Source organism: Streptomyces cupreus, from assembly GCF_014257025.1.
Lineage (GTDB): Bacteria > Actinomycetota > Actinomycetes > Streptomycetales > Streptomycetaceae > Streptomyces > Streptomyces cupreus.
This window is the reverse complement of the sequence record NZ_JACMSF010000007.1, coordinates 170,520-225,890: the sequence shown is the minus strand read 5'-3', so window position 1 is coordinate 225,890 and position 55,371 is coordinate 170,520. Positions and strand designations below refer to the sequence as shown.

Here is a 55,371-nt window from a genome sequence, read left to right as displayed (position 1 = left end):
ACTCCGGAGACGTACATGGACCACACCCGACTGCTGGACGCGATCCGCGCGGGCGACGCGACGACCGCAGCCGAGGAGGCGGCCGGCTATCCGTTCCAGTGCCGCCCGGGAAAGTTCACGGCTTCTGGTGGCTGACCCACACCGAGCGGACCTCCTTCCAGCAGCGCCCGGTGAGCCGTACGGTCGCCGCCGGGCCGGTGTCGATCGGGGAGCTGTCGGTGTCGAGGTCCCACCACCGGCTGCACTCGATGTGCAGGCGTACGCGGTCCGCGTCGGCGTAGGGGTTGTGGCAGTAGGCGATCACTTGGGAGCCCTGCACGCGGGTGCGGCACTCGGAGCCGAACGGCTCCGCCACGCGTGCGTGCGGTGCAGCCCCGTACGGCAGGGACATCACAAGGGCGACGGCGACGGTCACTGGGGCGAGGCTGCGGGACAGTCGCACAAGGGGGACCTCCTCGGCCGTGCTGGGGAGGGAACGCGTGGTGAACGCGTAATCCAGAGTGCGCAGTTACCGTGCCGCTCCGCCCGATCGGATAGGCCGAACGAGCGACGCCCGACAGACACGCCGAGGGCCCCGCACCGGCCAGGTGCGAGGCCCTCGTGGTCAGCCGAGGCCGAGCGGCGGCGTCACGCGCCGATGGCGTGCAGGCCGCCGTCGACGTGGACGATCTCGCCCGTGGTCTTCGGGAACCAGTCGCTCAGCAGGGCGACGATGCCCTTGCCGGCCGGCTCCGGGTCCTTCAGGTCCCACTCCAGCGGGGAGCGGCTGTCCCACACGGCGGCCAGGTCGCTGAAGCCGGGGATGGACTTGGCGGCCATGGAGCCGATCGGACCCGCGGAGATGAGGTTGCAGCGGATGTTCTGCTTGCCCAGGTCACGCGCGAGGTAGCGGCTGGTGGCCTCCAGGGCGGCCTTGGCCGGGCCCATCCAGTCGTACTGCGGCCAGGCGTACTGGGCGTCGAAGGTGAGGCCGACGACCGAGCCGCCGTTCTGCATCAGCGGCAGGCAGGCCATGGTCAGCGACTTCAGGGAGTACGCCGAGACGTGCATGGCCGTGGCGACCGACTCGAACGGCGTGTTCAGGAAGTTGCCGCCGAGGGCGTCCTGCGGGGCGAAGCCGATGGAGTGCACGACGCCGTCGAGGCCGCCGAGCTCCTCGCCGACGATGTCGGCGAGCCGGGCAAGGTGCTCGTCGTTGGTGACGTCGAGCTCGATGACCTTGGTGGGCTTGGGGAGCTTCTTGGCGATGCGCTCGGTCAGCGTGGGCCGCGGGAAGGCGGTGAGAATGATCTCGGCGCCCTGCTCCTGGGCCAGCTTGGCGGCGTGGAAGGCGATGGAGGACTCCATCAGCACACCGGTGATCAGGACGCGCTTGCCTTCGAGAATTCCGCTCATGGTGATCAGTGACCCATTCCCAGTCCGCCGTCAACGGGGATGACGGCTCCAGTGATGTACGAGGCGTCGTCCGAGGCGAGGAACCGCACCGTCGCGGCGATCTCCTCCGGCTGCGCGTACCTGCCGAGCGGGACCTGCGACACGATGTTCGCGCGCTGCTCGTCGGTGAGCACCTTGGTCATGTCGGTGTCCACGAAACCGGGCGCGACGACGTTGAAAGTGATGTTGCGCGAACCCAGCTCACGGGCGAGGGAACGCGCGAAGCCGACGAGCGCGGCCTTGGAGGCGGAGTAGTTCGCCTGACCCGCGGAGCCGAGCAGCCCGACCACGGACGAGATCAGCACGACGCGGCCCTTCTTGGCCCGCAGCATGCCCCGGTTGGCGCGCTTGACGACGCGGAAGGTGCCCGTGAGGTTGGTGTCGACGACCGAGGTGAAGTCCTCCTCGGACATGCGCATCAGGAGCTGGTCCTTGGTCATGCCCGCGTTGGCGACGAGGACCTCGACCGGGCCGTGCTCGGCCTCGATCTCCTTGTAGGCCTGCTCCACCTGCTCGCTGTCGGTGATGTCGCACTTGACGGCGAGGAAGCCGGCCGGCGGCTCACCCGAGCGGTATGTGATGGCGACCTTGTCGCCGGCGTCGGCGAATGCGCGGGCGATGGCGAGGCCGATGCCCCGGTTGCCTCCGGTGACGAGAACCGAGCGGCTCAACGGATCACCCTTTCGATAGCGGTCTGACACACCCGCCCGAACACCTGGATGACAGGCGGCTTCCCCGAAAACCTATCGGTCCCGGGGCTCGCGGGGAGAAGCGGGCACCGACAGTGGCGCGTGGGAGTCACTGTCGGATCCCTACAGAACCGAACCGGCCGCAGACGGCAAACGTGTGGTCCCAGGACCGGCCCTCGCGACATGATCGGAGCGACCACGGTAACGGCGACAGGAAGAGACCCAGGTGCCCCATACCATCGACGAGTCCTTCACGGCACTACCCCTACGCGCCCTGGCGGACGCCGCGCTGGCATGCGCGCGTGCGCTCGGCGCCGAGCACGCGGACTTCCGGTTCGAGCGGGTGCGCAGCGCGTCCTGGCGGCTCAGGGACGCCAGGCTCGCGGGCTCCTCGGACACCACGGACCTCGGGTACGCGGTGCGCGTCGTGCACGGCGGGACCTGGGGTTTCGCCTCGGGCGTGGATCTGACCATGGACGCCGTCGCCAAGGTCGCCTCGCAGGCGGTGGCGATGGCGAAGCTGTCGGCCCAGGTGATCAAGGCGGCCGGGTCGGACGAGCTGGTTGAGCTGGCCGACGAGCCGGTGCACGCCGAGAAGACGTGGGTCTCGTCGTACGAGATCGACCCGTTCACCGTGCCCGACGAGGAGAAGTCGGGGCTGCTCGCCGAGTGGAGCTCTCGGCTGCTGGCGGCGGACGGGGTGAACCATGTCGACGCCTCCCTGCTCACCGTGCACGAGAACAAGTTCTACGCCGACACCGCCGGGACCGTGACCACCCAGCAGCGGGTGCGGCTGCATCCCTCGCTGACGGCCGTGTCGGTCGACGAGTCCAGCGGCGAGTTCGACTCGATGCGCACCATCGCGCCGCCCGTCGGACGCGGCTGGGAGTACCTGAAGGGCACCGGCTGGGACTGGGAGAGCGAGCTTGCCCGGATCCCCGAGCTGCTCGCCGAGAAGATGCGCGCGCCGAGCGTCGAGGCGGGCGTGTACGACCTGGTCGTCGACCCGTCCAACCTGTGGCTGACCATTCACGAGTCCATCGGGCACGCCACCGAGCTGGACCGGGCGCTCGGCTACGAGGCCGCCTACGCCGGCACCTCCTTCGCCACCTTCGACCAGATCGGCAAGCTCAAGTACGGCTCCGAGCTGATGAACGTCACCGGTGACCGCACCGCCGAGCACGGCCTCGCCACCATCGGCTACGACGACGAGGGCGTCGAGGGCCAGACCTGGGACCTGGTCAAGGACGGCACCCTGGTCGGCTACCAGCTGGACCGGCGAATCGCGAAGCTGACCGGGTTCGAGCGGTCCAACGGCTGCGCGTACGCCGACTCCCCCGGCCATGTGCCGGTGCAGCGCATGGCCAACGTCTCGCTCCGGCCCGACCCGGCCGGGATGTCCACCGAGGATCTCATCGGCGGCGTCGACCGCGGGATCTACGTCGTCGGGGACCGCTCCTGGTCCATCGACATGCAGCGCTACAACTTCCAGTTCACCGGCCAGCGCTTCTTCCGGATCGAGAACGGCCGCATCACCGGCCAGCTGCGGGACGTCGCCTACCAGGCGACCACCACCGATTTCTGGGGCTCCATGGCGGCCGTCGGCGGTCCGGGGACCTACGTCCTGGGCGGCGCCTTCAACTGCGGCAAGGCCCAGCCGGGCCAGGTGGCCGCGGTGTCGCACGGCTGCCCGTCGGCCCTCTTCCGGGGCGTCAACATCCTCAACACCACGCAGGAGGCCGGTCGATGAGCGTCGAGTCCAGGCTCGGCTGGGGGTCCGGGGGTTATCCCCCGGGAAAGCACAGTCTCAACACCACGCAGGAGGCCGGTCGATGAACAAGCCGCAAGAGATCGTCGAGCGGGCCCTGGAGCTGTCGCGCGCGGACGGCTGTGTCGTCATCGCCGACGAGCAGTCCACCGCCAATCTGCGCTGGGCGGGCAACGCGTTGACCACCAACGGCGTCACGCGCGGGCGCACGCTCACGGTCGTCGCCATCGTCGACGGCATGGAGGGCACCGCCTCCGGAGTGGTCTCCCGCTCCGCGGTGACCGCCGAGGAGCTGGAGCCCCTGGTGCGGGCCGCCGAGGCCGCCGCGCGCGGTGCCGGGCCCGCCGAGGACGCGCAGCCGCTGGTCACCGACGTACCGGCGTCGCCGGACTTCACGGACGCGCCGGCCGAGACCTCCTCCGCGGTCTTCGCCGACTTCGCCCCGGCCCTCGGCGAGGCCTTCGCACGCGCGCGTGCCGGCGGACGCGAGCTGTACGGCTTCGCCAACCACGAGCTGGTCTCGTCCTACGTCGGTACGTCGACAGGGCTGCGCCTGCGCCATGACCAGCCGAACGGGACGCTGGAGCTGAACGCCAAATCCCCGGACCGCACCCGCTCGGCCTGGGCCGGCCGCTCCACTCGCGACTTCAAGGACGTCGACCCGGCGGCGCTCGATGCCGAACTGGCCGTACGCCTCGGCTGGGCCGAGCGAAAGGTCGCGCTGCCCGCCGGGCGGTACGAGACGCTGCTGCCGCCGACCGCCGTCGCGGATCTGCTGATCTACCAGATGTGGTCGGCGTCGGGCCGGGACGCGGTCGAGGGGCGCACGGTGTTCTCCAAGCCCGGCGGCGGCACCCGGGTCGGCGACAAGCTGACCGAGCTGCCGCTGACCCTGCGCAGCGATCCGAACGAGCCGGGTCTGGAGGCGGCGCCCTTCGTGCTGGCGCACTCCTCCGGGGGCGACTCGTCGGTGTTCGACAACGGGCTGCCGCTCACGGCCACCGAGTGGATCCACGAGGGCGAGCTGCGGCATCTGCTGACCAGCCGGCACAGCGCGGGCCTGACCGGACTGCCGGTGGCGCCGGGCATCGACAACCTGATCCTGGACGGCGGCGGCGCCCGCTCCCTGGAGGAGATGGTGGCCGACACGGACCATGGTGGGCCCTGCCTGCTGCTGACCTGCCTGTGGTACATCCGCGAGGTCGACCCGGCAACGCTGCTGCTCACGGGCCTTACCCGGGACGGTGTGTACCTGGTGGAGAACGGCGAGGTGACCGGCGAGGTGAACAACTTCCGGTTCAACGAGTCGCCGGTGGACCTGCTGGGCCGGGCCACCGAGGCCGGGCGCACGGAAAAGACGCTGCCCAGGGAGTGGAGCGACTGGTTCACTAGGGCTGCGATGCCGGCGCTGAGGGTGCCGGACTTCAATATGAGCTCTGTCAGTCAGGGCGTATAACCTCGTACCTGACCCAGAGCACTCCTAAGGAGATACGAGAACCGTGACGGACATCGTCGACGAGCTGAAGTGGCGCGGCCTGTGGGCCCTGTCCACTGACGAGGACGCTTTGCGCAAGGCGCTCGCGGACGGTCCCGTCACGTTCTATTGCGGTTTCGACCCGACCGCGGCCAGCCTGCACGTGGGTCACCTGGTGCAGGTCCTCACCATGCGCCGGCTCCAGCAGGCCGGCCTGCGTCCGCTGGCCCTGGTCGGCGGGGCCACCGGCCAGATCGGCGACCCGCGCCCGACCGCCGAGCGCACCCTGAACGACCCGGAGACGGTCGCGAACTGGGTGACCCGGCTGCGCGCGCAGATCGAGCCGTTCCTGTCCTTCGAGGGCGAGAACCCCGCGGTGATGGTCAACAACCTGGACTGGACGGCCGGGATGTCGGCCATCGAGTTCCTGCGGGACATCGGCAAGCACTTCCGCGTCAACAAGATGCTGACCAAGGACTCGGTCGCCCGGCGCCTGCAGTCCGAAGAGGGCATCAGCTACACCGAGTTCAGCTACCAGCTGCTCCAGGGCATGGACTTCCTGGAGCTGTACCGGCGGCACGGCTGCACCCTCCAGCAGGGCGGCAGCGACCAGTGGGGCAACCTCACGGCGGGTCTGGACCTGATCCACAAGCTGGAGCCGCACGCCAATGTGCACGCGCTGGCCACCCCGCTGATGACCAAGGCGGACGGCACCAAGTTCGGCAAGACCGAGGGCGGCGCGGTCTGGCTCGACCCCGAGATGACGACGCCGTACGCGTTCTACCAGTTCTGGCTGAATGTGGACGACCGGGACATCTCGACGTACATGCGCATCCTGTCCTTCAGGTCCCGCGAGGAACTCGAAGAGCTGGAGAAGCAGACGGAGGAGCGGCCGCAGGCGCGTGCCGCGCAGCGGGCGCTGGCCGAGGAGCTGACGACGCTGGTGCACGGCGCCGACCAGACGGCAGCCGTGATCGCCGCGTCAAGGGCGCTCTTCGGGCAGGGCGAGCTGGCGGAGCTGGACGCGAACACGCTGGCGGCGGCGCTGTCCGAGGTGCCGCACATCAAGGTCGCCGAGCTCGCTCCGGTGGTCGATCTGTTCGCCGAGGTCGAGCTGGTGGCGAGCAAGTCGGCCGCGCGGCGGACGGTGAAGGAGGGCGGGGCCTACGTGAACAACGCGAAGGTCACGGCCGAGGACGCCGTACCGGCGACGGAGGATCTGCTGCACGGGCGCTGGCTGGTGCTGCGCCGGGGCAAGAAGAACCTCGCCGCGGTCGAGGTGACCGGCGTCTAGACGCACCGAAGGGGGCGGCTCTCCGTGGGAGGGCCGCCCCTTCGTCGTCCGTTACGTCCGCTCAGATCCGCTGTTTCCTCTTGCCCAGCGTCGCCATGTAGGCCATGTCCCCCACTCCCACGATGATGATCGCCGCGACGAGCTGGAAGGCGTGCCGGCTCCAGTCGATGCCGGAGGTCTCGTCGACGCCGGCGGCGCGGGCGATGGAGTTGCCGACGATGGCGCCGAGCATGCCGAAGATGGTGGTCAGCCAGAGGGGACTGTGCTGCTTGCCGGGCAGGATCGCCTTGGCGATCAGACCCAGCACGAACCCGACGATGATCGCCCACAACCAGCCCATGGCTGCCTCCTTGTACGGCTCGACGTGAGCATTAGGCCCAGTCTCGGGCCGCACCGTCTACGCCGCATGCCGGGTGGGGCCGTACGCGGGACGGCTGAGGCCCGTCACCCGGGTGGAAGGTGCCCCGGTCTCGTAGGCGGCGCAGGCCGGGCGTACCGTGGAAGGTGTCCGGACCCGGGTCCCCGACCCGGGGCGGTCCGGGTGCGGGCAGGGGAGAGTCCGATGCGGGCGGATGGTGGAATGTGATGCGGAAGCAGCACGACGGGGGCAACGCCCAGGTATTCCGGATCACCGGAGCCAGGACGGGCCTCCAGGAGGATGTACGAGGGCGCCAGCGCCGGTACGTCATCTCGATGTCGATCCGTACGCTGTCGGTGATCCTCGCCGCGACCCTGTGGAACGTCGAACGGCACGTGGCCGTCGTGGCCCTGGTACTCGGCGCGGTCCTGCCGTACATCGCGGTGGTCATCGCCAACGCCGGGCGGGAGAACGCGCCTTCGCTTCCTTCCACTTTCGTCGCCGCGCCGACCCGGCCGATGATCGCTGGGCCCAGGGCGGATGCGCCCTTCGCGGAACCCGTCCCGGAAGACGTGGTCCCCGACCCGACGCCGGGTGCGGCGGGCGAAACACATGACCGGAAATGACCTTGGGCGGGGGGCCGGCAAACGGAATCCGCCTCCGCACCAAGCTCAAGAAAAGCTCAGATCAATAGTGTTGTTCCGGTGCCGGGCGGCGGGTGACCCATGACATACTTCGTAGGCGCTCCGCATCCCCCGTCGGAGCGACAGACCGACGCCGGGCAGCTCCCCCCGTGGCTGCTCGGCGTCGCCTTTTGTGGACCCTTGTGAGACGAATCCGTGAGTGACGAGACGCCGATCTGTTCCGCCAAGGGCTGCCGTGCCGCCGCTGTGTGGGTGCTGGCCTGGAACAACCCCAAGATCCATACGCCGGAGCGGCGGAAGACCTGGCTGGCCTGTGAGGAGCACCGGGAGCATCTGTCCCAGTTCCTGGGGGTGCGGGGGTTCCTGAAGGACGTCGTGAAGTTCTCGGAGTGGGAAGAGCCCTCCGCGCCGTAAGGTTTCAGCCGCCGATCGCGGACATCGGGCGGTCCGGCTGGACGAAGCTCGGGTCGTCCAGGCCCGCTCCCGCCTTCTTGCCCCACATCGCCAGCTTCCAGATGCGGGCTATCTCCTCGTCGGGGGCGCCGGAGCGCAGGGCCGCGCGCAGGTCGGTCTCCTCGCGGGCGAACAGGCAGGTGCGGACCTGGCCGTCGGCGGTGAGGCGGGTGCGGTCGCAGGCCGAGCAGAACGGCCGGGTGACAGAGGCGATGACACCGACGCGGTGCGGGCCGCCGTTGACGATCCAGCGCTCCGCCGGTGCCGAGCCGCGCTTCTCCGAGCCCTCCTCGGTCAGCTCGAAGCGGGTGCGCAGGGACGCCAGGATGTCGCCTGCCGTGATCATGCCGTCGCGCTTCCAGCCGTGCTGGGCGTCCAGCGGCATCTGCTCGATGAAGCGCAGTTCGTAGTCGTGCTCGACGGCCCAGGCGAGCAGGTCGGGGGCCTCGTCCTCGTTCAGGCCGGGCATCAGCACCGAGTTGACCTTGACCGGGGTCAGGTCCGCGTCACGGGCGGCTTCCAGGCCCTCGATGACGTCCTTGTGGCGGTCGCGGCGGGTGAGGGTCTTGAAGACGTCCGGGCGCAGGGTGTCCAGGGAGACGTTGACCCGGTCCAGACCGGCCGCCTTCAGGGCGGTCGCGGTGCGCTTGAGGCCGATGCCGTTGGTGGTCAGGGACATCTGGGGACGGGGCTCAAGGGCCGCGACGCGCTCGACGATGCCGACCAGGCCGGGGCGCAGCAGGGGCTCGCCGCCGGTGAAGCGGACCTCCTCGATACCGAGGGAGGTGACCGCGATGTCGATCAGGCGGACGATCTCGTCATCCGTGAGGAGATCGGGCTTGGCCAGCCACTGCAGGCCCTCCTCGGGCATGCAGTAGGTGCAGCGCAGATTGCACCGGTCGGTCAGCGAGACTCTCAGGTCGGTGGCCACCCGGCCGTAGGTGTCGATGAGCACGTGGGCCCCCTCCCTCGTCGCGGAGCACTCGATTTCCGTCACTTGCGAGCCTACGTGACCGCACTGACATCAACAGAGCCCGATCCCACGAGGTAAGACGCGGCCGCGTCGTAGGGATCTACGACGCGGCCGCTCAGGGGGCGTGCTCAGTGGGCGCCGGTGCCGGTCAGAGACCTGACCTCCAGCTCGGCGTACTTGCCCTTGTCCGGCTCCTCCTTCGACAGGTAGGTGCCGATGATGCCCAGCAGGAAGCCGACCGGGATCGAGATGATGCCGGGGTTCTCCAGCGGGAACCAGTGGAAGTCGACGTCCGGGAACATCGAGGTGGGCTTGCCGGAGACGACCGGCGAGAACAGCACCAGGCCGACCGCGGTGGTCAGACCGCCGTAGATCGACCACAGGGCCCCCTGGGTGGTGAACCGCTTCCAGAACAGGCTGTAGAGGATCGTGGGCAGGTTGGCGGAGGCGGCGACCGCGAAGGCGAGCGCGACCAGCCCGGCCACGTTCAGGTCGCGGGCCAGGGCACCCAGCGCGATGGAGACGATGCCGATGCCGACGGTCGCCCAGCGGGCGGCGCTGACCTCCTGCTTCTCGCTGGCCTGGCCCTTCTTGATGACGTTGGCGTAGATGTCGTGCGCGAAGGACGAGGAGGACGCCAGGGTCAGTCCCGCGACCACCGCGAGGATCGTCGCGAAGGCGACCGCGGAGATGGTGGCCAGCAAGATGGCGCCCCAACTGGAGTCGACGCCGCCCAGATGCAGCGCCAGAAGCGGGGCCGCCGTATTGCCCGCCTTGTTGGAGGTGGTGATCTCCTCCTGGGTGATCAGCGCGGCGGCGCCGAAGCCGAGCGCGAGGGTCATCAGGTAGAAGGAGCCGATCAGTCCGATCGCCCAGATCACGGACTTACGGGCGGCCTTGGCGGTGGGCACCGTGTAGAAGCGGATCAGGATGTGCGGCAGACCGGCGGTGCCGAGGATCAGCGCGATGCCGAGCGAGATGAAGTCCAGCTTGCTGGTGCCGGTGGCGCCGTACTTCAGTCCGGGCTCCAGGAAGGCCGCGCCCTTGCCGCTCTGGTCGGAGGCGGCGCCGAGCAGGTCGGAGACGTTGAAGTCGAACTTCAGCAGGACCAGGAAGGTCAGCAGCAGGGCGCCGGTCATGAGCAGGACGGCCTTGACCATCTGGACCCAGGTGGTGCCCTTCATGCCGCCGATGGTGACGTACATGATCATCAGGACGCCGACCAGGGCGACGATGCCGACCTTGCCAGCGTCGCTGGAGATGCCGAGGAGCAGGGAGACCAGGACGCCCGCGCCTGCCATCTGGGCCAGCAGATAGAAGATCGACACGACGATCGTGGAGGTGCCGGCCGCCGTACGGACCGGGCGCTGGCGCATCCGGTAGGCGAGGACGTCGCCCATCGTGTAGCGGCCGGAGTTGCGCAGCGGCTCGGCGACCAGCAGCAGGGCGACCAGCCAGGCCACCAGGAAGCCGATGGAGTACAGGAATCCGTCGTAGCCGAACAGGGCGATGGCGCCCGCGATACCGAGGAAGGACGCGGCGGACATGTAGTCACCGGAGACGGCGAGGCCGTTCTGGAAGCCGGTGAACTGGCGGCCGCCCGCGTAGAAGTCGGCGGCGTCCTTGGTCTGGCGTCCCGCCCACACGGTGATGACGAGGGTCGCGAGGACGAAGACCGCGAACAGGCTGATGATCAGCGTGCGGTGCTCGCTCGCCGCGTCGGCCGCGAGAAACGTGTGCGCGGTGCTCATGCGCCGCCCTCCATCCGGGACTTGATCGCGTCGGCCTTGGGGTCGAGCTTGGCGCTGGCGTGCCGCGCGTACCACCAGGCGATGAGGAACGTGGTGAGGAACTGGGCGAGGCCGAAGGCGAGGGCCACGTTGATGTTGCCGAACAGCTTGGTGCCCATGAAGTCGCCGGCGTAGTTCGACAGCAGGACGTACAGCAGGTACCAGACGATGAAGCCGACGGTCAGCGGAAAGGCGAACGAGCGGTAGGAGCGGCGCAGTTCACCGAACTCCGCGCTCTCCTGCACCTCGGTGAACTCCTCGGTGGTGGGGAGTCGGTGTTGCTCCTTCGAGGGGGGCGGTGCGTCGGTAGCCACGGAGTCTCCTCGCGTTGCGGGCGCTGTTGCGACAGTGGACGGGTTCGGTACGGACATGTGACGGCTCTGTTCCTAGGGGTTACCGGGGGGCTCGATGGTGCTCGCGCCCCCTGTTCAACGTCACGGCGCCACGCGAGGACCGGTTCAACCGGGCGGACTTCTTTCCGAACTCACCTGCTGTAAGTCATTGCTGGCCAGCGAGTTGGGGAGATAGCTTCGCCCCTGCACGCCCGTCATGTACCTGCCCGAGCACCACCTGTGTCTCGGGCAGGTTTCGTTTCCGGATGATGTGGAGATCCCATGGCTCATCTGCCTTCCAGACGCCGGCTCGCCCTGGCCGTCCCCGTCGTGCTGTCGCTGACCGCCTCGCTCGGCTTCCTGCCGACCGGCGCGACGGCCGCCCCGCTCGCGGAGACCACCGCGCAGGCCGCGGACGCGCCGAACCTGGCGTACGTCGTCAACACGACGACGGACCGCCGGACCATCGAGTCGGTGAAGAAGGCCATCACGACGGCCAGGGGTACCGTCGTGGTGTCGTACGACAAGATCGGTGTGATCGTCGCCCACTCGGCGAACCCGGACTTCGGCAAGCAGATGCGCCAGGTGCGCGGGGTGCAGTCGGCGGGTGCGACGCGTACGGCGCCGCTGACCGCCGCGGGCACCACGGACCAGGGCGCCGCGCAGTTCCTCACCGACGCCCAGGCCGCGCAGGCCGTGAGCGCCGCCGCCCCCGACAGCGAGCCTCTTGAGGCCGACCAGTGGGACCTGCGCGCGATAGGCGCCGACCAGGCAGCGAAGATCAACCCCGGCAGCAGCAAGGTGACCGTCGCCGTGATCGACACCGGCGTCGACGACACCCACCCCGACCTCGCGCCGAACTTCTCCAAGTCCCAGTCGGCCAACTGTGTCGGCGGCGTCGCGGACACCAGCGAGGGCGCCTGGCGGCCGTACACCGCGGGCGACTACCACGGCACGCATGTCGCGGGTGAGATAGCCGCGGCCCGCAACGGCATCGGCGTCGCGGGGGTGGCCCCGGGCATCAAAGTCTCCGGCATCAAGGTGAGCGACCCGGACAACGGCCTCTTCTACCCGGAGAGCGTCGTGTGCGCCTTCGTGTTCGCCGCCGACCACGGCGTCGAGATCACGAACAACAGCTACTACGTGGACCCGTGGCTGTACAACTGCATGGACGACCCGGACCAGCGGGCCATCGTCGACGCGGTCAACCGGGCGCAGCTGTACGCCCAGCAGAAGGGCCTGCTCCACCTGGCCTCGGCGGGCAACTCCAACCACGACCTGGACTCGGACGCCATCGTCGACGCCACCAGCCCCGACGACTCCACGCCGGTGGAGCGCACCATCGACCCGCACGAGTGCTTCGACGTGCCGACCCAGCTTCCGGGCATCGTCACGGTCAGCGCGACGGGCGTGCAGAACCTCAAGTCGTACTACTCCTCGTACGGCAAGGGCGTCGTCGACGTCGCGGCGCCGGGCGGCGACCGGCTCTACCAGATACCCGACACGCCCTCGAAGAACGGCCGCATCCTGTCGACCATGCCCAATGGGCAGTACGCCTTCCTGCAGGGCACCTCGATGGCCTCGCCGCACGCCGCCGGTGTGGCCGCGCTGCTGAAGTCCAAGCACCCGTGGGCGACCGGGTCCCAGCTCCAGGCGATGCTCAAGGCGCAGGCGGACAACCCGGGTTGCCCCGAGTCCTACGACCAGAACGGCGACGGCACGCAGGACGCGGTGTGCGAGGGCGACACGCGCGTGAACGGCTTCTACGGCTTCGGCATCGTCAACGCGCTGCGCGCGGTCAAGTGAGCGACGGACGAGAGTGACTGACACCATGACAGCGCATTTCCCGCGCTCTCGCCGTGCGCTGGCCGTCCCCGCCGGGATGGCCATGGCGACGGCGCTCGCCCTGCTGCCGAACGTGTCGTCGGCGGCCGAGGCGGACGCGACCTCGCTCAGCTATGTCGTCAACGTCCAGCACGGGCACGGCCCTTCACCCCGTGTGGAGCGGGCCATCGCCGAGGCCGGCGGCACGATGGTGACCTCGTACGACCAGATCGGCGTGATCGTCGTCCACTCGGCGAACCCCGACTTCGCGAAGACGCTGCGCACGGTGCCCGGGGTGGCCTCGGCCGGAAACACCCGCAACGCGCCGCTGCCCGCGCAGTCGACGACGGACGTCGGCACGCCGAAGGTGCTCGGCGCCGTCGAGGCCGCCGCCGTCGAGGCGGCCGAGGGCCAGGACCCCTTGCAACCCCTCCAGTGGGACCTGCCCGCCATCAAGGCGGACAAGGCGCACGAGGAGTCGCTGGGCAGCCGGGACGTCACCGTCGCGGTGATCGACACCGGCGTGGACGACACCCACCCCGACCTCGCACCCAACTTCGACCGCGATGCGTCGGTCAACTGTGTGACGGGCAAGCCGAACACCGCCGACGGCGCCTGGCGGCCCGGTCCGACGGAGAGCGCGCACGGCACGCACGTGGCCGGTGAGATCGCGGCCGCCAAGAACGGCGTCGGCATGACCGGGGTCGCGCCCGGTGTGAAGGTCTCGGGCATCAAGGTGTCCACGACCGCCGGGTACTTCTACACGGAGGCCGTGGTGTGCGGCTTCGTGTGGGCGGCCGAGCACGGCGTCGATGTGACGAACAACAGCTATTACACCGACCCCTGGTACTTCAACTGCAAGAACGACCCGGACCAGAGGGCGCTCGTCGACGCCATCACCCGGGCCTCCCGGTACGCGGAGAAGAAGGGCGCGGTCAACGTCGCGGCGGCCGGCAACGAGAACTACGACCTCGCGGCCGACGAGATCACCGACCCGGTGTCCCCGAACGACGTCACGCCGTCGGACCGGGTGATCGACCCGTCCAAGTGCCTTGACGTCCCGACCCAGTTGCCGGGTGTCGTGACGGTGGCGGCGACCGGGGCGAAGGGCATCAAGTCGTCCTTCTCCAACCACGGTCTCGGCGTGATCGACATCGCCGCACCCGGCGGCGACTCGACTCGCTTCCAGACCCCGGCCCCGCCGGCCACCAGCGGTCTGATCCTGGGCACGCTGCCCGGCGGCCGCTGGGGCTACATGGCCGGTACGTCGATGGCGTCCCCGCATGTCGCGGGCGTCGCCGCCCTGATCAAGTCGACGCACCCGAAGGCCCCTCCGGCCCTGGTGAAGGCCCTCCTGTACGCCGAGGCCGACGCCACGCCGTGCACGGACCCGTACGACATCGACGGCGACGGCAAGGTCGACGCGGTGTGCGAGGGCTCGAAGAACCTCAACGGCTTCTACGGCTGGGGCACGGCGGACGCGCTGGACGCGGTGACGAAGTAACCGGCACGCGCGCGTGAAGGGGTCGGGGACCGGTTCCCCGGCCCCTTTGCGGCTTTGGTGGGTGGCTGCTTCTCAGGTTGATTCGGTCAATACTGCATAGTGCAGTCATGACCGACATCGAGTACGCCTGGTCCGCCCTGGACGGGGACCCCGCCTTGGTGGCGCGGGTGTCCACCGTGGTTCGGGAGGGCGCCCTTCAGGGGCGGCTTCCGGTACGGGAGTTGGCACGCGCGTGTGTGGGTGTGTGTGCCTTGGCCGCGGCTGAGCTGGGCGCTGCACGCGCCGGGCGGTCCGATGTGCCGGAGGCGCGGGTGGACGACGGGGCCGTCGGCACGGCGTTCGTGAGTGAGCGGCATCTGTTGATCGACGGGCGCGCTCCGGTGACCTTCGCTCCGCTGTCGCGGTTCTGGCGGACCGGGGACGGGTGGGTGCGGACACATGCGAACTATCCGCATCATCGGGAGCGGTTGCTGAGGGCACTCGGTCCGGCGGACTGTCTCGATGTGGCTCTCGCCGAGCGGTCCGCCCTGGAGGTCGAGGAGGCCGTGTACGCGGCCGGAGGGCTCGCCGTGGCGGTGCGTACGCCCGAGGAGTGGGCGGCGCATCCCCAGGCGGTCGCCGTGGCCGGGCGACCGCTGGTCGAGCGCGAGCGCCTCGGCACGGCACGCGCGCGTGTGCTTCCGCCGCTGGACGGAGCTCCTCCCGCCGCCGGTGTGCGCGTCCTCGATCTGACCCGGGTCATCGCGGGCCCCGTCGCCACCCGCACCCTCGCCCTGCTGGGCGCGGACGTGCTGCGCGTCGACCCGCCGGGCTCCCCCGAACTCCCCGACCAGCACGCCGACACGGGGTTCGGGAAGCGGTCGGCGGCCTTGGACCTCGCGCGGGACCGGGCCGCCTTCGAGGAGTTGCTGGCGTCGGCGGACGTGGTCGTCACCGGGTACCGCCCCGGCGCCCTCGACCGGTTCGGGCTGTCGCCCGAGGCGCTGCTGGAGCGGCGGCCCGGGCTGATCGTGGCGCAACTGTCGGCGTGGGGCGCGTACGGGCCGTGGGGCGGCCGACGCGGGTTCGACAGCCTGGTGCAGGCGGCCAGTGGGATCGCGATGCTGGAGGGCTCGCCGGAACAGCCGGGGGCACTCCCCGCGCAGGCCCTCGACCACGGCACCGGGTATCTACTGGCGGCCGCCGTCCTGCGGGCACTGACCGAGCGACTGAGGGAAGGGTACGGCGGGGTCGTGCGGTTGGCGTTGGCGCGGACGGCGCGGTGGCTGACGGACGGGGTCGTGGCTCGCGGTTCCGGGGACCTGACGTACGACGGGCCCGGGCCCTGGCTCGCCGAGACCGACAGCGCCCTCGGGAAGCTGCGCTACGCCCTGCCGCCGGTGGCCTTCGCGGGCGGGCCCGGCGACTGGGCGCGGCCGCCCGGGGCTTGGGGCACCGATTCGGCGCGCTGGATATGAGTTACGGGGCGCCCGAAAACGTACCCATGGGCGGAATGCCGTACCGCCAGTTGTTTTCCTGTGCTTGCCCGGTTCTGGGACGACTGGTGAAGATCATGAGGTGACCTTGACAAGACCCACGTCGGGGGCGGCCGACGCGAGCGGGCCCCGGCAGAGCACCGGTACCGGCCGGGCCGTCGCCGTCCTCGTGCTGGTGGCGCTGGGGGCGCTGATCCCGCTGCTCGGACCGTCCGCCGCGCTGCACGACACCGGGGAGGCCGCCGCGCCCGGCGCCGGCGGCATCGCGCTGCTGCGGACGGTGCTGTTCGCGGCCCTGTGCGTCCCGGTGGGCGAGCTGTTCGTGAACCGTCTTGCCCGTTCCGTACCCGGCACTCCCCCGGCCCCGCCCCGCAGTTGGGCGCCCTACGCGGCCGGCGCCGGTTTCCTCGCCGCCCTGGGGCTGGCCTCCGTCGTCTCGACCGGCAATCTGGTGCCGGACAGCCCCTCCGACCTCGACATCGGCGGCCTGTACGCCACCCGCGACGGAAAGCTCGCACTGCTGGAGGTCAACGCCTTCGCCGTGACCGGGCTGTGCGCGCTCTCGCGGCGGCCCGGCACCCAGCTCTGGCCGCTCGCCGCGATCGTCGTCGCCGAGGCACTGCGCGCGCATCCGACGACCGAGCAGTCCCCGCTCATCGGCTCAGGACTGACGCTGGTGCACCTGGCCTGTGCGGCACTGTGGGCGGGCGGTCTGCTGCACGTCCTGCGGAGCCTGCGGGGCGGCCCGCCGACCGGAGCGGCGCTGTTGGGGCTCTACGCGCGCGTGGCGGCCGTACTGCTCGCCGCCATCACGGCGACCGGGGTGTGCAGTTCGCTGCGCCATATGCCGCCGGAGACGGTCGTGGAGCAGCTGACGAACACGGCGTACGGGCGCGTGCTGCTCGCCAAGGTGCTGCTGGTGGCCGCCGTCGCCGCGCTCGCCCTGTGGGCGCGGATCCGGCTGAGCAGGGCCGCCGATCCGCTCACGGCCTGCGCCCCCGCGCGCGTGGAGGTCCTCGCGCTGGGGCTGGTCGTGGCGGTGTCGGGGCTGCTCACCGCGTTGCCGCTGCCGATCAGATGGTGAGCCGTCAGATGGCGGGTCAGACCGTGACCATCACCTTGAGCGCCACGCGCTCGTCCATCGCCTTGTAGCCCTCGGGGACGCCCTCAAGGCCGACGGTCATGTCGAAGACCGGCGAGGGGTCGATACGGCCGTCCAGGACGTCGGGCAGCAGCTCGGGGATGTAGGCGCGGACCGGCGCGACACCACCGCGCAGGGCGATGTTCCGGTCGAACATGACGCCCAGGTCGAGCCCGGTGCCGCTGCCGTGCGGCACGCCGACGAAGCCGATGCCGCCGCCGTCCCGGGCGATGTTCACGGCCGTGCGCATGGATTGCTCGGTGCCGACCGCCTCGACGACGGCGTGCGCGCCCTGGCCGCGGGTGAGTTCGCGGACGGCCTCGACGGCGGCCTCGCCGCGCTCGGCGACGACGTCGGTGGCGCCGAAGCGGCGGGCGATGTCGGTGCGGACCCGGTGGCGGCCGAGCGCGACGATCCGCTCGGCGCCGAGCCGCTTGGCGGCAAGCACCGCGCACAGGCCGACGGCTCCGTCGCCGACGACGGCGACCGTGGCGCCTGGGCGGGCCCCCGCGGCGAGAGCGGCGTGGTGGCCGGTGCCCATCACGTCGGACAGGGTCAGCAGGGCGGTCAGCAGCCGCTCGTCGGAGGCGGCCTCCTTGGGCAGCCGGACCAGGGTGCCGTCGGCGAAGGGCACACGCACGGCCTCGCCCTGGCCGCCGTCGTGGCCGACGGAGCCCCAGAAGCCGCCGTGCTCGCAGGAGGTGGTCAGGCCCTCCCGGCAGTAGTCGCAGACACCGTCGGACCACATGAAGGGCGCGACGACCAGGTCGCCGGTACGGACGCCGGACACCTCGGAGCCGGTCTCCTCGACGATGCCGAGGAACTCGTGCCCGATCCGCTGCCCGGGCTGCCGCTCCGCCTCGCCCCGGTAGGCCCACAGGTCGCTGCCGCAGATGCAGGCGCGCAGCACCCGGACCACGGCGTCGGTGGGCAGCTGGACAACCGGGTCGGGTACGTCCGCCACTCGCATGTCGAACGGGGCGTGGATGGTGGTGGCGCGCATGGCGAGGTCTTCTCCTGCGGTGTCGTGAGGTGCGCTCAGGGGGTGGTCGAGCGCACCTCACCGTACGTCGCCGCAGGACAGGGGCGCGCTTCGAGGGCTCTGAGTGTGCCAGTGACGAGCAGAGTCTGCGCCGCAATATAGGTGAGCATGATCCACAGGTCGGGCCGGGGCGGCTGGGGCCAGTTGGCGACGCCGGTCGCGATGAGGGTGTCGGAGAGCATGAAGAGCCCGCCACCGAGCCCGGTGACCAGTCCGAACCGGCTCCCCGCCCGGTACGCCATGGCGGTGAGCAGCAGGCTGTAGCCGGCGACCGGGACGCGCAGGTCGGCCGGGAGGTCGGGCCAGAGCGAGGCGACGGTGGTGGTCAGGGCGACGCCGTACCCGGCGAGCAGGAACGGCTGGTGGGTCCCGCGTGCCCTGAACAGCACCAGGTAGCAGACGTGCCCGGCCGCGAAGGAGCCCATGCCGGCGAGGAAGGCGGGCTCGGCGTCGGACAGCAGCAGGACGTCGCCGCCCCAGCCGAACAGCAGGGCGGCGACCAGCAGCCGGGGCGCCCCGGACAGGGCCGCGTACCCGGCGAGCAGCGGCATCAGCAGCGGCTTGGCGACGAGGTGCCCGGGGTCGTAGCCGGCGGCGAGGGAGCCGAGGTCGACGAGGGCGGTCAGCCCGAAGGCCGCCAGGAGAAGGGGTCTCACGCCGACACGCTCTCCCGCGCCGGTTCCGGGGCGGGCTGCCAGCCGGGCCCGCGGAGGAGGTGCCCGGCCCGGTCCCGCCAACTCCGGGCCGCCTTCAGGTCCTTGGCGATGGAGACGTACTCGTGGGTGGCGACCTTCACCGGGTTGTAGGTGTCGATGTTCTTGGTCAGCCCGAAGACGGGACGCTCGGTCTCGGCGACGAAGGAACGGAACAGCCGGTCCCAGACGATGAGGATGCCGCCGAAGTTGCGGTCGAGGTAGCCGCCCTGAGAGGCGTGGTGGACGCGGTGGTGGGAGGGCGTGTTGAACACGAACTCGAACCACCGGGGCATCTTGTCGATGCGCTCGGTGTGGATCCAGAACTGGTAGACGAGGTTCGCCGAGGAGCAGAAGGCGAGCGCGGCCGGGTGCACACCGCAGGCGACGAGGGGGACGTAGAACGGCCAGACGGTCAGGGAGGTCCAGGGCTGGCGCAGCGCGGTGGTGAGGTTGAACTTCCGGCTGGAGTGGTGCACGACGTGGCAGGCCCACAGGATGCGGACGACGTGATGCCCGCGATGGGACCAGTAGTAGAAGAAGTCCTGCGCGAGCAGCATCAGGGGGACCGTCCACAACAGGACCGGCACCCGCAGCGGCGTCAGCTCGTAGATCGCCGTGTAGATCGCGACGATGGGGATCTTCCACAGGAAGTCGAAGAACAGACTGCCGAGCCCCATGCCGAGGCTGGTCGCGGCGTCCTTCGTCTCGTACCCCGCCGCCTCCTCGTCGGGATGGAGACGGACACTGATCATCTCGACGACGGTGAGCAGCACAAAGGCGGGTATCGACCACAGCACGACATCGGGCAGGTTCGGCATGCTGGCACGGTAGAACCGCTGGTCGACCAGGGCTAGACGTTGTTACTCACAAGTATTACCGGCGGTACGCGCTTACTTGTTGGCGATCTCCGCCAACCGGAGCCCACTAAACGCCCGCCGCCCCCAGCAACGACCCCACCGCATACGTGACCCCCATCGCCAGCGCGCCGCCGCCCACATTGCGCAGTACCGCCCGCCCGGGGGCCGCGGCGCCCAGGCGGGCGCTGCTCCAGCCCGTGAGGGCCAGGGCTGCCAGGACCGAGGCGACCGTGACGGGGACGCGGGCCGTGGACGGAGGCAGGACGATCGCCAGCAACGGCAGCAGCGCCCCCGCCGTGAAGGCGAGGAAGCTGGCCCAGGCCGCGTGCCAGGGGTTGGTCAGCCGCTCGGGGTCGATGCCGAGCTCCACGCGTGCGTGCGCTTTGAGGGCGTCCCGCGCGGTGAGCTGTTCCGCGGCCTCTCGGGCCACCTCGCGGGACAGGCCGCGGCCTTCGAGGAGTTCGGTCAGTTCCTCCAGTTCCGCCTCCGGCTGTTCGCGCAACTCCCGTCTCTCCACGGCCAGGGCGGCCTTCTCCGAGTCGCGCTGGGTGGAGACGGAGACGTACTCGCCCGCCGCCATCGACATCGAACCGGCGAGCAGGCCGGCCAGACCCGCCGTCAGCAGTGCCGCACGGTCGTCCGTGGCGCCCGCGACGCCGACGACGAGGCCCGCGGTGGACACGATGCCGTCGTTCGCGCCCAGCACCGCCGCTCGCAGCCAGTTCAGCCGTTCTCCGAGCGAGCCGCCGTGGGCCTCGTCATGGGCGGGTTCCGTCATATCCCGGAGGATCGCACCGCGGACGCCCCTGCGCCGGAAGGAACTTGACGCGCTCCCGGGCCGACACTCGAACGGACGGGCGCGACAGGACACCTGACGGAGTGGTGAGCCAGGGCCAGGGGACGGGACTGTCAGTCCCGGCCCGTATCCTCAGTGACCATGCTCGAAGACCGTACGCCCGCGGCGTCCTCCCCCACAGCGTGGCCGGCCGCGTATCCGAAGGGATACGCGGTCGTTGACGTGGAGACCACCGGACTGGCCCGGGACGACCGGATAATCTCGGCGGCCGTCTACCGGCTGGACGCGCGCGGCGAGGTCGAGGACCACTGGTACACGCTGGTCAATCCGGAGCGCGACCCGGGCCCGGTGTGGATCCACGGTCTGACGAGCGACGTGCTGGAGAGCGCGCCCCTCTTCCCGGACATCGCGGAGGAGTTCTCCGCGCGCCTGGCGGACCGCGTGCTCGTGGCGCACAACGCCGTCTTCGACTGGCAGATGATCGCCCGGGAGTACGCGCGCGCCGAGCGCGAGGCGCCGGTGCGGCAGCGGCTGTGCACCATCGCGCTCTCCAAGGAGCTGGGCCTGCCGCTGCCCAACCACAAGCTGGAGTCGCTGGCCGCGCACTTCGGCGTCGTCCAGCAGCGCGCGCACCACGCGCTGGACGACGCGCGCGTGCTGGCGGAGGCGTTCCGGCCGAGCCTGAAGGCCGCGGCCGAGGGCGGCGTACGGCTGCCGCTGCACGAGTGCCGGCCGCTGACCGAGTGGACGGACCGGGCGGCCGTGCCTCGGCAGCAGGGAAGCTACGGCGGCTACCGGCCGACCAGTTGGCGGCCCGCCCGCAAAAGACCCGCCTGCCCCTACCCCAACCCAGGTCGGTACGAAGAGGGCAAAAGACTGAAGCAGGGCATGCGGATCGCCTTCTCCGGCGACACCTCCATCGAGCGGGACCTCCTGGAGGACCGGGCGATCGGGGCCGGGCTGCATGTCGCCACCAGCATCTCCCGGCTGACCAGCCTGCTCGTCACCAACGACCCGGATTCGGGCACGTCAAAAGTGGTCAAGGCACGGCAGTACGGCACCCCGGTCGTGGACGAGGCGGCGTTCGGGCAACTGCTCGGGGACGTGGAGCCGGCGCCCGAGCAGTGACCGTACGGATGGGTGATTGCCGTGCGACTCGCCCGGCACCCGCTCGCTCGCGCCTCCCCGACGGCCCACCCTGTGGCGCATGGCGAGATGCGAAGTTTGCGGCAATGACTACGGGATGAGCTTCGAGATTCGCGCGCAGGGCGCTGTGCACGTCTTCGACTGCTTCGCCTGTGCGATCCATCGCATGGCCCCCATCTGCGAGCACTGCCGCGTCCAGATCATCGGACAGGGCGTCGAGGTCGAGGGCCACTGGTACTGCGGTGCCCACTGCGCCCGTGCGGAGGGAAAGGTGGGAATCGTCGACAAGGTGTGACCCGGTACCCGCCTGAACACACCCCACGACCGAGTTGTACGGTCGTGGGGTGTACCGCTTCCTGTTGTCCCGGCAGTGGGTGATCCTCACGCTGGTCGCCCTGCTGCTCATCCCCACGATGATCAGGCTGGGCATCTGGCAGATGCACCGCTACGACGAGCGCACCGCCCGTAACCAGCTGGTCTCCGACTCGCTGTCCGCGAAGCCGGTACCCGTCGAGCGACTCACCGCCCCCGGGCACACCGTCACCACGAACGAGCGGTACCGCACCGTCACCGCCAAGGGGCACTTCGACACCGACGACGAGGTCGTCGTCCGCCGCCGTACCAACGCCGACGACGAGGTCGGCTACCACGTCCTCACCCCGTTCGTGCTGAACGACGGCAAGGTGCTGCTGGTCAACCGCGGCTGGATCCCCGCAGACCGCGCCAGCCAGACCGCGTTCCCCAAGGTCCCCGCGCCCCCCAGCGGTGAGCTCACCGTCACCGGCCGGCTGATGCCCGACGAGACGACCGAGGCGAGCGGCATCAAGAACCTCCAGGGCCTGCCCGACCGCCAGATCATGCTGATCAACAGCGAGCAGGAGGCGCGGCGCCTCGACGCACAGGTGCTCGGCGGCTACCTCGCGCAGACCGGCCCGGCCCCGAAGGGCGACACCCCGCAGCAGCTCGGCAGGCCCGGCAAGGAGGACGCCGCGCTGAACTACGCGTACGCCATCCAGTGGTGGCTGTTCGCCGCGGGCGTCCCGATCGGCTGGTTCGTCCTGGCCCGCCGGGAGGCCCGGGACCAGGCGCAGGCGGCCGCATCGGAGGAGACCGAGGCGGCTCCGGCCCCGGTATAGCGCGCGACGGGGCGGAGCCGCTGTCGATACAGCACCGTGCGGTGTCAGCAGCAGCGGCCCTCCGGCTGCTCCTCCCGGCGCCGGGTGCGCAGCACCTCGTACTCCCGCCTGGTCGGCACGGGAGCGTAAGGGTGGTGCCGGCGGTGGCTCTCGCAGTAGCGGTCGTACTCCGCCTCTCCGGTCAGCTCGCGCGCGTACCAGCGCACCGCGCTCAGCGCCTTCCTGACGGTCCTCATGAGCGCGCCCCCACCAGCGGCTCGGCGGGCTGCTCCGGTACGTCGATGCGGGACTCGATGTACGGCACCTCCGTCGTCGGCAGCGGCCCCGCGGCGCGTACCGCTCGCACGCACACCACCGCGCAGTTGACCAGGACCGTGAGGACCAGCAGCAGGAAGATCGCCATGATCACGCCGTCGACCGTGTTGTTGAGCACGATGGTGTGCATGTCGTCCATGTCCGTGGCGCCCGGCAGCAGTTGACCGTCCTCGATGGCCTGCGCGTACTTGTCGCGCAGGGCGAAGAAGCCGATCGCCGGGTTGTCCGAGAAGATCTTCTGCCAGCCCGCGGTGAACGTGACGGCCACGTCCCAGGCCAGGGGGATGCCGGTGACCCAGGCCCAGCGCAGCTTGCCGGACTTGATCAGCACGGTGGTGGTGACGGCCAGGGCCACAGCGGCCAGCAACTGGTTGGCGATACCGAACAGCGGGAAGAGCTGCTTGATGCCGCCCAGGGGGTCGGTGACACCGGCGTAGAGGAAGTAGCCCCAGGCGCCGACGACCAGGGCGCTGGTGATCCAGATGCCCGGCTTCCAGGTGACGCGGCCGATCGGCTTCCAGACGTTGCCGAGCATGTCCTGGAGCATGAAGCGGCCGACCCGGGTGCCGGCGTCCACCGTGGTGAGGATGAACAGCGCCTCGAACATGATCGCGAAGTGGTACCAGAACGCCTTCATCCCGGCTCCGCCGAACACCCCGGCGAAGATCTCCGACATACCGACCGCCAGCGTGGGCGCCCCGCCGGAGCGGCCGACCAGCGTCTCCTCCTCGACCGCCTTGGCGGCCGCGGTGAGCTGGTCCGGGGTGATGGTGAAACCGAGGTTCTTCACGGCCTCGGAGGCGGTGTCCACGGTCGGGCCGAGCAGCGCGGCCGGGGAGTTCATGGCGTAGAACAGGCCCGGTTCAAGGACGCAGGCCGCGATCAGAGCCATGACGGCGACGAAGGACTCCGTGAGCATGGAGCCGTAGCCGATCATGCGGACCTGGGACTCCTTCTGGATCAGCTTCGGCGTGGTGCCGGAGGAGACCAGGGCGTGGAAGCCGGACAGCGCGCCGCAGGCGATGGTGATGAACAGGAAGGGGAAGAGGGATCCGGCGAAGACCGGTCCGGCGCCGGTGGAGGCGAAGTCGGTCACCGACTCGGCCTTGAGGTTCGGGGCGGCGATCACCACGCCGACGGCCATCAGGGCGATGGTGCCGACCTTCATGAAGGTGGAGAGGTAGTCGCGCGGGGCCAGCAGCATCCACACCGGGAGCACTGAGGCGACGAAGCCGTAGCCCACCAGGCAGAAGACCAGGGTCTCCGGGCTCCAGACGAAGTACTCCGCGAGCGAGGAGTCCTGGATCCAGCCGCCGCCGAGGATGGCGAGCAGCAGCAGGGCCACGCCGATGAGGCTGGTCTCCACCACCCGGCCGGGCCGCAGGTAGCGCATGTAGAAGCCCATGAACAGGGCGATCGGGATGGTCATGGTGACCGAGAAGGTGCCCCACGCGGACTCCGCGAGGGCGTTGACGACGACCATCGCGAGGACCGCGAGCAGGATGATCATGATCGCGAAGACGCCGATCAGCGCGGCCGCCCCGCCCACCTTGCCGATCTCGTCCCGGGCCATCTGGCCGAGGCTCTTTCCGTCCCGGCGCATGGAGAGGAACAGGACGATCATGTCCTGCACCGCTCCCGCGAAGATCACGCCCGCGACGATCCAGATCGTGCCGGGGAGATAGCCCATCTGGGCGGCCAGGACCGGGCCGACCAGCGGGCCGGCACCGGCGATGGCCGCGAAGTGGTGGCCGAACAGCACCCGCTTGTCGGTCGGGTGGTAGTCGACGCCGTCCTCAAGACGTTCGGCCGGAGTGGCGCGGGTGTCGTCGACCTGGAGGACGCGCCGGGCGAGGAAGCGGGAGTAGAAGCGGTAGGCGATCGCATACGAGCCGAGGGCCGCCACGACCAGCCAGACGGCCGAGATCTCCTCGCCCCGGGACAGGGCCAGCACGGCCCAGCCGAGGGCACCGGCCAGGGCTACGGTGGTCCATATCGCCACCGACTTAGGCGACATTCGTGATTTTTCCGGCGCCTTGCTGCCGGATTCGGGCATGGCTGATGCGGGCATGGCGGCTCCTGAGCTGAAGCAGGTGTGAGGAAAGAGGACGTACGACTCAGCGATCTCGATGCCGATGTCGGTCCGTCAGCGCGTACGCGGCGAGCAGGCAGAGGCCGCACCCCGGCACCCAGGCGAGCTGGTACCAGTAGAAGAACGGCGTTCCGCCCAGCCGCGGCTCGGCGCCGGCGTACCAGGGGACCCACAGCAGTCCTGCGGCGGGCGCGAGCAGCAGTACGGCGATCGCGACGCGCCGTAGCCGGTGATGACCGGTCCGTGTCATGACCTGCGCTCCTCTCCCGCTCGCTGTGGGTTCGTGCAAGAGTTGCGCACCCGCAGGATCCGGTTGACAGCGAATTTCCCGAAGATTTCCCGCCGGTTCCCTGTCATCCGTTCCGGCCGCTCGCGCAACTCACTCGCGAGGGCACAGGCACACCAAGGACGGTGACCCATGGCCGATGGCGCCATGACCGCGACGTTTCTCGCCGTGATCGGCGGAGCGTCGCTGCTCGCCGTCACCGCTCGGCGCCTGCACCCAAGTGAGAAGCTCCCGTCCCTGGAGGGCTGGGCGCTGGCCGACCGCAGTCTCGGCCCGGTGTGGACGTGGCTGCTGCTGGGCGGCACGATCTTCACCGCGTACACCTTCGCCGCCATACCGGGCCTCGCGTACGGCAACGGCGCGCCCGCCTTCTTCGCGGTGCCGTACACGGTGATCGTCTGCCCGATCGCCTTCGTGCTGCTGAGCCGGCTGTGGACCGTGGCCCGCCGGCACGGCTATGTCACGGCGGCCGACTTCGTGCGCGGCCGGTACGGGTCGGCGCCGCTCGCCCTGGTGGTCGCGCTGACCGGGATCCTCGCGACGATGCCGTATCTCGCGCTGCAACTGCTCGGCATAAGGGCGGTGCTGGCGGCCGGTGGCGTGTATCCGCGAGGTGCGGCCGGGGACCTGCTGATGGTGGCGCTGTTCGCGGGGCTGGCCGTGGCCACCTACCGGCACGGGCTGCGCGCACCCACCGTCATCTCCGCGCTCAAGGCCGTGGCCGTCTTCGTCTCGCTGACCGCGGTGACCTGGCTGGTCCTCGACCGGCTCGGCGGCCCTGGCGCCGTCTTCGACGGTGCGGCCGAGCGCCTCGGCGGCCCGGCGCTGCTCCTCACCCCCGAGCAGCAGCCCGCCTACGCCACCCTCGCCTTCGGCTCCGCGCTCGCCCTGCTGATGTACCCGCATGTGCTCACCGCCGGTTTCGCCGCCAACGGTCCGCAGACGCTGCGCAAGGTGTCCGTGGCGCTGCCCGCCTGGACCGGGCTGCTCGCCCTCTTCGGCTTCCTCGGTATCGCGGCGCTCGCGACCGGCGTGCGCGCCCCGGCGGGCGGCGCCGAGGCGGCCGTACCGATGCTGGTCGACCGGCTGATGCCGGGCCCGCTGGCGGGGCTGGTGTTCGGGGCGATCACCGTGGGGGCGCTGGTCCCGGCGGCGGTGATGTCGATCGCGGCCGCCACCAGTTTCGTCCGCAATGTGTATGTCGAGTACGTCCATCCGACGGCCACGCCGAAGCGGCAGGTGCGGATCGCCAAGGCCGTGTCGCTCACCGCGAAGGTGGGCGCGGTGGCGTTCGTGTTGGGGCTGCGCGACCAGGACGCCATCAACCTCCAACTGCTCGGCGGGGTCTGGATCCTGCAGATCTTCCCGGCCGTCGCGGTGGGGCTGTTCACCGGGCGGCTGCATCCGCGGGCGCTGCTCGCCGGATGGGCCGTGGGCATGCTGGCGGGGACCTGCATGGTCGTACGGGAGGGGTTCTCCTCGATCGTTCCGCTGGGATCCGGGCCGGAGATCTACGCCGGGCTCGCCGCCCTGCTCCTCAACCTGACCGTCGCCGTGGCCGGGACCGTGGCCCTCGAACGCCTCGGCGTCCCGCGCGGCGCCGATCTGACCGGCCTGCCGTCGCGCCTGAGCGTCGGGCGGCGCCCCGAGACGGGAGCGAACAACCCGTGAGACAGCATCTGAGACCCCCGACCGGTACTTCGGTACCGGCCCTCGCCCCGGCGGTGAGCGATCCGGCGGACCTGGAACGGGAGGCCGGTCTGGCCCGCCTGTTCGAGCTGCACTACTCCTCGATGTTGCGCCTCGCCGTCCTGCTCGGCGCCGACGACCCGGAGAACGTGGTCGCCGAGGCCTACTACCAGATCTACCGCAAGTGGCGGCGGCTCAGGGACACCGAGGCGGCGGAGGCGTATCTGCGCTCCACCGTGTGCAATCTGACGCGGATGCGGATACGGCATCTCCAAGTGGCCCGCAAGCATGTGGAGAAGCCGGCCGACGAGGTCGTCGCCTCCGCCGAGAGCACCGCGCTCCTGCACGACGACCAGCGCGTCCTGATCGACGCGCTCCAGCAGCTGCCGGCCCGGCAGCGCGAGGCGCTGGTGCTGCGGCACTGGCTCGGACTGAAGGAGAGCGAGATCGCCGCGTCCATGGGGATCTCCTGCGGATCCGTCAAAACCCATACGGCACGCGGCCTGGCCGCGCTGACCCAGGCGATGGAGGCCCGGCGATGACGTACCGAGATGCGACTGGGTCGCGTGGCACGGGCCCGGACCGCACCGAGCGGGAGCTGCGCGAGGCGCTCGCCGCGCTCGCCGACGGGGTGCAGACCCCGCCCGACGCCTATCGCACGGCGCGTGGTGAGTGGCTGCGCCGGGAACGCCGGCGCCGACTGGTCCTCGCGGTCCTCGTCATGGTCGTGTTCGCCCTGGCCACGCTGATCGGGCTGTGGGTCCTCAACCAGGCCCCGGCGGACCCCGGCGTCATCTTCTCGGACACCGGGTCCGCGGCGAGCGGGGCAGTTCCCGGGCCCAACCCCTGACCAAAAGCCCTTTCTGACGCGTCACTCCCCCGGCCCCACCCCTGATTGTCCCGCCGTCCTCCTGGGAACCCGCACCCCGTGCACCCCCGCATCGAGGACTACGCGCTCATCGGCGACGAGCAGACCGCCGCCCTGGTCGGCACCGACGGATCCGTCGACTGGCTGTGCCTGCCCCGGTTCGACTCCGCCGCCTGCTTCGCCCGGCTGCTGGGCGCCGAGGAGAACGGCCACTGGCGTATCGCCCCCACGGGCGCCGACCGGTGCGCCCGGCGCGCCTACCGGCCGGACACTCTCGTCCTGGACACCGAGTGGGAGACCGCCGAAGGGGCTGTCCGCGTCACCGATCTGATGCCGCAACGGGACCGCGCCCCCGACCTCGTGCGGATCGTCGAGGGTCTGCGCGGCGAGGTCACCGTCCGCAGCATGCTCCGGCTGCGCTTCGACTACGGCTCGATCACCCCGTGGGTGCGCCGCACCGACGGCCACCGGGTCGCCGTGGCGGGCCCGGACTCGGTGTGGCTGCGCAGCGAACCGGATGTCCGCACCTGGGGCGAGGACCGCTGCACCTACTCGGAGTTCACCGTCTCCGAGGGCAAGTCGGTGGCGTTCGTGCTCTCCTGGCACCCCTCGCACGAGCCACGCCCCCCGCTCGTCGACCCCTACGACTCCCTGAGTGCCAGCGTCGCCGACTGGCAGGCATGGGCGGCCCGCTGCCGCTACGACGGCCCGCACCGGGACGCCGTGGTCCGCTCCCTGATCACCCTGAAGGCGCTCACCTACTCCCCCACCGGCGGCATCGTCGCCGCCCCCACCACCTCGCTCCCCGAGGAGCTGGGCGGCGTGCGCAACTGGGACTACCGCTACTGCTGGCTGCGCGACTCCACCCTCACCCTCGACGCGCTGCTGTCCGCCGGCTACCAGGAGGAGGCCGAGGCCTGGCGGAACTGGCTGCTGCGGGCGGTCGCGGGCGACCCGGCGGACCTCCAGATCATGTACGGCCTGGCGGGCGAGCGCCGGCTGCCCGAGGTGGAGCTGCCGTGGCTGCCCGGCTTCGCCGCCACCGGCCCCGTACGAGTCGGCAACGACGCCGTGAAACAGCTCCAGCTCGATGTGTACGGCGAGGTCATGGACTCGCTGTCGCTGGCCCGCAGTTCGGGCCTGCCCTCCGAGCCGCACATGTGGGCCCTCCAGGTCGCGCTGATGGACTTCCTGTGCACGGCATGGCGGCAGCCCGACGAGGGTCTTTGGGAGGTGCGCGGGGGCCGCAGGCAGTTCGTCCACTCCAAGGTGATGGTGTGGGTGGCCGCGGACCGCGCGGTGCGCGCGGTGGAACGGAACCCGGACCTGGAGGGCGACGTGGACACCTGGCGCGCGATGCGCGAGACGGTGCACCGGGAGGTGTGCGAGCGGGGCTACGACCCCGAGCGGAACACCTTCACCCAGTACTACGGCTCCCGCGAGCTGGATGCCTCGCTGCTGCTGATCCCACGCGTGGGTTTCCTGCCGCCGGACGACCGACGGGTGATCGGCACCGTCGACGCGGTCCGCGAGGAGCTGGGCCACGGCGGCTACCTGCACCGCTACAGCGCCGAGCAGACGGTCGTCGACGGGCTGCCGGGCGGCGAGGGCACCTTCCTCGTGTGCTCGTTCTGGCTCGCGGACGCCCTGCACATGACGGGCCGTACGAAGGAGGCCGAGGAGCTGTTCGAACGGCTCGTCGTGCTCGGCAACGACGTCGGGCTGCTGTCCGAGGAGTACGACCCCGTCGCCGGCCGGCAGCTGGGCAACTTCCCGCAGGCGTTCAGCCATATCGGCCTGGTGAACACCGCCCTCGCCCTGTTCGGACCGGACGAGGCAGGATAGGGGCCATGGATCTTGGACTGAAGGACCGGGTGTACGTCGTCACCGGAGCGACGCGTGGTCTTGGTAACGCCACCGCGCGTGAGCTCGTCGCCGAGGGCGCGAAGGTGATCATTTCGGGGCGGGACGAGAAGACGGTCGCCGAGGCCGCGTCCGCGCTGGGCCCGAACGCGGTCGGGGTCGCCGCGGGCAACGCCGATCCCGAGACGCCGACACGGCTGATCGCCGCCGCGCGCGAGCACTTCGGCGGCTTCGACGGCGTGCTCGTGAGCGTCGGCGGCCCGGCGCCCGGCTTCGTCGCCGACAACACCGACGAGCAGTGGCAGGCGGCGTTCGAGTCGGTGTTCCTGGGCGCGGTACGGCTCGCGCGGGCGGCCGCGGCGGAACTGGAGCCCGGCGGTGTCATCGGGTTCGTGCTGTCCGGGTCCGTGCACGAGCCGATTCCGGGTCTGACGATCTCGAACGGCCTGCGTCCCGGGCTCGCCGGGTTCGCCAAGTCCCTCGCGGACGAGCTGGGCCCGCGCGGGATCCGGGTCGTGGGCCTGCTGCCGGGACGCATCGACACGGACCGGGTGCGCGAGCTGGACGGCATGTCCGCGGACCCGGAGGCGACTCGGGCGGCCAGCGAGGCGCGGATCCCGCTGCGACGCTACGGCGCGCCGGAGGAGTTCGGCCGGACCGGCGCGTTCCTGCTGTCTCCGGCGGCTTCCTATCTGACCGGAATCATGGTGCCGGTGGACGGCGGCCTGCGGCACGGGTTCTAGTGCCTCGGCAGGCAACGTTTGCCCGTCAAGGAGCGGCGTCCGGTGCGTACTCTCGGCGTGCCGGGTGCAAGCCCTCGTACTGGATGTACTTGGGCTTGTGCCCGGTGCGGCGAGTGGGGGCACCTCCCACGCCCTTAAGGCAGTGGGGGAGCGTGCCGGGCGTCGCGACGGGGCGAACGTTGCCTGTCGGGGCACTAGCTCAACTGACCCTCTCCGCACGGTGCTTGGCCGCCCTCAGCCTGACCTCCGCCGGCAGCGCATCCAGTCCCGCCGACTCCCGCGCGTGGGTGAGGGCCTGGGCGGTGAGGTCGGTCAGGGCCGTGCCCGGGTCCACATGCGGTTCCAGCAGCAGTCGTACGCGGGTCTCGGGGGCGTTGCGACGGCCTGTCAGGTGGGTGTGTGCCCGTTGGACGCCGTCCATCGACGCCGCCTCGTTCGTCAGTACTGTCTCCAGGGCGCGGCCCCGCAGCAGCGCGCCCTCTCCGTCGCCGGTGTCGACCAGGACCTCGGTGAGCCGACGACGCCGTAGGACCGCTGTCAGCCACCACAGGGCGAGCAGGAGCAGCACCGCCAGCACGGCGATGACCGTCGGCCACCACCAGCCCTCGTCGCGCCATCGGGTCCGTTCGGAGTCGCTGAGCAGGACGTCGCCCTTGCCGTCGTGGATCCACCAGGACGGCGGGTCCAGGCCGAGGCCCACGGCGAGCACGGAGCCGCCGAGAACGACCAGGACCAGGCCGATCAGGCCGAGCAGGAAACGGTTGACGATCCTGAGCACCGCGCTCACCCCTTCCGTCCGGGCCGCCGTACATGCACCGACAGGGCGGGCGGCCGGGACAGGCCGAGGCCGTGGATGGCTTCGGCGAGTGTGGCGTCCAGGTCGGCGCGTACGTCGTCCAGGTCGCGGAAGTGGGAGACCGCGCGGACGTCGGCCCGCTTACGGCCCATGCGGACCCGGGCCGACTGCACTCCGGCGATCTCCATGGCGCGGTCGCGCAGCACCAGCGCGGCGGCCTCCCGGTCGAGTCCGCCGCGTACGTCGGGGTGGGTACGGCGCATCGGCAGCAGGGAGCGCAGGCCGGGGGTGGCGGCCAGCACGATCAGCCACAGGCCGAGGGCGGCGGCCACGCCCGCGCCGACCAGCACCCAGGTGTCGTCGAGGGGGCGCTCGGCGAGCTGCCGGGCCAGTTCGCGGCGCCAGGCCATGGTGGGCCGGTCGGCGCGCACAGCGGCGATGTCGTAGAGGAACAGGCCGACGAGGGCCAGGAACAGCAGGGCGACGATCGCGGCCGGGACACGGCGGGCCGACCAGAAGCGGCCGTTCGCGCCGTCCTCCCCGTCCAGGACGGGCGGTGGGTCGTAGCCCGCCGCCGACGTGTTCTGGTCGAGTGTGCCGGCCTCCTTCTCGATGACCGGCAGTCGTTGTGTGGTGCCCTCGGAGCCCTGGGGCTCGCTCATCGCGTCCTCCCCTGTGCCGCGCCGTGTACCGGGTGCAGCCGCTCCACCTGGACGGCGACCTCCAGCACCTCCATGCCCACCAACGCGCCTACCCGCTCGGCGACATGACGACGCACGGAAGCGCAGCGGGCGCCGATGTCGGTGGGGTAGCCGAGTTCGAGATGGACGCGGACGCGGGCCGTTTGGATGGGGGTCCCCCCGCTCGAACGAAGTTGAGAGTGGGGGAGCACGACGACGCCCGCGTGCGGGGGCGACGCGTCGCCGGGCAGGGGGCCGAGGGCCTCGCGGGCCGCCTGGGAGGCGATCTTCGCGACGACCCGGTCGGCGATCCGGGTGGCGCCGCGTTCGCCGGGCGGCACGACGGCCCGGGGTCTGCCGACGTCACCGGACTGAGCGGTCACCTACGTCACCGCCGGTCGCGCCGGTCGCGGGTGCGGAAGAAGTCGCCGAGCTCCAGATCCCCCTCCAGGAACCGGCCGACGACGAAACCGACGGCGCCCAGGGCGGCCACCAGCAGGAAGGCACCGAACCCGCCGAAGTACCCGGCGAAGCCCAGCGCCATGCCGGCGATCATGCCGACCACGGCCATACTCATCGTGCGCTCCCCTCAGCGGTGCGGTGGACGGATCACTGGATCCGGGGTTCCAGCTCCTCTTCCTCCTCCTCGGGCAGTTTCACATCGCTCACCGCGATGTTGACCTCGACCACTTCCAGGCCGGTCATCCGTTCCACCGCGGAGACGACGTTCTCCCGGACGGCCCGGGCCACATCGGCGATGGACACGCCGTAGTCGACGACGATCTCCAGGTCGAGCGCGGTCTGCACCTCGCCGACCTCGGCCTTCACCCCGCGTGTGACGGACTTCGAGGCGCCGCCGGGCACCCGGTCCCGCACCGCGCCGAAGGTGCGGCTGATCCCACTGCCCATCGCGTGCACGCCGACGACGTCGCGCGCGGCGAGCCCCGCGATCTTCTCCACCACGCCGTCGGCGATGGTGGTCCGTCCCCGGGTCGCCGGGGCACCGCCGCCGCGCCTGACGGCCTTACGGGTCTGTACGGTCGGCTCCTGCTCGACCTCGGGCTTCTGCGTCGTGTCGCTCATCGCCGTACGTCCCTTTCGGTTCGTCGTCCTTCGACCACCGTAAGCGCGGTTGCGCCATCGCGCCCCGGGGATGCGGCAGGCTGGAGTAATGACGGCGGACGGATGGGCGCGGACGGTGCGGCAGCAGTTGGGGCTCGGCAGGCTGCTGCCGTTGGGCGGGCCGCGGGACGGCGCGTGGATCGCGGAGGAGGCGGCCGGGGTCGCGTTGCGGCGCGCGGCGCACGCCGTGCCGGGGGTGCGCCTCGGCGCGCTGAGGATCGCGCTCGCGGACCCCGCGCGGGCGCACGAGCCCGTCGTACCGCCACCGCCGAGCGCGCTGCCGCCGGGCGCGCTGCGGGTGACGGCGGACTTCGCGGCGACGGCGGCGGAGCCGCTGCCCACGGTGGCGGACCGGCTGCGCACGACGCTGGCGGAGGCGGCGGACCGGCTGCTGGGGCTGAAGGTCACGGAGGTGGATCTACGGGTGACGGCCCTGCTGGACGAGGCGGCGGAACTCGCTCCGGTACGGCCGCAGGAGGCGCCGTCGGCCAGGGAGCCCTCGGACGGCGACGAGTCCGACGCCGCCGCGGCCGCGCTCGCGGTGCCGGGCGTGGCAGGGCTGACCGGGACGCTGGGCGGCCTCGGCCGGCCGGTGCACATCGAGGAACGGCACACCGACACCGCGCTCCCCGCCCGTCATGTCCGGGTCGAGATCGCGGTGCAGGCGGACCACCGGGCCGTCGTCGTGGCCCGGCAGGTCCGCACGAAGGTCGCGAAGGCGCTGCCGGATCACCCGACGGTGGCGGTACTGGTCACCGCCGTCGTCGGATGAGGGCTCGAGGGCTTATTCGCCTACGCCGGCCAGGTCCCGCAGTCGGCGTGCCTGGGCGGCGCGTTCGGCGACGCGCTGCTCCTCGTAGGTGCGGTCGGTCGCCCCGCGCAGGAGTGCCTTGGTCTCGATGACCGCGTCCCGGGGGGCGGCCAGCAGTGCGGCGGCGAGATCGCGTACCGCGTCGTCGAGCTGGTCCGCGGGCACGGCGATGTTCGCCAGGCCGGTGGCGACGGACTCCTCGGCCGTGACGAAGCGCCCGGTGGCGCAGATCTCCAGCGCCCGGGCATAGCCGACGAGGCCCACCAGGGGGTGGGTGCCCGTCAGGTCCGGAACCAGGCCGAGGCTGGTCTCGCGCATGGCGAACTGCACGTCGTCCGCGACGACGCGCAGATCACAGGCGAGCGCGAGCTGGAAGCCCGCCCCGATGGCATGGCCCTGGACAGCGGCGATCGACACGAGGTCGCTGCGCCGCCACCAGGTGAACGCCTCCTGGTACTCGGCGATCGTCGCGTCGAGCTCGGCGTCGCTGCCGCGCGCCAGATCGATGAACGACGGCTCGCCGTCGAAACCCTCCGGCGTGAACGCCTGCCGGTCGAGTCCGGCCGAGAAGGACTTGCCCTCGGCCCGCAGCACGACGACCCGGACGGATCCGGGCAGCAGCCGACCGGCCTCGGTCAGCGCGCGCCACAGAGCGGGGCTCTGCGCGTTGCGCTTGTCGGGGTTGGTCAGCGTCACCGTGGCGACTGCGTCGTCGACGGTGAGTCGTACGCCGTCCTTGTCGAGAACCGGGTCGAGCGAAGCCATGGGGCGCCTCCGATGGGGTGCGGTCGCTTAAGTGACTGCACAGTAACCACCCGGCCGATCATCCGACCGACCGGGTGGCCACCATCGAAGCCGATGGGCCGCCCGGGGTCAGCCCGCGGCTTTTTTGCCGCGTGTCGCCCCGCCACGCCCACGCAGCGTGACGCCCGACTCGCTGAGCATCCGGTGTACGAAGCCATACGAGCGGCCGGTCTCCTCGGCCAGCGCTCGGATGCTCGCACCGGAGTCGTACTTCTTCTTCAGGTCTGCCGCGAGCTTGTCGCGCGCGGCGCCGGTCACCCGGCTGCCCTTCTTCAGAGTCTCGGCCACCCGTGCCTCCTCATGGGAAGTGCGCTCTGGTCTCCTCATGATCACCCCTACCGGGCTTCATGGCCACCCATTCGGCAAGGTCCGTGAGACATGGATTTGACGACAGGAGCAGGTCCACACAAGGGGAATCAACGATTCCGCGATGCCGTGTCCGTACCACCGAACGGGTTGTTCCGTGAAGTGCCAGGTCAGAGACGCGCGACGGCCGAGCCCTTGTCGACAAAGGGCTCGGCCGTGAAATGGATGTAGGACACACCTCGGTACGAGGAGATCTCACACAGATGATGGATCACGGATCGGCCGAATGATCCATACGCAGTGGATCAGCCATTCGATCAAGCCAGGGCGACGAGATCCGCGTAGTCCGCGCCCCACAGGTCCTCGACGCCGTCCGGCAGCAGAATGATGCGCTCCGGCTGCAGCGCCTCGACCGCGCCCTCGTCGTGGGTGACCAGTACGACCGCGCCCTTGTAGGTGCGCAGCGCGCCGAGGATCTCTTCCCGGCTGGCCGGGTCGAGGTTGTTGGTCGGCTCGTCCAGGAGCAGCACGTTCGCCGAGCTGACCACCAGGGTGGCGAGCGCCAGACGGGTCTTCTCACCGCCGGAGAGGACCCCGGCCGGCTTGTCGACGTCGTCGCCGGAGAACAGGAACGAGCCGAGCACCTTGCGGACCTCGACGAGGTCCATGTCGGGGGCCGCGGAGCGCATGTTCTCCAGGACCGTGCGGTCCGCGTCCAGGGTCTCGTGCTCCTGGGCGTAGTAGCCGATCTTGAGGCCGTGGCCGGGGACGACGGCGCCCGTGTCCGGCTGCTCGACGCCCGCGAGCAGCCTCAACAGGGTCGTCTTTCCGGCGCCGTTGAGGCCGAGGATGACGACCCGGGAGCCCTTGTCGATGGCGAGGTCGACATCGGTGAAGATCTCCAGCGAGCCGTACGACTTCGACAGGCCCTCGGCGGTCAGCGGGGTCTTGCCGCAGGGCGCGGGCTCGGGGAAGCGGAGCTTGGCGACCTTGTCCTGCATGCGCACCGCTTCGAGGCCGGCGAGGAGCTTGTCGGCCCGCCTCGCCATGTTCTGCGCGGCGACGGTCTTGGTGGCCTTGGCGCGCATCTTGTCCGCCTGCGAGTGCAGCGCGGCGGCCTTCTTCTCGGCGTTCTGCCGCTCGCGCTTGCGGCGCTTCTCGTCGGCCTCGCGCTGCTGCTGGTAGAGCTTCCAGCCCATGTTGTAGACATCGATCTGGGCGCGGTTGGCGTCCAGGTAGAACACCTTGTTCACGACGGTGTCGACCAGGTCGACGTCGTGGGAGATGACGATGAAGCCGCCGCGGTAGGTCTTGAGGTAGTCGCGCAGCCAGATGATCGAGTCGGCGTCGAGGTGGTTCGTCGGCTCGTCGAGCAGCAGGGTGTCGGCGTCCGAGAACAGGATCCGGGCCAGTTCGATACGGCGGCGCTGACCGCCCGAGAGGGTGTGCAGGGGCTGGCCGAGCACCCGGTCGGGGAGGTTGAGCGCGGCGGCGATGGTGGCGGCCTCGGCCTCGGCGGAGTAACCGCCCTTGGTGAGGAACTCCGTCTCCTGGCGCTCGTACTGCTTCATCGCCTTGTCGCGGGTGGCGCCCTTGCCGTTGGCGATGCGCTGCTCGTTCTCGCGCATCTTGCGGATCAGGACGTCCAGGCCGCGCGCGGACAGGATACGGTCGCGGGCGAGCACGTCGAGGTCGCCGGTGCGCGGGTCCTGCGGGAGGTAGCCGACCTCTCCGGAGCGGGTGATGGAACCGGCGGCGGGGATGCCCTCGCCGGCGAGGCACTTGGTGAGGGTGGTCTTGCCGGCGCCGTTGCGGCCGACCAGACCGATGCGGTCGCCCTTGGCGACACGGAAGGTGGCGGACTCGATGAGGACGCGGGCGCCGGCGCGCAGCTCGATGCCGGAGGCGGAGATCACGGACAGACTCCAGGGCGGGGTCGTTGGCGGGATGGGCGAATCAGGGGGTGCCGTGCGTGGCGCGCCGTTGCAAAGGGTGGTGGCGGGCGACGGGCGGCGTTCCCGCCGTCTAATGCGCGAGGAGAATGGCCATGCGGCCAGTCTAACGGGGCCGTGCAAGCGCTTTTTTGCCGCCGGGCACCCCATTGCCGAGGGGACTGCGGTGCGGGGTGATCCCGCCCAGGTCGTCCACCGCGATGAGCTGGGACGTCCACGCCACGGCCCGCGCGCAGGGCTGGGCGAGGAGCAGCGCTCTCCCGTGACGCATCCCACGTTCCGGTGAGGCCCCCGACGCAGGTAGGGGGCATTGTCAGTGGTCGCTGCAACACTGGCGGCAGTGGGGAACCTCAAGGCCGGTTGGCCGTAAGGGAGTGATCGGTGTGGCAAGCACGGACAACGGGCGCCCGAGCATCTATCCGACGGTGCTGTACGCGGACGCGCGCGGCGCGATCAAGCAGCTGACGGAGGCGCTCGGATTCACCGAACTCACGGTGTACGAGGGCGAGGACGGCTCGGTGTTCCACGCCGAGCTGACCCAGGGCAACGGCGCGATCATGGTCGGCTCGAAGGGCCGCGGCGGGGTCTTCGACTCGGCGATGAAGGGCGCGGGTCCGGCGGGGGTGTATGTCGTGGTGGACGACGTCGACGAGCACCACCGGCGCGCCGTGGAGCACGGCGTGGAGATCCTGATGCCCCCGACGGACCAGGACTACGGCTCCCGGGACTACATGGCCCGGGACGCCGAGGGCAACATCTGGAGCTTCGGCACCTACGCGCCGGAGACAGGGGGCTAGTTCCCGCCCGTGTGCACCTGGAAGGCCGCCCGTCGTACGGCCTTGGCAAGAGCCGGGTCGGGATGGGCGGCCGCCAGGGCTACCAAGACCTGCACCGTGCGCGGGTGACCGACGGCGCGGACCTCGTCCAGGAGGGCGGGGACGGTCGGTTGCAGCGCGGATTCCAGGTGACGCACGAGCATGGGGGCCTCGCCGTGGTCGGCGACCGCGGCGGCGGTGTCCACCCAGAGCCAGGTGGCCTCTTCCCGGGTGAGGACCTCATGGGCGTCCTCGGGGTCGAACCCGTCGTGCTCGGCCAGCCACAGCAGGGCGTACGGCCTGAGCGTCGGCTCCTCGGCCACGGACCGTACGTCGGGCTCGGCGGGGGCGCCCACGACGCGCAGCGCCTCGAAGGCAAGGCCGCGCAGCAGGGCGTCCTCGCCGCGGGCGGCGTCGATCAGTTCGGCGACGGCGCTGCCGACCGGGCGGGCCGCCAGCCAGGCGCGGTACTCGGCGCGGGCGGCGTTGGGGCGGAGCTGGGCGCAGCCGCGCAGCATGTCCTCGGCCGCCTGCTCGATGTTCCCGGCGGGGCTCTGGGCGGCGACGCAGATCTGCTCCAGCTTGACCCAGACCGCCCAGTTGCCGAGGGGGGTCAGGGTCGCCTGGCCGTCGCCGTAGGTGAGGGCGCCGACCGAGGCGAGGGCGTGCAGGGCCCAGTCGAGGAGGGGGGCGAGCGGGGTGTCCTCGTCGGGAGCGTCCGGGGCGTCGGGATCCGGCAGGGGCTGCGGGCCGTAGGGGATCTCGCAGCGCTCGGTGCGCAGTTCGGTGACGCGCTGCTCCAGCAGGTCGAGGAGTTGCGGCATCGGCACGGGGCCGGCGGACAGCTGGAGGAAGGAGAGCACCTGAGGCATGGCCGAGACGACCTCGGCGACCGCGGCGGGCTCGTGGTCCACGGGCTCCGGGTAGGCGAGCGACCAGGCGTCGAAGAGGGCGACCCAGCCGCGCAGTACGGCACTGTCGTCGCGGTCCCAGGCGCGCAGCCGCCAGCCGGGGCGCGCGCTGTCGCCGTGCACCTCGATCAGCCCGGCGAGGCGTGCGGTGTCCCAGTCCGCGCGGATCTGAGTGACGGTCAGGTCCAGGTCGGCGGCGGCCCGTTCCGCGGTCGCGTCGGAGAGGGTGCCCTTGCCGTCGGGGTGGGCGCCGTCGCGGCCGGGGCGCAGGGCGGCGTCGGCCCAGTGCGCGACGCGGGCCGCCGCGGCCAGGCCGGAGCGCGCCATTTTGGCCAGCTCCGCGGGGGCCGGGGTGCCCTCGGGAGGGCGCGGTGCGGCGCGGCGTGGGCGGCGCTGGTTCACAGCTCTGGGGGCGGCGGCCAGGGGTCGCGGGCGGACGAGTCGAAGCCTGGAGTCGCGCGGGATACGGGACGTCACGGGTGCAGTCTTCCGGTTGACGGTCCGAAAACCCAAACGGAATGTCACGAGGGGCGACGGGGATGGCCAACGCACGGGGCCCGGCGGGCGGCGGAGGACCGATAACAGGCCAGTTGTACCGGGTTAAACGGAATCTATGGGACCGGTCCGGGGGTGCCGTCTCCCGGGGTGTCGTCGTCCGGGGCGCTCACATGAGGGGGGTCAGGAAGCGGCGCAGGGATTCCTCGTATGCCTTGGGGTCCGCGTTCCACATGGCTCCGTGGGGGGCGCGTCTGACCGTCTGGAGGGCCACCAGGTCGGGACGGGCGGCGGCCAGGCGGCGGGAGTGGATCCAGGGGGCGACGGCGTCGTCGGGGCCGTGGAAGATCAGGGTCGGCACGGTGAGCCGGCCCGGGGTGCCGTCGGGGGCGGCATGGGCGCCGTACAGGCCCGTGCGGCCCTGTGCGGCGCGGACCGCGAGCGGGAGCAGGGCGCCCGGGGTGCGGCGGGCGGCGGCGAGGGCGCGCAGGGTCGCCTCCCAGTTGAGGACCGGGGAGTCCAGGACGAGTCCCGAGACGCGGTCGCGGAGTCCGGAGTGGGCGGCGGCGCGCAGGGCCATCGTCGCGCCGGTGGACCAGCCGTGCAGGACGACCTGTCCGGCGCCGTAGCGCACGGCGTAGCGGATCGCCGCGTCCAGGTCGCGCCACTCCGTCTCGCCGAGGTGGTTCAGGCCGTCCGGGGAGCGGGGTGCGCCCAGGTCGCCGCGGTAGCCGAGGGCGAGGATCGGGAAGTGGCGGGAGGTGAGGAACTCCATGACGTTCATGGCGAGTTCGCGGGTGGTGCCGAGGCCGTGCACCGTGATGATCCAGGTGGTGCGGGTGCCGGGCACGAACCACGCGGGCAGCGAGCCGAGTTCGCCGGGGATGTCGATGTCGGCGTGGTCGAGGCCGAGCGCGGAGCGCGGGTCGCCGACGTAGACGTTCGGGGTGAGCCAGACGCGGTCGCCGGGGGCGAGGGTGCCGTGGGTGACGCGTTCCAGGCGGCGTACGACCGTGTCGGCGGTGTGGGTCGCGGTGGCGAGGACGGGGCCCACGACCGCGTGCGATCCGTCGCCGCCGAGGCCGTAGGTGCCGGGGCGCAGGGAGGCCAGGTCGCGGGTGAGCGTGATCTGGCCCGCCGCCGTGCCGTGCACCGTGAGCCGGGGTTCGGTGGGCAGGGGCCTGCCGGGGGGCGCCTTGAGCGCGGCGTCGCTGGCGAGTCGCCCGGCGGCCACGCTTGCCGCGCCGGCGGCCAGGGCCATGGTGACGGCAGCGGCCGTCGCTGTGACAGTGCGCACGGGTCCAGTGTCCTGGCGGACCGGGTTACCGGCCAGTGGGCGGGCGGATGGGGGTGACGTTTCGGGACGCGGGAGGGTTCGGCGCCGCCGGGGAGGTCGTGGAGGTGAAGCCGGGGGTCAGTCGCGTTGGCCGTACCCCCGTAGCTTCTCGCCCACCTCCGCCAACTGGTCGACGGAAAGCAGGGACGGGGTCAGGCCCGGCACCGAGGAGGCCGTGAGCCAGACCCGGCACATCCACTCCAGTTGTGCCGTGCGGTCGTAGGCCTGGGTCAGGGTCTTGCCGTAGGCCATCGTGCCGTGGTTCTGGAGGAGGCAGGCCGTGCGGTCGGTCAGGGCCCGGAGCATGTTCTCGGCCAACTCCTCGGTGCCGTACGTCGCATACGGGGCAACCCGGGCGGGGCCGCCGAGGTCCGCGGTGATGTAGTGGATCGCCGGAACCTCCCGGACCAGGGTCGAGACGGCCGTGGCGTGCACGGCGTGCGTGTGGACGATCGCGCGGGCGTCGGTGGCGCCGTAGACGGCGAGATGCATGGGCAGTTCGCTCGTCGGCCGCAGCTTTCCGAGGATCTGGCGGCCGGACAGGTCGACGCCCGTCACATCCTCGGCCGTGAGCCGGTCGTACGGCACGCCCGACGGCGTGACCAGGACCGTGTCCCCGACGCGCACCGAGACATTGCCGGACGTGCCCACCACCAGACCGTCGGACACGGTCCGGCGGGCCGTCGCGACGAGTTCCTCCCAGGCGCGCGCCTCCTCGGGACGCACACCTTCCGGCCACGACTCCCGCACTTCCTGTGCGCCCTCCCCCGCGTCCCCCGCGCCCCGCCGCTTCCCTTGCTGCTCAGCCATGCGGCGATCCTGCCAGCCGCCGCCCCGAACGGCCGCCGGGCCGGGGCACTTTAGGCCGGAAGTCGCACGTCCGGAAGGACGCATATCCGGATAGATCACCCTCTCATCGCACTTGGCCGGAGATCGACGAGCAATCCCCGACCTTCCAGTAATCTCTGGCTGATTTGTCGTGCACGTCGCCATTCCGGGGGGAAACATGGCCCGTGATCGCAAACCGTCCCGCCACCGCGCCCGCGTCCTCGCGGCGTCCGTGGCGGCTCTGACCATCGGGGGAACCGCGCTGGCCGAGTCTCCGGCCGCGGCGGCGAGCCGACCCAAGGGACACGACGTCTCGTCCCACCAGAAGAACGTCGACTGGCAGCGCGCGAAGTCCAAGGGCGCCACGTTCGTCTACGTCAAGGCGACAGAGTCCCACACCTACCGCAACCCGTACTTCAACCAGCAGTACAACGGCTCCCGAAGCGCGGGCCTGATCCGCGGGGCGTACCACTTCGCGCTGCCGGACAAGTCGTCGGGGAAGACCCAGGCCGCGCACTTCGTGCGCAACGGCGGCGGCTGGACGGCGGACGGCTGGACGTTGCCGCCCGCGCTGGACATCGAGTACAACCCGTACGACAAGCAGCACAAGTGCTACGGCCTGAGCCGGTCGAGGATGGTCGACTGGATCACGGCGTTCAGCAACGAGGTGCGGCGGCTGACCGGCCGCCGTCCGGTGATCTACACGACCGCGCACTGGTGGAACACCTGCACCGGCAGCAGCCGGGCGTTCGCCTCGAATCACGCGCTATGGGTGGCCCGCTACAACTCGTCGAGCGCGGGCACGCTGCCGGCAGGCTGGTCGATGTGGACCTTCTGGCAGTACGACAACGGCGGCAGCCTGCCGGGTGACCAGAATCTCTTCAATGGGTCCCTGAGCCAGCTCAGGAAGTTTGCCCGAGGCTCCTGACCCTTGGCGCGCCTGGGTCGCGTAGAGCCGTACGAGTCGGACGCAAGATGGAACCCAATCTTCAGACACCGTGCGGCTCACCCCAGTTCACCTTCCGTTCACTCAGGTTACCTACGTTCGTCCGGCCAATGACCTCGAATGATTGCCTGGGTAAATGGAAAACTTCTCGCTGATCCTCGCGATTGTGGTGGTAACCGCACTCGCGTTCGATTTCACGAACGGTTTTCACGACACCGCCAACGCGATGGCCACCACCATCTCGACCGGTGCGCTCAAGCCCAAGGTCGCGGTGGCCATGTCCGCCGCACTGAACCTTGTCGGCGCCTTCCTCTCCGTGGAGGTCGCCAACACGATCTCCAAAGGTCTCGTCGATGAGACCGGCATCCGTCCCGAGGTCATCTTCGCCGCGTTGGTCGGCGCGATCCTCTGGAATCTGCTGACCTGGCTGGTGGGCCTGCCCTCCAGCTCCTCGCACGCCCTCATGGGCGGTCTGATCGGCGCGACCATCGCCTCGGCGGGTGTCGGCGCGGTCCACGGCGACGTGCTCGTCACCAAGGTCCTCATCCCGGCGATCGCGGCCCCGCTGGTCGCGGGCATCGCGGCGATGCTCGCGACGAGGCTGATGTACTCCCTGGGCAAGAAGGCCGAGGGCAGCAAGGCCTCCGAGAAGGGCTACCGCGCCGGGCAGATCGCCTCCGCCGGTCTGGTCTCGCTCGCCCATGGCACCAACGACGCGCAGAAGACGATGGGCATCATCACCCTCGCCCTCGTCGCCGGCGGCACCCTGGCGCCCGACTCCGACCCGCCGATGTGGGTCATCCTCACCGCGGGTCTGGCCATCGCGCTCGGCACGTACCTGGGTGGCTGGCGGATCATCCGCACGATGGGCAAGGGGCTGACCGACCTTCAGCCGCAGCAGGGCTTCGCCGCCCAGACCAGCGCGGCGACGGTCATCCTGGCCTCGTCCCACCTCGGTTTCTCCCTCTCCACGACGCACTCGGTCTCCGGCTCGGTGATGGGCGCGGGGCTCGGCCGCAAGGGCGGCGTGGTCCGCTGGTCCACCGCGACGCGGATGTTCGTCGCGTGGGGTCTGACGCTGCCGGCGGCCGCGCTGGTCGGTGCGTCGGCCGAGTGGGTGACGAGCCTCGGTTCCTGGGGTACGGCGGTCGTGGCGGTGTTCCTGGTCGCCTCCAGCGCCGCGATCTGGAAGCTGTCCCGTCGTGAGGTCGTCGACCACACCAACGTCAACGAGACCGAGGAGCCCGCGGGTGTCGTGACGACGGCGATGGCGGCCGTGACTCCGCCGCCCCCGGCGGGCGCGGTGACCGAGGACCTCGCGGCGACGATTCCGGCCCCGGCGGGCGAACCGGCTCCGTCGCAGGCCACCGTCTGACCCCCCCACCCAGCGAAGGAAGCATCACCATGAAGATCGACTGGGCGGCTCTCGGCTCCGTCTTCGGCGTCAGCCTCGTGGTCACCGTGGCCCTGGTGGGCCTGTTCACCCTCGGCATCTCGGGCCTCGCGCGGCGCGAGCGGGCGGCGGAGCAAGGCGGTTCCGCGACGGCGGCGGTCACGGGGGCGTACGCGTGCTTCGCGGCTTGCGCGGCGGCTGTGGGGTACGGGATCTATCTGATCATGGCGTAGTACCTGCCTCGACGACATCGCGCCCTGCTCCGGGGGCCCCAACGGGGGCTCACGGGCAGGGCGCTTTCGGATACGACGCGGGCGGAAGTCCCTCTCGGAGAAGCGAAGGGCACCGTCGGCGAAGCGCCAGGTGCCGGAACCGGAGCGTCTCGGCACCAGGGGCTTCCCGGTAGTCACCTCGTGTGGGTGAACACGTGGGCCAAACCCGTCCCGCCGGGCCCGATGTGGGCCTCAGCACACTCTCCCCTCGCAGGTCAACGGCAAGTTGACGGCCGTTCCGGGCCCGTGGTGGACTGCCGGAGCCAATTACGGCGGCAAGAGAGGAAGCCGGTGCGAGTCCGGCGCGGTCCCGCCACTGTCACCGGGGTAGGAAGCCCCGGGAGCCAGGAACTCTCACCGCCGGTCTCGTCGAACCAGGGCGCGGACACCCTGAGTGAGGACATACCACGATGCTCGCCTGCCGATCGACATCCAGTACCAAACCCGCGTCTGACTCCGCGATCGGCTGAGCCGATGCGGGCCGATCGCGTCTTCGCGTACGGTGCCGCCGCCGGCCTCCTCGGTGACCTGCTCCTCGGCGATCCGCGCCGCGGGCATCCGGTCGCCGTGTTCGGGCGGGCCGCGGGCGCCGTGGAACGGCGACTGTGGCGCGACGACCGGGGCCGGGGCGCACTGCACACCGCCGTGTGCGCCGGTGGCGCCGTCGCCATGGGTGCTCTCGCGGCTCGTTCCGTACGCCGCTCCCCTGCCGCTTCCGTCGCGCTGACCGGCGTCGCCACCTGGGCCGTCGTCGGCGGGACTTCGCTCGTCCGGGAGGCTCGGGTCATCGGGCAGGCGCTTCACCAGGGGGACGTCGAGGCTGCCCGCGCGCGGCTGCCGCATCTGTGCGGGCGGGATCCGCAGGCGCTGGACGCCGACGGGATCGCGCGGGCCGTCGTCGAGTCCGTCGCCGAGAACACCTCCGACGCCGTCGTGGGGGCGCTGGTGTGGGGGGCCTTGGGCGGAGTGCCGGGGCTCCTCGGTTTCCGGGCCGTGAACACCCTCGACGCGATGGTCGGCCACAAGTCGGCCCGCTACCGGCGGTACGGCTGGGCCTCCGCACGCCTGGACGACGTCGCCGGGTGGCCGGGGGCGCGGCTGACCGCCGTACTGACCGCCGCGGCCGGGGGGAATCCCCAGGGTGCGGTACGTGCCTGGCGCGCCGACGCCGCGCAGCATCCGAGCCCCAACGCGGGGCCCGTGGAGGCGTCGTTCGCGGGTGCGCTGGGGGTGCGGCTCGGGGGGACCTTGTCATACGGCGGGCGTATCGAACATCGGCCGGTACTGAACGGGGAGGGGCGTGCTGTGGAGGTCGGGGACATCGAGCGGGCCGTACGGCTGTCCCGCCGGGTGAGTTGGCTCGCGCTGGGGGTCAGCGTCGCCGCGCGCCGTGTCGTGCGGGGGAAGCGGTCATGAGCGGCGGAGGGCTTCTGGTCGCCGGTACCACCTCCGACGCCGGAAAGAGTGTCGTCACCGCCGGTATCTGCCGTTGGCTGGTCCGGCAGGGGGTGAAGGTCGCGCCCTTCAAGGCGCAGAACATGTCGCTCAACTCGTTCGTGACGAGGGAAGGCGCCGAGATCGGGCGGGCTCAGGCCATGCAGGCGCAGGCCTGCCGGGTGGAGCCGACGGCCCTCATGAACCCTGTGCTGCTCAAGCCCGGTGGCGAGCAGAGCAGTCAGGTCGTGCTCATGGGCAAGCCGGTGGGCGAGTTGAGTGCGCGCGGGTATCACGGCGGGCGGCAGCAGCGACTTCTCGGCACCGTGCTCGACTGTCTCGCCGAGTTGCGGGGCACGTATGACGCGGTGATCTGCGAGGGGGCCGGTTCTCCGGCCGAGATCAATCTGCGGCGGACCGACATCGTGAACATGGGCATCGCGCGCAATGCGGGCCTGCCCGTGCTCGTCGTCGGTGACATCGACCGGGGTGGGGTGTTCGCCTCCTTCTTCGGGACCGTCGCCCTGCTGTCCGAAGCGGACCAGAAGCTGGTCGCCGGGTTCCTCGTCAACAAGTTCCGGGGGGACGTCAGCCTCCTCGAACCCGGCCTCGACATGCTCCATGGCCTCACGGGGCGGCGCACCTACGGCGTCCTGCCCTTCCGGCACGGGCTCGGGATCGACGAGGAAGACGGGATGGGGGTCCCCCCGCGCGAGCGAAGTCGAGCGTGGGGGAACGTCTCCCTGCGAGGGGCCGTGCGGGAGTCCCAGGTCTCCTCTCCCGTGGGCGAGGACGTCCTGCGCGTGGCTGTCTGCGCCGTCCCCCTCATGTCCAACTTCACCGATGTCGACGCCCTCGCCGCCGAGCCCGGTGTCGTCGTGCGGTTCGTGGACCGGCCGGAGGAGCTGGCCGACGCCGATCTCGTCGTCATTCCCGGCACCCGGGGGACCGTCAAGGCGCTGGAGTGGCTGCGGGAGCGAGGCCTCGCGGAGGCTCTCGTACAGAGGGCCAACCGACAAAAGCCCATTCTCGGCATCTGTGGTGGCTTCCAGGTTCTCGGCGAGCGGATCGAGGACGAGGTCGAGAGCCGCAGGGGTCTGGTCGAGGGGCTCGGGCTGCTGCCCCTACGGGTGCGGTTCGCCCGCGAGAAGACCCTCACCCGGCCGGTGGGGGAAGCCCTCGGCGAGCAGGTCGAGGGATACGAGATCCATCACGGCGTCGCCGAAGTCACCGGCGGCGAAGCGTTCATCTCTGATGACAAAGGACACAGCCTGGACGGCTGCCGGGTCGGGCAGACCTGGGGCACGCACTGGCACGGCTCGCTGGAGTCGGACGGTTTCCGACGCGCCTTCCTGCGCGAGGTGGCGGCCGCCGCGGGCCGTCGCTTCGTACCGGCCGCCGACACCTCGTTCGCCGCGCTGCGCGAGGAACAGCTCGACCGGCTCGGCGATCTGATCGAACAGCACGCGGACACCGACGCGCTCTGGCGGCTCATCGAGTCGGGCGCGCCGCAAGGACTGCCTTTCATTCCACCGGGAGCGCCCGCATGAGCACAGTGTTGTTGTTGTCGACCGCCGACACGGATCTGCTGGCGGCCAGGGCTGCGTCCGGTGCCTCCTACCGGATCGGCAACCCGACCCGCGTGGACGTCGCCGAGGAGCTGCCCGCGCTCATCGACGGCTCCGACATCGCCGTCGTACGACTGCTCGGCGGCAAGCGCGCCTGGGAGGACGGGCTCGCCAGGCTGAAGGCGTCCGGCATCCCCACCGTGCTGCTCGGCGGGGAGACCGTCCCGGACGCCGAGTTGATGGCCGAGTCGTCCGTGCCCGCCGGTGTGGTCGCCGAGGCGCTGAGGTACCTGGTCGAGGGTGGGCCCGGCAACCTCACCGAACTCGCCCGGTTCCTCTCCGACACCGTGCTGCTGACCGGCGAGGGCTTCGTCGAGCCGCAGAAGATGCCGGAGTACGGCGTCCATGGCAAGCGTCCGTTCGTCGAGGGCCACCCGACCGTCGGCGTGCTCTTCTACCGGGCCCATGAACTCAGCGGCAACACCGCCTTCGTGGACACCCTGTGCGACGCCGTCGAGGCGCGCGGGGCCAACGCCCTTCCTGTGTACTGCGGTTCGCTGCGGGGCGCGGACGCGGGGCTGTACGAGATCCTCGGCCGGGCCGACGCCCTGGTCGCCACGGTCCTAGCGGCGGGCGGCACGCATGCCTCGCAGGCGTCGGCGGGCGGTGACGAGGAGGCGTGGGACATCGGGGCCCTCGCCGATCTCGACATCCCTGTTCTGCAAGGGCTTTGCCTTACGTCGACCAGGAGCGCCTGGGACGAGTCGGACGCCGCCCTCTCCCCCATGGACGCGGCGATGCAGGTCGCGATCCCGGAGTTCGACGGGCGGCTGATCACCGTGCCGTTCTCCTTCAAGGAGCAGGGACCGGACGACGTGCCCGTGTACGTCGCCGACCCGGAGCGGGCCGCGCGGGTCGCCGGAATCGCCGTACGGCACGCTCGGTTGAAGCACAAGCCGAACGCCGAGAAGCGACTCGCCCTCGTCTTCACCGCGTACCCGACCAAGCACTCCCGTGTCGGCAACGCGGTCGGCCTCGACACGCCGGCATCCGCCGTGCGGGTGCTGGACGCCCTCAAAGACTCCGGCTACAGCCTCACCGAGTACCCCTCCGGGGGTGACGAGTTGATCCACCGGCTCATCGAGGCCGGTGGCCACGACGTCGAGTGGCTCACCGAGGAGCAGCTCGCCACCGCGCCCGCGCGGGTACCGCTCGCCGACTACCGGACGTGGTTCGACAAGCTCGACCCGGAGCTCAGGGACGCCATGCTGGAGGCGTGGGGTGAGCCGCCGGGCTCGCTGTACGTCGACGGGGACGACATCGTCCTCGCCTCCCTCCGGTTCGGGAACGTCGTCGTGATGATCCAGCCGCCGCGCGGCTTCGGCGAGAACCCGATCGCGATCTACCACGACCCGGACATGCCGCCGTCCCACCACTACATGGCGGCGTACAGGTGGCTGGACGCTGCACCATCGGAGGGGGGCTTCGGCGCCGACGCCATCGTCCACATGGGCAAGCACGGCACGATGGAGTGGCTGCCGGGCAAGGGGCTGGGGCTGAGCAGGGGCTGCGCGCCGGACGCCGTGCTCGGTGAACTCCCGCTGATCTACCCCTTCATCGTCAACGACCCCGGCGAGGGCACCCAGGCCAAGCGGCGCGGGCACGCCACGGTCGTCGATCACCTCGTACCGCCGATGGCACGCGCCGACACCTACGGTGACCTGGCCAAGCTGGAGCAGCTGCTCGACGAGTACGCGCTCGTCTCCGACCTGGACCCGACGAAGGCGCCGGCGGTGCGGGCGCAGATCTGGACGCTGGTGAAGGCGGCCGAGCTGCACCACGATCTGCATGTCGACGAGCAGCCGGACGATGAGGCGTTCGACGAGTTCGTCATGCACATCGACGGCTATCTGTGCGAGATCAAGGACGTGCAGATCCGCGACGGTCTGCACATTCTCGGTGGCGGTCCGGTCGGTGAGCCGCGCGTGAACCTGGTGCTCGCCGTGTTGCGCGCCTCGCAGGTGTGGGGCGGGCAGGCGAACGCGCTGCCGGGGCTGAGGGCTTCGCTGGCCGCTCATTTCGGGCTCGGCGAGAAGGAGTTGCTGGCCGAGCCCGGCGCGCCCGTGAAGGTGCCGGTCGAGCTGTCCGACCTCGTCGAGGGTCCGTCGCGTACGGCCGCCGACGCGATCGATCTGCTGGAGCAGTTGTGCCGCCGGGTCGCGGAGGGCATGGAGGAGCGGGAGTGGCAGGCCGCCACGGTCCCGGCTCTCGTGCGTGACGTCCTCGGCACCGAACTGCCCGACGCCGTCGCCGTGTTGGAGTTCGCCTGTAACGAGGTCGTGCCGCGGCTCGCGCGGACGACGGACGAGATCGGGCACATTCTGCGGGCCCTGGACGGCGGTTACGTCCCTGCGGGCCCGTCCGGGTCGCCGACCCGGGGTCTGGTGAACGTCCTGCCGACCGGTCGGAACTTCTACTCGGTCGACCCCAAGGCCATTCCCTCCCGGCTGAGTTGGGAGGTCGGCCAGTCCCTCGCGGACTCGCTGGTCGCCCGGTATCTCCAGGACACCGGCGAGTACCCGAAGTCCGTCGGGCTCACGGTGTGGGGCACATCCGCGATGCGCACCCAGGGTGACGACATCGCGGAGATCCTGGCGCTGCTGGGCTGCCGTCCGGTGTGGGACGACGCCTCGCGCCGGGTGACCGGGTTCGAGGTGGTGGCTCTGGAGGAGCTGGGGCGGCCGCGCATCGACGTCACCGTGCGGATCTCCGGGTTCTTCCGGGACGCGTTCCCGCATGTGGTCGGGCTGATCGACGACGCGGTGCGGGCGGTGGCCGAGCTGGAGGAGCCGGCCGAGCGGAACTTCGTGAAGGCGCACGCCGACGAGGACACGGCCGAGCACGGTGACCGGCGCCGGGCGACCGCGCGGGTCTTCGGCTCCAAGCCGGGCGCGTACGGCGCCGGTCTGCTGCCGCTGATCGACGCCCGCAACTGGCGCTCCGACGCCGACCTCGCCGAGGTGTACGCGGTGTGGGGCGGCTACGCCTACGGGCGCGGGCTCGACGGGCGGGCGGCGCGCGGAGACATGGAGACGGCGTTCAAGCGGATCGCGGTCGCCGCGAAGAACGTCGACACCCGTGAGCACGACCTCGTCGACGCCGACGACTACTTCCAGTACCACGGCGGCATGGTCGCCATGGTGCGCCATCTGACGGGCGCCTCCCCCGAGGCGTACGTCGGCGACTCCGCCACCCCCGACCAGATCAAGACCCGCACGCTCGGCGAGGAGACACACCGCGTCTTCCGGGCCCGCGTGGTCAACCCGCGCTGGATGGCGGCGATGCGCCGGCACGGCTACAAGGGCGCCTTCGAGATGGCGGCGACCGTGGACTACCTCTTCGGCTACGACGCCACCGCCGGGGTGGTGGACGACTGGATGTACGAGAAGCTCAGCGCCGAGTACGTCTTCGACCCGGAGAACCGGGACTTCATGAAGGAGTCCAACCCCTGGGCGCTGCGCGGGATCACCGAGCGGCTGCTGGAGGCCGCGGAGCGCGGACTGTGGGCCGAGCCGGACGCTCGGACGCTGGAGTCGCTGCGGGCCACGTATCTGGAGCTGGAAGGCGACTTGGAGGGCGACCAGTGACAACTCCTTTCCCTTTCACGGCCGTTGTCGGCCAGGACGACCTGCGGCTCGCGCTGCTGCTGAACGCCGTGTCGCCGGCCGTCGGCGGTGTGCTGGTGCGCGGCGAGAAGGGCACCGCCAAGTCGACGGCGGTACGCGCCCTTTCGGCGCTGCTGCCGGAGGTGGCCGTCGTCCCCGGATGCCGCTTCTCCTGTGAGCCGTCCCGGCCGGACCCCGCCTGCCCGGACGGACCGCACGAGGCCGGAGGCGGCACCGCCCGCCCCGCCCGCATGGTCGAACTCCCCGTCGGCGCCTCCGAGGACCGGCTGGTGGGCGCCCTCGACATCGAGCGGGCGCTCGCGGAGGGCGTGAAGGCCTTCGAGCCGGGGCTGCTGGCCGACGCGCACCGCGGGATCCTCTACGTCGACGAGGTCAACCTCCTCCACGACCACCTGGTCGACCTGCTGCTGGACGCGGCGGCGATGGGTGCGTCGTACGTCGAACGCGAAGGCGTCTCCGTGCGCCATGCCGCCCGCTTCCTGCTCGTCGGGACCATGAACCCCGAGGAGGGCGAGCTGCGGCCGCAGTTGCTCGACCGGTTCGGTCTCACCGTCGAGGTCGCGGCCTCGCGGGAGCCCGATCAGCGGGTGGAGGTCGTACGGCGGCGGCTCGCCTACGACGACGATCCGGGCGGCTTCGCGGCCCGTTGGGCGGACGAGGAGGCCTCCGTACGTCAACGGATCGTCGCCGCCCGGGAGTTGTTGCCGTCGGTGCGGCTCGGGGACAAGGCGCTGCGGCAGATCGCGGCGACCTGTGCGGCCTTCGAGGTGGACGGCATGCGCGCCGACATCGTGATGGCGCGTACCGCCACCGCGTTGGCCGCGTGGGCCGGGCGGACGGATGCGCTGGCCGAGGACGTACGGCAGGCGGCGCTGCTCGCGCTGCCGCACCGTCGGCGGCGTAATCCCTTTGACGCTCCGGGACTTGACGAGGACAAGCTCGATCAGACGCTGGAGGAGTTCTCCGGGGAGGACGACGATCCCGACCCGGGTCCTGACGGGCCCGGCGGGGGCGGTGGTTCGCCCGCGCCGGACGAGGGTCCGCAGGACGGAGACGCGGGTGCGTCCCCCGAGGCCGGTGAGGGTGGCGTGCCGCAGCCCTCGGGCGCGGCCGAGCAGTCCGCCGTGCGCGCTTCCGAGCCGTTCCGCACCAAGGTGCTGAGCGTGCCCGGGATCGGTGAAGGTGCCGCCGGGCGGCGTTCGCGGGCTCGGACCGAGCACGGGCGGACGACCGGTGCGCGGCGGCCCCGGGGGGCGCTGACCAAGTTGCACCTCGCGGCGACCGTGCAGGCGGCCGCGCCGCATCAGCGGGCGCGCGGGCGCTCCGGACGGGGGCTTGTCGTACGGCGGGACGATCTGCGGCAGGCGAGCCGGGAGGGGCGTGAGGGGAACCTCGTGCTGTTCGTGGTCGACGCGTCCGGGTCGATGGCGGCCCGGCAGCGGATGAGTGCCGTGAAGGGGGCCGTGCTGTCGCTGCTGCTGGACGCGTATCAGCGACGGGACAAGGTGGGATTGGTGACCTTTCGGGGTACCGCGGCCGATGTCGCGCTGCCGCCGACGTCGTCCGTGGACGCGGCCGCCGCCCGGCTGGAGTCGTTGCCCACGGGTGGGCGTACACCGCTGGCGGCGGGCCTGTTGAAGGCGCATGACGTGTTGCGGGTCGAGCGGCTTCGGGATCCCGCGCGGCGGGCGCTGCTTGTCGTGGTGACCGACGGTCGGGCCACGGGTGGGCCCGAGCCGGTCGCGCTGGCTGGGCGGGCCGCTCGGTTGTTCGCGGCCGAGGGGGTCGCCTCCGTGGTCGTGGACTGTGAGTCCGGGCCTGTGCGGCTGGGGCTCGCGGGGCAGTTGGCCGGTGAGTTGGGGGGTACGGCCGTGACGCTGGACGAGTTGCGGGCCGACTCGATCGCCGGGCTGGTGAAGGACGTACAGAGGAGGGCCGCGTAATGCCTCAGGGGCAGCCGAGTGTGATTCCGGATGATGGACTGACTACGCGTCAGCGACGTAATCGGCCGTTGGTCGTGGTGCATACGGGCATCGGCAAGGGGAAGTCCACCGCCGCTTTCGGGCTTGCCCTTCGGGCCTGGAACCAGGGGTGGCCCATCGGGGTGTTCCAGTTCGTCAAGTCGGCCAAATGGAAGGTCGGCGAGGAGAACGCGCTGCGGGTGCTCGGGGCGTCCGGGGAGGGCGGGTCCGTCGACTGGCACAAGATGGGTGAGGGCTGGTCGTGGGTGCAGCGTGATCAGCAGATGGACAACGAGGAGAAGGCCCGGGAGGGCTGGGAGCAGGTCAAGCGGGATCTCGCCGCCGAGACGTACAAGCTGTATGTGCTCGATGAGTTCGCCTATCCGATGCACTGGGGGTGGGTCGACACCGATGAGGTGATCTCCGTGCTGCGGGATCGTCCGGGGACGCAGCATGTGGTCATCACCGGGCGGAACGCGCCCGAGAAGCTCGTCGACTTCGCGGATCTCGTGACCGACATGTCCAAGGTGAAGCATCCGATGGACGTCGGGCAGAAGGGGCAGAGGGGTATCGAGTGGTGATGTCCTCGGTCCCTCGGCTGGTCGTCGCCGCGCCCTCTTCCGGGAGCGGGAAGACCACCGTTGCCACGGGGTTGATGGCCGCGTTCGCCGCGCGGGGGCTTGCCGTGTCTCCGCACAAGGTGGGGCCCGACTACATCGATCCCGGGTATCACGCGCTCGCGACCGGGCGGGTGGGGCGGAATCTCGATGCGTATCTGTGCGGGCCGGAGTTGGTCGGGCCCTTGTTTCTGCACGGTGCGCTCGGGTGTGACCTTGCCGTGGTCGAGGGTGTGATGGGGCTGTACGACGGGGCCGCGGGGGAGGGTGAACTGGCGTCCACCGCTCATGTGGCGAAGTTGTTGCGGGCGCCGGTTGTGCTGGTCGTGGACGCGTCTTCGCAGTCGCGGTCCGTCGCGGCGCTGGTGCATGGGTTTGTGTCGTGGGATCCGGAGGTTCGGGTCGGGGGGGTGATCCTCAACAAGGTCGCCTCTTCTCGGCATGAGGAGTTGTTGCGGGAGGCTTTGGAGTCGGTCGGGGTGCCTGTGTTGGGGGTGCTTCGGCGGGTTGCGCAGGTGGATACGCCTTCTCGGCATCTGGGGTTGGTGCCGGTGGCTGAGCGGCGGGCTGCGGCGATGGAGGCCGTGGCCGCGATGGGGGCGCAGGTCGCCGACGGTTGTGATCTGGATGGGCTGCTGAGGCTGGCTCGTAGCGCGGGTCCGTTGCCATGTGCGGCCTGGTCTCCGGGTTCTCAAACGCCGGACGGGACGGTAGTTGCTGTTGCCGGTGGAGAAGCGTTCACCTTCTCCTACGCCGAGCATGCCGAGTTGCTCAGCGCCGCCGGTGCTGAAGTCGTGTCTTTCGACCCGCTACGGGATGAACAACTGCCCGACGGTACCCGGGGTTTGGTCATCGGGGGTGGGTTCCCGGAGGTGTACGCCTCCGAGCTGTCCGCCAATGAACCCCTGCGCAAGGCCATCACTGAACTCGCCCTGACCGGCGCTCCCGTCGCCGCCGAATGTGCCGGGCTGCTTTACCTGTGCCGTGAGCTCGACGGGCTGCCCATGTGTGGGGTCCTCGGTGCCGACGCCCGTATGTCCGAGCGGCTCACCCTCGGGTATCGGGATGCCGTGGCCGTCGGGGACAGTTCGCTGGCCGTCGCGGGGACTCGGATGCGAGGGCACGAGTTTCATCGGACCGTCGTCGAGCCGGGCGCGGGGGCGGCTCCCGCTTGGGGTGTGCGCGCCCCTCAGCGGCGGGTCGAAGGATTTGTACAACAAGGTGTGCACGCGAGTTATCTGCACACGCACTGGGCGTCCCAGCCCGGTGTCGCCCGTCGGTTCGTGGAGAGGTGCCGGACGTCATGAGCAGCAGCAGGTTGATCGGTGTCGGGGTGGGTCCCGGCGATCCCGAGCTGGTGACCGTCAAGGGCGTCAATGCCTTGCGCGCGGCCGATGTCGTCGTCGTTCCCGTGATGGACACCGGGGAGCGCGGGCGCGCCGAGGCCACCGTTCTGCACTACGTCGACCAGAGCAAAATCGTCCGCGTCGTCTTCGCTCTCAATGAGCGCAGCGACCGCGCCCGGCGCGAGGCCGCCTGGGACGCCGCCGGGGAGCGCGTTGCGCAACTCCTTCGTGAGCACTCCGTCGTCGCCTTCGCCACCATCGGCGATCCCAACGTCTACTCCACCTTCACCTATCTCGCCCTGACCATCGGCGAGCTGCTGCCGGGCACCGTCGTCGAGACCGTCCCCGGCATCACCGCCATGCAGGACCTCGCCGCCCGTTCCGGAGCCGTGCTCACCGAAGGCACCGAGCCGCTCACCCTCGTCCCCGTCACCGCCGGCGCCGCCGTGCTCAAGGACGCCCTCGCCGGGCCCGGAACCGTCGTCGCCTACAAGTTCGGGCGGCAGGCCGGTGAGGTCGCCGAGGCGCTGCGGGAGACCGGGCGGATCGGGGACGCGGTGTGGGGTGCCGCACTCGGGCTGGCCGAGGAGTCCATCCGGCCCGCCGCCGAA

At 70.9% G+C, this 55,371-nt stretch carries 56 protein-coding genes and 1 riboswitch (2 of these 57 running past the window's edge); of the genes, 30 read left to right on the top strand and 26 right to left on the bottom strand.

What is annotated here, in order from left to right; genetic code table 11:
* Positions 1–135: the 3' portion of a FadR/GntR family transcriptional regulator gene (locus H4N64_RS09665; RefSeq protein WP_186281773.1), read on the top strand. The gene continues 555 nt to the left of window position 1, outside the view; only the last 135 of its 690 coding nucleotides appear in the window; its start codon lies beyond the left edge, outside the window; its stop codon occupies positions 133–135.
* Here the strand turns inward: H4N64_RS09665 and H4N64_RS09660 are convergent.
* From H4N64_RS09660 to fabG, 3 genes are all read right to left on the bottom strand, one after another.
* Positions 116–442, bottom strand: a complete 327-nt coding sequence (locus H4N64_RS09660; RefSeq protein ID WP_186281772.1) for a hypothetical protein — start codon at positions 440–442, stop codon at positions 116–118. The two genes, H4N64_RS09665 and H4N64_RS09660, sit on opposite strands and share 20 nt — an antisense overlap.
* Positions 443–627: 185 nt before the next feature.
* Positions 628–1,395 (bottom strand): enoyl-ACP reductase FabI, encoded by a 768-nt coding sequence (gene fabI / locus H4N64_RS09655; protein WP_186281771.1) that lies wholly within the window; start codon positions 1,393–1,395, stop codon positions 628–630.
* 5 nt (positions 1,396–1,400) lie between these two features.
* Positions 1,401–2,105, bottom strand: coding sequence for a 3-oxoacyl-[acyl-carrier-protein] reductase (gene fabG / locus H4N64_RS09650; RefSeq protein ID WP_186281770.1), 705 nt, complete (start codon positions 2,103–2,105; stop codon positions 1,401–1,403).
* Positions 2,106–2,349: 244 nt separating this feature from the next.
* Here fabG and H4N64_RS09645 point away from each other — a divergent pair, with 244 nt between their 5' ends.
* The 3 genes from H4N64_RS09645 to tyrS all read left to right on the top strand — a co-directional run bounded on the left by H4N64_RS09645 (position 2,350) and on the right by tyrS (position 6,659).
* Positions 2,350–3,873 carry a metallopeptidase TldD-related protein gene (locus tag H4N64_RS09645; protein ID WP_186281769.1) on the top strand — a complete coding sequence of 508 codons (1,524 nt, stop codon included), beginning with the start codon at positions 2,350–2,352 and terminating at the stop codon, positions 3,871–3,873.
* An 82-nt stretch (positions 3,874–3,955) separates the two neighbouring features.
* Positions 3,956–5,347 carry a metallopeptidase TldD-related protein gene (locus tag H4N64_RS09640; protein WP_186281768.1) on the top strand — a complete coding sequence of 464 codons (1,392 nt, stop codon included), beginning with the start codon at positions 3,956–3,958 and terminating at the stop codon, positions 5,345–5,347.
* Positions 5,348–5,390: 43 nt separating this feature from the next.
* Positions 5,391–6,659, top strand: a complete 1,269-nt coding sequence (gene tyrS, locus H4N64_RS09635; RefSeq protein WP_186281767.1) for a tyrosine--tRNA ligase — start codon at positions 5,391–5,393, stop codon at positions 6,657–6,659.
* A 61-nt stretch (positions 6,660–6,720) separates the two neighbouring features.
* Here the strand turns inward: tyrS and H4N64_RS09630 are convergent, their stop codons facing one another.
* Positions 6,721–6,999, bottom strand: a complete 279-nt coding sequence (locus tag H4N64_RS09630) for a GlsB/YeaQ/YmgE family stress response membrane protein (RefSeq protein WP_186281766.1) — start codon at positions 6,997–6,999, stop codon at positions 6,721–6,723.
* 245 nt (positions 7,000–7,244) lie between these two features.
* Here H4N64_RS09630 and H4N64_RS09625 point away from each other — a divergent pair, with 245 nt between their 5' ends.
* Both H4N64_RS09625 and H4N64_RS09620 read left to right on the top strand, forming a co-directional pair.
* Positions 7,245–7,643 (top strand): DUF3099 domain-containing protein, encoded by a 399-nt coding sequence (locus H4N64_RS09625; protein ID WP_186281765.1) that lies wholly within the window; start codon positions 7,245–7,247, stop codon positions 7,641–7,643.
* A gap of 213 nt (positions 7,644–7,856) precedes the next feature.
* Complete coding sequence (locus H4N64_RS09620) at positions 7,857–8,075, top strand: hypothetical protein (RefSeq protein WP_186281764.1); 219 nt, start codon at positions 7,857–7,859, stop codon at positions 8,073–8,075.
* Between the two features lie 4 nt (positions 8,076–8,079).
* On the opposite strand, the gene moaA is transcribed toward H4N64_RS09620, so the two are convergent.
* From moaA to H4N64_RS09605, 3 genes are all read right to left on the bottom strand, one after another.
* Positions 8,080–9,069, bottom strand: a complete 990-nt coding sequence (gene moaA, locus H4N64_RS09615; RefSeq protein WP_336246672.1) for a GTP 3',8-cyclase MoaA — start codon at positions 9,067–9,069, stop codon at positions 8,080–8,082.
* A gap of 146 nt (positions 9,070–9,215) precedes the next feature.
* A complete protein-coding gene (locus H4N64_RS09610) occupies positions 9,216–10,838 on the bottom strand; it encodes a solute symporter family protein (RefSeq protein WP_186281763.1) in 1,623 nt (540 codons plus the stop codon).
* The gene (locus tag H4N64_RS09605) at positions 10,835–11,191 is read right to left on the bottom strand and encodes a DUF485 domain-containing protein (RefSeq protein WP_186281762.1); all 357 of its coding nucleotides are present in this window, start codon (positions 11,189–11,191) and stop codon (positions 10,835–10,837) included. The genes H4N64_RS09610 and H4N64_RS09605 overlap by 4 nt, the downstream gene beginning before the upstream one ends.
* A gap of 300 nt (positions 11,192–11,491) precedes the next feature.
* Between H4N64_RS09605 and H4N64_RS09600 the strand changes: the two genes are divergently transcribed.
* The 4 genes from H4N64_RS09600 to H4N64_RS09585 all read left to right on the top strand — a co-directional run bounded on the left by H4N64_RS09600 (position 11,492) and on the right by H4N64_RS09585 (position 17,096).
* A complete protein-coding gene (locus H4N64_RS09600; protein ID WP_186281761.1) occupies positions 11,492–13,015 on the top strand; it encodes a S8 family serine peptidase in 1,524 nt (507 codons plus the stop codon).
* 25 nt (positions 13,016–13,040) lie between these two features.
* A complete protein-coding gene (locus tag H4N64_RS09595) occupies positions 13,041–14,537 on the top strand; it encodes a S8 family peptidase (RefSeq protein WP_186281760.1) in 1,497 nt (498 codons plus the stop codon).
* Between the two features lie 107 nt (positions 14,538–14,644).
* Complete coding sequence (locus H4N64_RS09590) at positions 14,645–15,994, top strand: CoA transferase (protein ID WP_186281759.1); 1,350 nt, start codon at positions 14,645–14,647, stop codon at positions 15,992–15,994.
* A gap of 100 nt (positions 15,995–16,094) precedes the next feature.
* The gene (locus H4N64_RS09585; protein ID WP_186281758.1) at positions 16,095–17,096 is read left to right on the top strand and encodes a CopD family protein; all 1,002 of its coding nucleotides are present in this window, start codon (positions 16,095–16,097) and stop codon (positions 17,094–17,096) included.
* A gap of 16 nt (positions 17,097–17,112) precedes the next feature.
* Here H4N64_RS09585 and H4N64_RS09580 read toward each other — a convergent pair whose 3' ends face one another.
* From H4N64_RS09580 to H4N64_RS09565, 4 genes are all read right to left on the bottom strand, one after another.
* The gene (locus H4N64_RS09580; protein WP_186281757.1) at positions 17,113–18,156 is read right to left on the bottom strand and encodes a zinc-dependent alcohol dehydrogenase family protein; all 1,044 of its coding nucleotides are present in this window, start codon (positions 18,154–18,156) and stop codon (positions 17,113–17,115) included.
* A 35-nt stretch (positions 18,157–18,191) separates the two neighbouring features.
* Positions 18,192–18,851: a lysoplasmalogenase gene (locus H4N64_RS09575; protein WP_336246671.1), complete on the bottom strand. Its 660-nt coding sequence runs from the start codon at positions 18,849–18,851 to the stop codon at positions 18,192–18,194.
* Positions 18,848–19,708, bottom strand: coding sequence for a sterol desaturase family protein (locus H4N64_RS09570; protein WP_186281756.1), 861 nt, complete (start codon positions 19,706–19,708; stop codon positions 18,848–18,850). The genes H4N64_RS09575 and H4N64_RS09570 overlap by 4 nt, the downstream gene beginning before the upstream one ends.
* 106 nt (positions 19,709–19,814) lie before the next feature.
* On the bottom strand, positions 19,815–20,525 hold the full coding sequence (locus tag H4N64_RS09565; protein ID WP_186281755.1) for a VIT1/CCC1 transporter family protein: 711 nt from the start codon (positions 20,523–20,525) through the stop codon (positions 19,815–19,817).
* 159 nt (positions 20,526–20,684) lie between these two features.
* On the opposite strand from H4N64_RS09565, the gene H4N64_RS09560 reads away from it, so the two are divergent.
* From H4N64_RS09560 to H4N64_RS09550, 3 genes are all read left to right on the top strand, one after another.
* Positions 20,685–21,671 (top strand): DEDDh family exonuclease, encoded by a 987-nt coding sequence (locus H4N64_RS09560; RefSeq protein WP_186281754.1) that lies wholly within the window; start codon positions 20,685–20,687, stop codon positions 21,669–21,671.
* A gap of 79 nt (positions 21,672–21,750) precedes the next feature.
* Positions 21,751–21,984 (top strand): hypothetical protein, encoded by a 234-nt coding sequence (locus H4N64_RS09555; protein WP_186281753.1) that lies wholly within the window; start codon positions 21,751–21,753, stop codon positions 21,982–21,984.
* A gap of 49 nt (positions 21,985–22,033) precedes the next feature.
* On the top strand, positions 22,034–22,825 hold the full coding sequence (locus tag H4N64_RS09550) for an SURF1 family cytochrome oxidase biogenesis protein (protein ID WP_186281752.1): 792 nt from the start codon (positions 22,034–22,036) through the stop codon (positions 22,823–22,825).
* A 44-nt stretch (positions 22,826–22,869) separates the two neighbouring features.
* On the opposite strand, the gene H4N64_RS09545 is transcribed toward H4N64_RS09550, so the two are convergent.
* Genes H4N64_RS09545 through H4N64_RS09535 form a run of 3 tightly spaced genes read right to left on the bottom strand, consistent with a single transcriptional unit; the run spans position 22,870 to position 25,482 of the window.
* Positions 22,870–23,061, bottom strand: coding sequence for a CstA-like transporter-associated (seleno)protein (locus H4N64_RS09545; protein ID WP_186281751.1), 192 nt, complete (start codon positions 23,059–23,061; stop codon positions 22,870–22,872).
* A complete protein-coding gene (locus tag H4N64_RS09540; RefSeq protein ID WP_186281750.1) occupies positions 23,058–25,211 on the bottom strand; it encodes a carbon starvation CstA family protein in 2,154 nt (717 codons plus the stop codon). Before H4N64_RS09540 ends, H4N64_RS09545 begins: the two co-directional genes overlap by 4 nt.
* A 46-nt stretch (positions 25,212–25,257) precedes the next feature.
* Complete coding sequence (locus H4N64_RS09535) at positions 25,258–25,482, bottom strand: DUF3311 domain-containing protein (protein ID WP_186281749.1); 225 nt, start codon at positions 25,480–25,482, stop codon at positions 25,258–25,260.
* A gap of 168 nt (positions 25,483–25,650) precedes the next feature.
* Between H4N64_RS09535 and H4N64_RS09530 the strand changes: the two genes are divergently transcribed.
* The 5 genes from H4N64_RS09530 to H4N64_RS09510 all read left to right on the top strand — a co-directional run bounded on the left by H4N64_RS09530 (position 25,651) and on the right by H4N64_RS09510 (position 30,681).
* Positions 25,651–27,189: a sodium:solute symporter family protein gene (locus tag H4N64_RS09530; protein WP_186281748.1), complete on the top strand. Its 1,539-nt coding sequence runs from the start codon at positions 25,651–25,653 to the stop codon at positions 27,187–27,189.
* A complete protein-coding gene (locus tag H4N64_RS09525; protein ID WP_186281746.1) occupies positions 27,186–27,749 on the top strand; it encodes a sigma-70 family RNA polymerase sigma factor in 564 nt (187 codons plus the stop codon). The genes H4N64_RS09530 and H4N64_RS09525 overlap by 4 nt, the downstream gene beginning before the upstream one ends.
* Complete coding sequence (locus tag H4N64_RS09520; RefSeq protein WP_186281744.1) at positions 27,746–28,057, top strand: hypothetical protein; 312 nt, start codon at positions 27,746–27,748, stop codon at positions 28,055–28,057. Before H4N64_RS09525 ends, H4N64_RS09520 begins: the two co-directional genes overlap by 4 nt.
* Positions 28,058–28,135: 78 nt before the next feature.
* Entirely contained in the window at positions 28,136–29,920 is a 1,785-nt protein-coding gene (locus H4N64_RS09515; RefSeq protein WP_186281742.1) for a glycoside hydrolase family 15 protein, read from the top strand.
* Between the two features lie 5 nt (positions 29,921–29,925).
* Complete coding sequence (locus tag H4N64_RS09510) at positions 29,926–30,681, top strand: SDR family oxidoreductase (protein WP_186281741.1); 756 nt, start codon at positions 29,926–29,928, stop codon at positions 30,679–30,681.
* A gap of 199 nt (positions 30,682–30,880) precedes the next feature.
* On the opposite strand, the gene amaP is transcribed toward H4N64_RS09510, so the two are convergent.
* From amaP to H4N64_RS09485, 5 genes are read right to left on the bottom strand one after another with little or no spacing between them, the layout of a single operon-like run.
* Positions 30,881–31,468 carry an alkaline shock response membrane anchor protein AmaP gene (gene amaP / locus H4N64_RS09505; RefSeq protein ID WP_186281739.1) on the bottom strand — a complete coding sequence of 196 codons (588 nt, stop codon included), beginning with the start codon at positions 31,466–31,468 and terminating at the stop codon, positions 30,881–30,883.
* Positions 31,465–32,139: a DUF6286 domain-containing protein gene (locus H4N64_RS09500; RefSeq protein ID WP_186281737.1), complete on the bottom strand. Its 675-nt coding sequence runs from the start codon at positions 32,137–32,139 to the stop codon at positions 31,465–31,467. The genes amaP and H4N64_RS09500 overlap by 4 nt, the downstream gene beginning before the upstream one ends.
* Positions 32,136–32,540, bottom strand: a complete 405-nt coding sequence (locus tag H4N64_RS09495) for an Asp23/Gls24 family envelope stress response protein (protein WP_186281735.1) — start codon at positions 32,538–32,540, stop codon at positions 32,136–32,138. The genes H4N64_RS09500 and H4N64_RS09495 overlap by 4 nt, the downstream gene beginning before the upstream one ends.
* 5 nt (positions 32,541–32,545) lie before the next feature.
* Entirely contained in the window at positions 32,546–32,734 is a 189-nt protein-coding gene (locus tag H4N64_RS09490; protein WP_186281734.1) for a hypothetical protein, read from the bottom strand.
* 32 nt (positions 32,735–32,766) lie between these two features.
* Positions 32,767–33,240 carry an Asp23/Gls24 family envelope stress response protein gene (locus H4N64_RS09485; protein ID WP_186281732.1) on the bottom strand — a complete coding sequence of 158 codons (474 nt, stop codon included), beginning with the start codon at positions 33,238–33,240 and terminating at the stop codon, positions 32,767–32,769.
* A gap of 88 nt (positions 33,241–33,328) precedes the next feature.
* Here H4N64_RS09485 and H4N64_RS09480 point away from each other — a divergent pair, with 88 nt between their 5' ends.
* A complete protein-coding gene (locus H4N64_RS09480; protein ID WP_186281730.1) occupies positions 33,329–34,051 on the top strand; it encodes a nucleopolyhedrovirus P10 family protein in 723 nt (240 codons plus the stop codon).
* 12 nt (positions 34,052–34,063) lie between these two features.
* On the opposite strand, the gene H4N64_RS09475 is transcribed toward H4N64_RS09480, so the two are convergent.
* The 4 genes from H4N64_RS09475 to H4N64_RS09460 form a co-directional block, all read right to left on the bottom strand.
* On the bottom strand, positions 34,064–34,855 hold the full coding sequence (locus tag H4N64_RS09475; RefSeq protein WP_186281728.1) for an enoyl-CoA hydratase/isomerase family protein: 792 nt from the start codon (positions 34,853–34,855) through the stop codon (positions 34,064–34,066).
* A gap of 108 nt (positions 34,856–34,963) precedes the next feature.
* On the bottom strand, positions 34,964–35,182 hold the full coding sequence (locus H4N64_RS09470) for a helix-turn-helix domain-containing protein (protein ID WP_019758351.1): 219 nt from the start codon (positions 35,180–35,182) through the stop codon (positions 34,964–34,966).
* Between the two features lie 335 nt (positions 35,183–35,517).
* Positions 35,518–37,116, bottom strand: coding sequence for an ATP-binding cassette domain-containing protein (locus H4N64_RS09465; protein WP_186281726.1), 1,599 nt, complete (start codon positions 37,114–37,116; stop codon positions 35,518–35,520).
* Positions 37,117–37,258: 142 nt separating this feature from the next.
* The gene (locus tag H4N64_RS09460; RefSeq protein WP_186281724.1) at positions 37,259–37,423 is read right to left on the bottom strand and encodes a hypothetical protein; all 165 of its coding nucleotides are present in this window, start codon (positions 37,421–37,423) and stop codon (positions 37,259–37,261) included.
* A 103-nt stretch (positions 37,424–37,526) separates the two neighbouring features.
* On the opposite strand from H4N64_RS09460, the gene H4N64_RS09455 reads away from it, so the two are divergent.
* A complete protein-coding gene (locus H4N64_RS09455) occupies positions 37,527–37,949 on the top strand; it encodes a VOC family protein (RefSeq protein ID WP_186281723.1) in 423 nt (140 codons plus the stop codon).
* On the opposite strand, the gene H4N64_RS09450 is transcribed toward H4N64_RS09455, so the two are convergent.
* The 3 genes from H4N64_RS09450 to H4N64_RS09440 form a co-directional block, all read right to left on the bottom strand.
* Positions 37,946–39,355, bottom strand: a complete 1,410-nt coding sequence (locus H4N64_RS09450) for a hypothetical protein (RefSeq protein WP_186281721.1) — start codon at positions 39,353–39,355, stop codon at positions 37,946–37,948. The genes H4N64_RS09455 and H4N64_RS09450 overlap by 4 nt on opposite strands.
* A gap of 187 nt (positions 39,356–39,542) precedes the next feature.
* Complete coding sequence (locus H4N64_RS09445) at positions 39,543–40,670, bottom strand: alpha/beta fold hydrolase (protein ID WP_186281719.1); 1,128 nt, start codon at positions 40,668–40,670, stop codon at positions 39,543–39,545.
* 117 nt (positions 40,671–40,787) lie between these two features.
* Positions 40,788–41,519 (bottom strand): class II aldolase/adducin family protein, encoded by a 732-nt coding sequence (locus H4N64_RS09440; protein ID WP_186281717.1) that lies wholly within the window; start codon positions 41,517–41,519, stop codon positions 40,788–40,790.
* 196 nt (positions 41,520–41,715) lie between these two features.
* On the opposite strand from H4N64_RS09440, the gene H4N64_RS09435 reads away from it, so the two are divergent.
* From H4N64_RS09435 to cobI, 10 genes are all read left to right on the top strand, one after another.
* Positions 41,716–42,465 carry a lysozyme gene (locus tag H4N64_RS09435; RefSeq protein WP_186281714.1) on the top strand — a complete coding sequence of 250 codons (750 nt, stop codon included), beginning with the start codon at positions 41,716–41,718 and terminating at the stop codon, positions 42,463–42,465.
* A gap of 154 nt (positions 42,466–42,619) precedes the next feature.
* A complete protein-coding gene (locus tag H4N64_RS09430) occupies positions 42,620–43,858 on the top strand; it encodes an inorganic phosphate transporter (RefSeq protein WP_186281712.1) in 1,239 nt (412 codons plus the stop codon).
* 29 nt (positions 43,859–43,887) lie between these two features.
* Positions 43,888–44,109 (top strand): hypothetical protein, encoded by a 222-nt coding sequence (locus H4N64_RS09425; protein ID WP_186281710.1) that lies wholly within the window; start codon positions 43,888–43,890, stop codon positions 44,107–44,109.
* 272 nt (positions 44,110–44,381) lie between these two features.
* Positions 44,382–44,521: riboswitch (cobalamin riboswitch) on the top strand.
* Positions 44,522–44,622: 101 nt separating this feature from the next.
* Positions 44,623–45,564, top strand: a complete 942-nt coding sequence (locus tag H4N64_RS09420; protein WP_186281708.1) for a cobalamin biosynthesis protein — start codon at positions 44,623–44,625, stop codon at positions 45,562–45,564.
* Positions 45,561–47,132, top strand: coding sequence for a cobyric acid synthase (locus H4N64_RS09415; RefSeq protein WP_186281706.1), 1,572 nt, complete (start codon positions 45,561–45,563; stop codon positions 47,130–47,132). The genes H4N64_RS09420 and H4N64_RS09415 overlap by 4 nt, the downstream gene beginning before the upstream one ends.
* The gene (cobN, locus tag H4N64_RS09410; protein ID WP_186281705.1) at positions 47,129–50,797 is read left to right on the top strand and encodes a cobaltochelatase subunit CobN; all 3,669 of its coding nucleotides are present in this window, start codon (positions 47,129–47,131) and stop codon (positions 50,795–50,797) included. Before H4N64_RS09415 ends, cobN begins: the two co-directional genes overlap by 4 nt.
* A complete protein-coding gene (locus tag H4N64_RS09405; protein WP_186281704.1) occupies positions 50,794–52,779 on the top strand; it encodes a putative cobaltochelatase in 1,986 nt (661 codons plus the stop codon). The genes cobN and H4N64_RS09405 overlap by 4 nt, the downstream gene beginning before the upstream one ends.
* A complete protein-coding gene (cobO, locus tag H4N64_RS09400; protein WP_186281702.1) occupies positions 52,779–53,378 on the top strand; it encodes a cob(I)yrinic acid a,c-diamide adenosyltransferase in 600 nt (199 codons plus the stop codon). Before H4N64_RS09405 ends, cobO begins: the two co-directional genes overlap by 1 nt.
* Positions 53,378–54,721 carry a cobyrinate a,c-diamide synthase gene (locus tag H4N64_RS09395; protein WP_186281800.1) on the top strand — a complete coding sequence of 448 codons (1,344 nt, stop codon included), beginning with the start codon at positions 53,378–53,380 and terminating at the stop codon, positions 54,719–54,721. The genes cobO and H4N64_RS09395 overlap by 1 nt, the downstream gene beginning before the upstream one ends.
* Positions 54,706–55,371: the 5' portion of a precorrin-2 C(20)-methyltransferase gene (gene cobI / locus H4N64_RS09390; RefSeq protein WP_186281700.1), read on the top strand. It continues 81 nt past the right edge of the window; only the first 666 of its 747 coding nucleotides appear in the window; it begins with the start codon at positions 54,706–54,708; the stop codon falls past the right edge of the window. Before H4N64_RS09395 ends, cobI begins: the two co-directional genes overlap by 16 nt.

What these genes read in the sequence shown, in the direction of transcription:
- fabI (WP_186281771.1), bottom strand. Translation starts at nt 1,395, where the DNA reads ATGAGCGGAATTCTCGAAGGCAAGCGCGTCCTGATCACCGGTGTGCTG.
- H4N64_RS09640 (WP_186281768.1), top strand. Translation starts at nt 3,956, where the DNA reads ATGAACAAGCCGCAAGAGATCGTCGAGCGGGCCCTGGAGCTGTCGCGC.
- H4N64_RS09630 (WP_186281766.1), bottom strand. Translation starts at nt 6,999, where the DNA reads ATGGGCTGGTTGTGGGCGATCATCGTCGGGTTCGTGCTGGGTCTGATC.
- H4N64_RS09625 (WP_186281765.1), top strand. Translation starts at nt 7,245, where the DNA reads ATGCGGAAGCAGCACGACGGGGGCAACGCCCAGGTATTCCGGATCACC.
- H4N64_RS09610 (WP_186281763.1), bottom strand. Translation starts at nt 10,838, where the DNA reads ATGAGCACCGCGCACACGTTTCTCGCGGCCGACGCGGCGAGCGAGCAC.
- H4N64_RS09600 (WP_186281761.1), top strand. Translation starts at nt 11,492, where the DNA reads ATGGCTCATCTGCCTTCCAGACGCCGGCTCGCCCTGGCCGTCCCCGTC.
- H4N64_RS09595 (WP_186281760.1), top strand. Translation starts at nt 13,041, where the DNA reads ATGACAGCGCATTTCCCGCGCTCTCGCCGTGCGCTGGCCGTCCCCGCC.
- H4N64_RS09590 (WP_186281759.1), top strand. Translation starts at nt 14,645, where the DNA reads ATGACCGACATCGAGTACGCCTGGTCCGCCCTGGACGGGGACCCCGCC.
- H4N64_RS09580 (WP_186281757.1), bottom strand. Translation starts at nt 18,156, where the DNA reads ATGCGCGCCACCACCATCCACGCCCCGTTCGACATGCGAGTGGCGGAC.
- H4N64_RS09570 (WP_186281756.1), bottom strand. Translation starts at nt 19,708, where the DNA reads ATGCCGAACCTGCCCGATGTCGTGCTGTGGTCGATACCCGCCTTTGTG.
- H4N64_RS09565 (WP_186281755.1), bottom strand. Translation starts at nt 20,525, where the DNA reads ATGACGGAACCCGCCCATGACGAGGCCCACGGCGGCTCGCTCGGAGAA.
- H4N64_RS09560 (WP_186281754.1), top strand. Translation starts at nt 20,685, where the DNA reads ATGCTCGAAGACCGTACGCCCGCGGCGTCCTCCCCCACAGCGTGGCCG.
- H4N64_RS09555 (WP_186281753.1), top strand. Translation starts at nt 21,751, where the DNA reads ATGGCGAGATGCGAAGTTTGCGGCAATGACTACGGGATGAGCTTCGAG.
- H4N64_RS09545 (WP_186281751.1), bottom strand. Translation starts at nt 23,061, where the DNA reads ATGAGGACCGTCAGGAAGGCGCTGAGCGCGGTGCGCTGGTACGCGCGC.
- H4N64_RS09540 (WP_186281750.1), bottom strand. Translation starts at nt 25,211, where the DNA reads ATGCCCGCATCAGCCATGCCCGAATCCGGCAGCAAGGCGCCGGAAAAA.
- H4N64_RS09535 (WP_186281749.1), bottom strand. Translation starts at nt 25,482, where the DNA reads ATGACACGGACCGGTCATCACCGGCTACGGCGCGTCGCGATCGCCGTA.
- H4N64_RS09530 (WP_186281748.1), top strand. Translation starts at nt 25,651, where the DNA reads ATGGCCGATGGCGCCATGACCGCGACGTTTCTCGCCGTGATCGGCGGA.
- H4N64_RS09520 (WP_186281744.1), top strand. Translation starts at nt 27,746, where the DNA reads ATGACGTACCGAGATGCGACTGGGTCGCGTGGCACGGGCCCGGACCGC.
- H4N64_RS09510 (WP_186281741.1), top strand. Translation starts at nt 29,926, where the DNA reads ATGGATCTTGGACTGAAGGACCGGGTGTACGTCGTCACCGGAGCGACG.
- H4N64_RS09500 (WP_186281737.1), bottom strand. Translation starts at nt 32,139, where the DNA reads ATGAGCGAGCCCCAGGGCTCCGAGGGCACCACACAACGACTGCCGGTC.
- H4N64_RS09490 (WP_186281734.1), bottom strand. Translation starts at nt 32,734, where the DNA reads ATGAGTATGGCCGTGGTCGGCATGATCGCCGGCATGGCGCTGGGCTTC.
- H4N64_RS09485 (WP_186281732.1), bottom strand. Translation starts at nt 33,240, where the DNA reads ATGAGCGACACGACGCAGAAGCCCGAGGTCGAGCAGGAGCCGACCGTA.
- H4N64_RS09480 (WP_186281730.1), top strand. Translation starts at nt 33,329, where the DNA reads ATGACGGCGGACGGATGGGCGCGGACGGTGCGGCAGCAGTTGGGGCTC.
- H4N64_RS09475 (WP_186281728.1), bottom strand. Translation starts at nt 34,855, where the DNA reads ATGGCTTCGCTCGACCCGGTTCTCGACAAGGACGGCGTACGACTCACC.
- H4N64_RS09460 (WP_186281724.1), bottom strand. Translation starts at nt 37,423, where the DNA reads ATGCGTCACGGGAGAGCGCTGCTCCTCGCCCAGCCCTGCGCGCGGGCC.
- H4N64_RS09440 (WP_186281717.1), bottom strand. Translation starts at nt 41,519, where the DNA reads ATGGCTGAGCAGCAAGGGAAGCGGCGGGGCGCGGGGGACGCGGGGGAG.
- H4N64_RS09435 (WP_186281714.1), top strand. Translation starts at nt 41,716, where the DNA reads ATGGCCCGTGATCGCAAACCGTCCCGCCACCGCGCCCGCGTCCTCGCG.
- H4N64_RS09430 (WP_186281712.1), top strand. Translation starts at nt 42,620, where the DNA reads ATGGAAAACTTCTCGCTGATCCTCGCGATTGTGGTGGTAACCGCACTC.
- H4N64_RS09425 (WP_186281710.1), top strand. Translation starts at nt 43,888, where the DNA reads ATGAAGATCGACTGGGCGGCTCTCGGCTCCGTCTTCGGCGTCAGCCTC.
- H4N64_RS09420 (WP_186281708.1), top strand. Translation starts at nt 44,623, where the DNA reads ATGCGGGCCGATCGCGTCTTCGCGTACGGTGCCGCCGCCGGCCTCCTC.
- H4N64_RS09415 (WP_186281706.1), top strand. Translation starts at nt 45,561, where the DNA reads ATGAGCGGCGGAGGGCTTCTGGTCGCCGGTACCACCTCCGACGCCGGA.
- cobN (WP_186281705.1), top strand. Translation starts at nt 47,129, where the DNA reads ATGAGCACAGTGTTGTTGTTGTCGACCGCCGACACGGATCTGCTGGCG.
- cobO (WP_186281702.1), top strand. Translation starts at nt 52,779, where the DNA reads ATGCCTCAGGGGCAGCCGAGTGTGATTCCGGATGATGGACTGACTACG.
- H4N64_RS09395 (WP_186281800.1), top strand. Translation starts at nt 53,378, where the DNA reads ATGTCCTCGGTCCCTCGGCTGGTCGTCGCCGCGCCCTCTTCCGGGAGC.